This is a genomic window from Roseibium sp., from assembly GCF_965233565.1.
In the GTDB taxonomy this organism is placed as follows: domain Bacteria; phylum Pseudomonadota; class Alphaproteobacteria; order Rhizobiales; family Stappiaceae; genus Roseibium.
Window position 1 is genome coordinate 2050234 of the sequence record NZ_OZ247494.1, and the last position, 57671, is coordinate 2107904.

Below are 57671 nucleotides of genomic sequence, written 5' to 3' on the forward strand. Positions count from 1 at the left end.
GAGCAACTCCGCCACCTCGACCTCTCCTGTCCGTTAGTTGGTCGCAATCGAGACGCCGACGACCTGGCCGACGCTGTCGTTCCAGCGGGCAGCCCAGTCGCCACCGGCACGCTCTGCCCATTCCGGCAGAACCTGGCTCTGCAGGATCTCGCGAGCCCGCTCGATGTCACCGTCGCTGGCTTCGACAAGCACCATGTTGCGCTTGTCGCCGGAGGCGCAATCGCCCTTGCCGGTCAGGCAGGCAATGTCGTTGGCAAGGGCGCCTTCGGCCGTCGCCCAGGCCGGTGCCTCGAACTGGGTGGCAATTTCGGTTTCGATCAGGGACCTGGTCTCATCGCTGAGGGAGTTCCACTTGTCGAGATTGATCGCGGTCACCACCGGGTCCCAACCGCCCAGCGGGATCGGCAGCAGATGGGTGGAGACCTCCCACCAGCCGGCGCTGTAGCCGGAGCCGGCGCCGGTCACGGCGCAGTCGACCACGCCCTTCTGCAGCGCACCTGGCACCTCGGAAAAGGAAACGGTGATGCCCTCGGCTCCGAGCGCCTCGAGGAATTTGGCGGTCATGCGCCCGGACGCCCGGATCTTCTTGCCTTTCAGGTCTTCGAGCGAGTCGATTTCGGCGTTACAGAAAACAACTTGCGGCGGATAGGGCGCGATGGCCAGAACCTTGGCATTGAAGCGCTTTTCAAAGATCTCCTCGACCATCGGCCGGGCGGCTTCGACCGCCTGCTGAGCCTTGTCCGCACTCATGGCAACCAGCGGCACATCCAGACCTTCCAGCTCCGGCGCATCGGCAACCGCGTAGTCCCCGACGGTCATGCCGACGTCAAAGACGCCCTGGCCCAGCAGACGAAAGACTTCGCCGACCCCAAGGTTCATCTGGTTGTGGGTCGTGACATTGGTGGTGATGGCGCCGCCCGAGGCCTCCGGCAGCTTGTTCTGCCAGAAGGGGGCCTCGTATTCCTTGTGCAGCGGCAGGCTGGACCAGCTGCCGACCACCGAAAGCTCTTCGGCGAGCGCCGGGGAAGAAACGGCCGCCGAGGCCATGAGGGAAAGCAGGATCTTTTTCATTGGTTCCACTCCGTGAAGGTTTTATTTTGGCACGTTATTGCTTGTTATGATTGGAATTTCAGCCGTGTCCGGGATGTCCGTGATCAGCATGTGACCGGGTTTGTGCGTGATCAGCAGCGGCAGCGCGGCCTGTTGTATGACGGCCTGGGGCGTGACCCCGCAGGCCCAGAACACCGGCGTATGCCCCGCCGGCACCGGCACCCTGTCCCCCCAATCCGGTTCCTGGAGGTTGGAGATACCGATGACGGCGGGGTCGCCGGCATGCACGGGAGCCCCGTGTGCCAGCGGAAAACGTGCCGAAATCGCGATGGCTTCCTCGACCCGCTCATTCGGGACCATGCGCATGGAGACGACCATCGGCCCGCGAAAAGGACCCGCCGGAATGGTTTCCAGGCTGGAGCGAAACATCGGCACGGTGACATTGTTGGTAATGTGCCAGAGATCGATACCCGCCTCGATCAGCGCGTGTTCAAAGGTGAAGGAGCAGCCGAGCGCAAAGGCCACCAGATCGTTTGACCACAGGTCGACAAGCTCCGTCACCGAGCGGTCCAGCTGGCCATTCCGATAGATATTGTAGGCCGGCACATCGGTGCGGATGTCGATGTTCCGGCCAAGGGTGAACAGGATCGGGTTGCCGGTATCGGACGCGCCGATCAGCGGACAGGGCTTGGGATTACGCTGGCAAAAGCGCATGAAATCAAGCGCATATTGTTCGGGAATGATGGCCAGATTGGCCTGCAGGAGATTGCGCCCGAGGCCGGCCGTGTGCGCGGTGTAACCGCCGCTTCTGATCTGTGCGCGGACTGCGTCGATCGGTTCCAGCCGAAGGGCATCATAACTCTGCAACACGGGGCTTACTCCTCCATTCAGAGAAACGTCCCGCACCGGAGCTATAAACTCAAATTGAAGTTTTTTAAGAAAAACTATAAAGGATCTTTATAACCTGAATAGGCGTCGGCAACCGCGCGCGCCTTTTGAGCGGCAGCCGCAACAACATGACTGCGCGGATCGCCAAGATAGCTGGCCGAGAACCTCAACGCGTCCGGCACCCATCCAGGGGCAAATTCCTCAATCCGGCCAGCCTCCACATAGGGCTGCGCCAGTACCTTTGGCAGGGCTGCCACGCCCAGCCCGGCCTCGACCAGGCGGAAACACGCGGAGAGGGACGATGAAGGAAACAACTGCACGTCTGTCGCGACCCTTTCCTGCAACAGTGTTTTCAACTCCCGATAGGGCCGCGTGTGCCGGGCATAGGTGATCACCGGCTTTTCCCTGAGCAAGGCCGCACCGTCTTCTGTTCCGGTGCCTGTCTGTACATACCAGGCAAGCTCAAATCCGGGCAGTTCGACATTGTCGACCGAGTATTCCGAAACCGGCCCGAGCAGCAGTGCCAGGTCGATCTCGCGATCCATCAGGGCCGCTCTCAGATTGACCGAGATATCGACATTGATTTCCACGATCAGGTTCGGATATTCGCTCCGCAACTCCGCCACCAGGTCCGGCAGCCAGCATTGGGCAATGGTTTCCGACGCACCGATGCGCAGGTGCCGGTCAATGCCTTCCTTCGCGACAACGGTCTCCTCCACCTTGTCGGAGAGGCGCTCGAACTGTTCGGCGAAGGTTTGCAGCAATTCGCCGCGCTTGGTCAGTTTCAGTCGGCCGGGAGACCGTTCAAACAGTTCGGTTCCCAGTGTCTCCTCAAGGCGCTTCAGACGCGAGGTCACCGCAGGCTGGGTGAGATGAAGAATATGCGCCGCCTTGTTGACCCCGCCGTGGCGGACAACGGCCAGAAACGCTCTCAGCTGATCGAGATTGAGCGGATGCATCCGGAAAGCCTTTTGTTTTCTTTTGGCCAGCATGCGTCAGCTGGCGGGGAATGGGAAGGGTGAGTGCCCCGCAACACCGCTCAAACCAAAACGTCAGCCACCCATAACGTGTCACCCCGGACGCAGCGCAGCGGAGATCCGGGACCTGCTCGCAAGTCAGCTTCCCGAGGATCTGGTACGTTTCATGAAGCTCTCTGAAACCTGCACCAGCTCTGGAAATGAGTGGACCCCGGGTCTCCCCTCGGTCGCCCGGGCTGACACCGACAATGTGGTGAACTTGCCTCCGATTTGCCGGTTCGGCACTTCCGTCAACACCCTTTCATCACCTTCGTCATTGCCGGACGTGATCCGGCAATCCATCCATACCGTGACCCTGTCTTTCAGAAAGGCGTCGCAAATAGAAAAGAAGCGGCGTGGATCCCATGGTCAAGCCCACTGCTGTCCGGTTAAGCAGATGCATCTGACCGTATATAGGCTTTGCTGCTTGTTCCAGTCTCCCCCCTGGAGGGGGAGATGTCTCCGTCAGGAGACAGAGGGGGGGCTCGACCTCCCCGCATACAAGGCCTTTTCCGAATTCGAGGAACCGCTGTGCCCCCCCTCTGTCCGGTTCCCGGACAACTCCCCCTCCAGGGGGGAGACTGGAACAAGCGGTAAGGCGCTGCGTATCCAGGATTGGAAGAAGCGTAAATATCGACGATGAATCAATGATCTGTTGAAACTGGGTCGACTTAAACCGGACAGCAGTGGGTCGAGCCATGGCATGACGAAAACAGAAAGTCATCGAACTTCCGCTCACGCCGCCGACAACACCCCCTTCGGTGCCAGAACTTGCTCCGCCAGACGCCTGATCCGCGCCGGGTCCGGATGATGGTCCGCCGTCACCGCCATGCGCGCCCACAGGACCGGCAGAAGCGTATCGCAGGTCACCTTCATGAATCCGTGGGCCAGTTCCGCCGGATGTTCGCTTGCCAGCACCTGATCCCGTGCCGTCTCCCAGACGCGCAACACATTCAACAGCTGGGGACACGCCAGGCCAGGATCGGCGCAGCTTCTTTTCAGGTAAGCTGTGAAAGCCCGGCCCGCTTCCCCGGAAAGCAATCGCGTTGCGACAGCACGCTCGTGTATGCCGTTGGCGCCTTCATAGATCGCGGCTATCCGCGCGTCGCGATAGGCCTGTTCCAGATGATATTCCTTGAGATACCCGTAGCCGCCCAGCACTTGAATGCCGAGCTCCGTGGCGCGCATACCGGCCTGGGTGCAATAGACCTTTGCAACCGGCTTCAGAAACTCCGCGAGCGCCGGGTCTTTTCCCTCTTCAATCGTGACCAGCGTCAGATGGGCAAGGGAACGTCCGCCCAGTGCCAGTGTATCGATCTCGTCGAGCATGCGCCTTACGTCCGCATGTCCGTCAAGGGTCACGGCCGCACCATCGGCATCGCGTCCCTGCACCCGCTCCGCGGCATAACTGCGCGAGATGTCACCTGCGCGGGCGGCATGGGCAACACCCTGCAATGCCACATCGACACGGGCATGGTTCATGATCGTGAACATGGCCTTCAGCCCGTCGCCCTCTTCGCCAACCAGCTCCGCTTCGGCAGCCTCGAAACTGAGTTGGCAGGTCGGCGAGGCATGCAGTCCCATCTTGTCCTCGATCCGGGTGACCGACACATGATTGCGGCAGCCATCTCCCAGCGTGCCCGGACAAAGGAACAGCGACAACCCCTTGAGCCCGTCATCGGACGTTCGCGCCAGCACCAGGTGAAGGATCTTTTCGCTCATGTCCTGGTCGCCCCCGGAGATGAAGATCTTCTCGCCGGTGATGGTCCAGATTGCGCCAGCCGGCTCGGCCCGGCAGCGGATGCGCGACAGGTCGGAGCCGGCCTCCGGCTCGGTCAGACACATGGTCGCCAGTGTTGCGCCCGACGCGAATTCCGGCAGGTAGCGCGCCTGCTGGTCTTCCGTGCCGAAGTTCAAAAGCGTGCTCACGGCGCCGGGCACCAACCCGGTGACCATCTGCAGGCTGTGATTGGCCCCGGAAAAGATCTCCGAGGTGATGGCCAGAACCGTCGCATCCAGCCCCTGCCCGCCAAAGGCCTCGGGCACGGTCAGCCCTGGCCAGCCCTGTTCGGCATAGGCGGCATAGGCCTCGACGAATCCGTCCGGCATGCGCACACGCCCGTTTTCCAGCCGACAACCCTGCCGGTCGCCCGGTTCATTCAGCGGTGCCAGTTGTCCTTCTGCAAAGGCGGCGAAATGCGCGCCGATTTCGGCGGCAAGATCCTTGTCCCAGTGCGGCAAGACCGGGGCGCCGGCAACATGCTCCAGCGAAAACAGGATGTCGTCGAGCGGGGCGGAGAAGGGTTTCATGGACGCACCTCGAACGGGCTGTGTGCCGACTTAAGCGAAATCGACTTCTTTCGCCCCACCGGCCTCATCCTGAGGAGGGCGACAGCCCGTCTCGAAGGGTCGGCCACACACTCGGGAACAGGAGGCAAACTCATCGACTCGGACCTGTTAGCCCTGCTCAGGAAGCGCCCGTAGCAGGCAAAGTGAACGAAGCCGGATCCCCCCCTCATTCCAGCCCCAGAAGCCGCGCGGCATTACCCTTGATGATGTCCGGGCGCAGCTCGTCCTTGATGTTGATCTTCTCGAAATCGGCCAGCCAGCGCTCCGGCGTGATCATCGGCCAGTCAGAGCCGAACAGCACTTTCTTCTTCAGGATCGAATTGCAGTATTTGACCAGGATTTCCGGAAAGTATTTCGGTGACCATCCGGACAGATCGATATACACATTCGGCTTGTGCTGGGCGACCGCCAGCGCTTCTTCCTGCCAGGGGAAGGACGGATGCGCCAGGATGATCTTCATGTCCGGAAAGTCGACGGCGACATCATCCATGTACATGGGATTGGAGTATTTGAGCCGCATGCCGTTGCCGCCGCGCATGCCGCTGCCGACCCCGGTCTGGCCCGTATGGAAGAGCGCAATGGCGCCCGCCTCGGCAATCGCCTCGTAAAGTTCGTAGGCCATCCGGTCATTCGGGTAGAACCCCTGCATGGTCGGGTGAAACTTGAAACCCTTGATACCGAATTCGCTGATCAGCCGACGGGCCTCGCGCGCGCCCATCTTGCCCTTGTGCGGATCGATGGAGGCAAAGGGAATGAGAACGTCGTCATTCTCGGCCGCAAGTTCAGCGACCTCTTCGTTCTTGTAGCGGCGGTACCCGGTCTCGCGCTCCGCATCGACCGGAAAGATCACCGCGGCAATGTTCTGCTCGCGGTAGTGCTGCGCCGTCTCCGGCACTGTCGGCGGATGGCTCCAGGGCGCGCGGAAATACTGCGCCATCGTCGCCTGCAGATCGTCATAGCCGTCGTCGGAATGACAGCCACAGGGTTCTTCCGCATGGGTGTGAATGTCGATGGCGCGAACCTTGGTGATATCAACCATTTCAAACGCTCCTCAAATCCGGACCACAGCCGGGTCATCGTCGGTGTAAAGCCGGTCCAGAAGCGCAGCGCGGCGCGCCAGGACCTTGCGAATGTTGAGATTGCCCTTTGCCGTCATTTCACCGTCCGGCATCGAGGCCGGTTCGGCGAGCACAAGGGCGCGGGAGACACGTGTCGAACTGCCGCTGATCTCGCGGGCCCGCTCAGTCAGGCGTCGATGGATTTCGCCCTGCAACAGCTTGCAGAGATAGGCGCCCTCCGCTTCGGCAAGATCAAATCCTTCCCTTGTCAGTTCCGCGAGGTTCGGGAAGATCATCACGCCGATCTCCTTGCGGTCCGCGCCCGTGACAACAAGATCGGCAGCCAGGGGAGCGAGGCGGGTGAGCAAGTCGAGTTTCAATTGCGCCGCGCGCACCCAGGTGCCCGATTGAAGTTTGAAATCCTCGGAAATCCGGCCGTCGAAACGCATCCCCTTGTTCGGATCGTTCTTGTCCAGAAACACCATGGCATCGCCGGTGATGAAGAACCCCTCCTCGTCGAAGGCGGCGCTGGTCTTGTCGGGGTCGTTGAAATAGCCCGGCATGACATTGGCGCCCTTCACCCGGACCTCGCAGCGCAGGTCCTCATCCGGGATCAGCTTGACCGTGACCCCGTTGAGCGGCACGCCCACAATGCCGGAGCGCGGGGCCGGCTCCTGCTGCATCATCGCAGATGGTGCTGTTTCCGTCAGTCCCCAGGAAGAGGTCATCAGGGGCACCTCTCCCTTGATCTCCAGCGCCATCTTCTTGAACCCTTCCCAGACGTCCTGGGGCAGCGACGCTCCGGCATAGAAGATCAGGTCGAGATCTTCGAAAAAGCGCTTCTGCAGGTCGCGATCAGCCTCAAGGGCCTTCAGCAACATGCCGAAGCCGAGCGGCACATTGAAGGCCAGTGTCCCGGTCTTGAGGCCCAGGTTTTCGACCGTGCGCTCGAACAGACCCTTGATCGGTTTGCCGTCGTCAATATAGAGGCTGCCGCCATTTGCCAGCATCATGTTGAAATTGTGCGACCCGCCGAAGACATGGTTCCAGGGCAGCCAGTCGACGATCACGGGCGGACGCTTGCGCAGGAACGGCAGCGCGTCGCCAAGCTGTGCCTGGTTGACGCACATCATCCGGTGCGTCGTCAAAACCCCTTTCGGGCTGGACGTGGACCCGGACGTCATCAGGATCTTGCCGACCGTCTCCGGCGTGACTTCGGCAAAGGCCTTGTCGACATCAATGCCGCCATCGCCTTTCAGCAGATCAGAGAAGGGTGTGACAGTGCGCGCGCCCGGCCGACTGGAGACAATCTCGACAGACTGCAGCGCCTCCAGATCAAGCGCCTCGCCAAACTGCTCGGCATCGACCACATAGGCTAGGCGCGGCCGGACCAGTCCGATCACCTCGCGCAGCCGGCCGTGGGCCCCATGTACCAGCGCATATTGCTCGGCCACCGGCACGGTGGGCACGCCGACATACTGCGCCGCAAGGGCCAGGATGCCGTGATCGACACCATTGCCCGACATCACCAGGATCGGTGTCGAACCGTCCAGCCCCCGCGCCAGCAGGGACGCACCGACGGCACGGACCTTTTCCAGCATCGCGGCGTAGCTTTCCGCGCGCCATCCGGCACCGCTGCGTTCGGCCAGGAACACACGATCCGGCGCCGTCTCTGCCCATTGATGCAGCCAGTCGCCGGTGCGTTCGGCAGCCTCCGACAGAACTTGGTTCGACCTCAGCAGGATCGAACCATCCGCACGCATCTCCCGGTCGACGGAGTGAACCTGATAATCAGCTGCGTGTTGCATGACACCTCCTCCCAAAGCCATCTCAGGTCTCCCTGCGCCGATTGGCTTCAATCAGCTGCATCACCTTCATGGCCCCCTTGAGCGCCTCGGGCGTGATGCCTTGCACCAGGCGATCTTCATGGACCTGAACCGCGGCAACGGCCTTTTCGTAAAGCTGCCGACCGGCGAGCGTTGCCTTCAGCGCATAGGCGCGGCGATCGCTCGGCAACTTGTCCCGAACAATCAGCTCCCGCCGTTCCAGCTCGTCGATGATGACAACCAGGTTCGGACGCTCGACATCCATCGCTGCAGCCAGCTGCGACTGGCGCAAGCCAGGATTGTCGACGATCAGCACCAGCGCCGTATAGGTGATCATGCGAAGCTCGAACGGCTTCAGGGTGCGGTTCAGGTCGGACTGGATCACATTGAAGGCACGCTTGATCTGATAGCCATATAAAGACCGCAGAGTGCTGTCGCTGACGCTGACAGTGCCAGTCTGGACATCCGGTTTGAGGGCTGGTGTCTTCATGACATCACCGGAAAGTCGGGCTGCGCTTTTCAAGGAAGGCTGCAAGGCCTTCCAGCGCATCCGGGCTGGTTTGCGTGATTGCAGCGCACAGGCTTTCCGTGAACAGGCCGTCGGCCTTGGACATGTCGCCGATCCGGGCAAGCGCCTGGATCATGATGTAGTTGGAAAGCGGCGCGTTCGAGGCGATCTTGCGGGCCAGCTCCCGTGCCTTTGCCAGCGCCTCGCCTTCGCCAGCCGTGTAATGTGTCAGACCGAGAGCCAAGCCCTCCTCGGCGCTGTACTTGCGACCTGTCAGCATCATTTCCGTCATCCGATCAGGCCCCAGAATGCGGCCGATCCGGACGGACGCCCCACCCCCGACAAAGATCCCGCGCCGACCCTCCGGCAACTGAAAGAAGGCGCTCGGCTCCGCGACCCGCACATGGGTGGCCGAGGCCAGTTCCAGGCCGCCGCCGATCACCGCACCGAACATTGCGGAGACAACAGGCAGGCCGCCGAACTGGATCCGGTCCATCACCTCGTGCCAGCCGCGCGAATGCCGCATCGTGCCTTCCGCATCGCGGGCGACATGCTCGCTCAGATCGAGGCCGGAGCAGAAATGGCCGGCCGTTCCCGTCAGGACCACAGCTTTCACATCGACAGGCGGTTTGGAGAAAAAGCCGTCAATCTTGTCCAGCAGGGCATCGCACATGGCGTTGCGCTTGTCCGGCCGGTTCATGGTCAGCGTCGCGACGCCGTCGTCAATCTCGATGGTCAGGATGTCGTCCGTCATCTGCTCTTCCTCAGCGCGGTGGCAGGCGCACGGCGCCGTCCAGCCGGATGGTTGTTCCGTTCAGGAACGGATTGCTCACGATGTGTTCTGCAAGACGCGCAAATTCGTCCGGCTCGCCAAGACGCGGCGGGAACGGAATGTTGGCGGTGATCTTCGCGGAGACCTCTTCCGGCAGGCCTTCCATCATCGGCGTCCGGAAAAGGCCCGGTGCAATCGCCATGACGCGAATACCATGCTGGGCGAATTCACGTGCTGCCGGCAGGCACATCGCCGCAATCCCACCCTTGGAGGCCGAATAGGCCGCCTGTCCGAGCTGGCCCTCCTCGAAGGCAACGGACGCCGTATTGATGATCACACCGCGCTCACCGGTCTCCGCCGGGTCTTCGTACAGCAAACGCCTGGCGGCATGGCTCATGACGTTGAACGTGCCGAATAGATTGACCTTCAATGTCTTTTCAAACGTGTCGAAGGAGAGCTTGCCTTCCCGCCCGACGATCCGTGCCGCAAAGCCGACCCCTGCGCAGTTGACAATCACGCGCGGGGCACCGCCCAGATGTGCAGTGGCCTCATCGAGGGCCCGGCCGACCGCAGCCTCATCGCTGACATCGGCCTGAACGGCCTGCCCGCCAATCTCGTCGGCGACCTGCCGGGCCTTGTCAATGTCATAATCCAGCAGGACAGTTTCGGCGCCCTGCCCGGCGAAATGGCGCGCGGTCTGCGCGCCCAGGCCACTGCCCGCGCCTGTCACCAGAACCCTGCTCTGCGCCAGTTTCATTGCCTCGTCTCCATTTTAGTATTCATCATCATTGTTATAGCACATATCTATTTTGACGCACACATATGCTCACCTGTGTTCCGGGCGGCCTAGCCGCCCAGAAGTAACAGGGTGATGGAGGGGAACAGCACCAGAAGAACGACCCGGAGAATATCGGACGTGACGAACCACATCACGGCCTTGTAGGTCGCGGTCATCGGGGTCGTCGTGTCCATCGTGTTGATGATGAAGAGGTTCATGCCCACGGGTGGCGTGATCAGCCCGACCTCCACGACGATCAGCACGATAATACCGAACCAGATCGCGACATGTTCAGGGCTCATGCCGAAATCGAGCACGCTGATCACCGGGAAGAAGATCGGTATGGTCAGAAGGATCATCGACAGACTGTCCATCAGACAGCCGAAGGCGAGGTAGAACAGCAGGATCAGGGTCAGCACCATCCAGGGGCTGAGGCCCTGGCCGACAACCCAGCCGCTGAGTTCCTGCGGCAGCTGGCTGAGCGCCAGGAAGCTGTTGTAGAAGCCGGCCCCGAGGATGATGAAGAAGATCATCGCCGTGCTCATGGCGGTCTGGATGATGCTGTCGAGGAACATCTTCCAGGTGAGATTGCCCGATGCAAGGGCGATCACACCGGTACCGGCAGCGCCAACGGCCGCCCCTTCGGTCGGGGTGAACCAGCCGAGATAGATCCCGCCGACCACAAGACCGAACACCAGGAGCACCGGCCAGACATCGAGCATGGCCCTGATCCGCTCGGCATAGGGCACTGGCTCGCGCGTGCCGGCCGCGTCCGGATGCAGGCGGACATAGATCGAGATGGTGATCATGTAGCCGATGGCCGCCAGGATGCCCGGGATGAAAGCCGCCAGGAACAGCTTGGCGATGTTCTGTTCGGTCAGAATGGCGTAGATCACCAGGATGACGGACGGCGGAATGAGAATGCCGAGCGTGCCGCCGGCCGCCAGTGTTGCCGTCGAGAACCCGCCGGAATAACCGTAGCGGCGCAGCTCCGGCAGCGCGACCCGGCTCATGGTGGCGGCTGTCGCCAGCGAAGATCCGCAGATGGCACCGAAGCCGGCACACGCGCCGACTGCCGCCATGGCGACGCCGCCCTTGCGGTGGCCGAGCCAGCTTTCAGCCGCCTTGAACAGAGACGATGACATTCCCGAATGGGTCGCAAACTGGCCCATCAGCAGGAACATCGGAATGATGGTCAGCGAATAGCTGGAAAAGGTTGAGTAGGTCTCGCCTTTCAGCTTCGACAGGAACATGTTGGGCGTGCCGATCGCAAGCCACAGGCCGCCGAGGCCGCAGATCATCATGGCCAGGCCGATCGGCGCACGCAGGAAAATCAGAAGAAGCAGGATCGGAAAGGAATAGAAGCCGAGTTCGAGCGTGCTCAATGGACACCCTCCCCGCCTTCCGGCGACAAGCGCTTGCCCGTCACCAGATCAACGACGCGGGTAAACGCGCAATAGACAGCGACAACGGAGGCGACCAGGGCCGCGCCGAAGCTGAGCGCAAAGGCCCACCAGATCGGGAACTGTAAAATGAAGGTGGTTTCGTTGTAGCGCATCTTGTCTTCCATGCCGAGAAACAGACGCCAGGTGATCAGCAGGATCAGGGCGCTCAGGAGCACTTCCCAGACCGTTTCCAGCAACCGGTTCAGCCAGCGCGGAAAGACCGTGGAAAACACATCGACGGTGGCATGGCCGCGATGCAGCTGACAGATCGGCAGAAACGCGAAAATCGTGAAACTGACCCCGGCTTCGACCAGCTCGAAATCACCGAAGACCGGACCGACGCCGGTGGCAATCAGCGCGTTGGCGGCTGCATCGGAGATGGACTTCAGAAGATCCGAATGTCCCAGCGTGTTCAGGCCCCGCCCCAGCACGCTGACACAGGTCAGCGCAATCATCGCTGTGAGCACCAGACCGCCAAGGATCGCCATGAAACGTGCAAGGCGTTCCATCAGGGTGTGCAGCATGTCGGTAATCCAGTCAGAGAGTGTTCCCGGAAGATGTCTTCCGGGAACGTCTTATCAGACAGAAGGGTCAGTTGGCCATCAGTTCGGCAGCGCGGTCCTTCAGGGCCTTGCCGTCAATGCCTTTGCCGTCCATCTCGGCAACCCATTCGTCCGTGGTGGCTTGAGCAGCAGCTTTCCACTCGGCGACCTGCTCCGGCGTCAACGTGATGATGTTGTTGCCTTTTTCCACGGCAGCCGCACGCGGACCGGCATCGTCGGACTGCATCTGTTTGCCAGCGAACGCCGAGAAGTCTTCACCGGAATTGGCGTCGATGATGGCCTTCAGGTCGTCCGGCAGGCTGTCATACTTGTCCTTGTTCATCGCAAAGATGAAGGATGTCGTGTAGAGCGCGTCGCCGGGGAATTCGGTATGGTTGCCAACAAGCTCATTCACCTTCAAGGCACCGACAACTTCCCAGGGGATCACGGTCGCGTCGATCACGCCCTTGGACAAAGCTTCCGGAATAGCCGGGACCGGCAGACCGATCGGCGTCGCACCGAGATTGGAGAAGAGTTTGTTGGTGACCCGGGTCGGAGCCCGGAGCTTGACACCATTCAGATCGCTCAAGGAACTGATTGGCTTGCTGGAATGAATGACACCGGGACCATGGACCCACAGACCGAGCGGTTTGATCCGCGCAAAGTCCTGATCCATCATGGTTTCTTCAGCGAGCTTCCAGTAAGCGCGGGACATGGTTTCCGCATCGCCCATGGTGAAGGGCAACTCGAAGACTTCGGCGCGCGGGAAACGGCCCGGCGTATAACCGGCCACGGTCCACACGATATCGACCGCACCGTCAACCACCTGGTCGATCAGCTCCGGCGGCTTGCCGCCAAGCTGCATGGACGGGTAACGCTCGATCTTGATGCGGCCACCGGATTCCGCTTCGATCTTGTCCGCCCACGGGTAAAGCACGTTCTTCGGCACATTTGCCTGGGCCGGCAGGAACTGGTGCATGCGCAGCGTGACTTCCTGCGCGAAACTGGACGAGGCCGTGCCGGCCAGTGCGACAGCCGACACGGCGGCCGCAGCAGCCAGCTTGGCAATCGTCTTGTTCAAGTTGATCATGGTTTCCTCCCTGTTCGATCAACTCCAAAACCCGGCCGGCATCCTCTCCCCAACCAGGTCATGAAATAAAATAGTTATACTTTGTAACCTTGTTCAACCTTGGTGGACGGCTCTGCCAGGCATGCCGCCGCACGCAGCTTGGCATGTGCAAGCCACGACGAAAAGCCATTCCTGTGGCCTGAACCCCAAAGCATCACAAATCCCCTCCAATTTGGTCGGAGTGTGTGATGATTTTTTGCAGAAGGCAAGATATCGCGTGCGGCAACCTGTCCGAAACGTCAGGTTTCCGTGTTAGTCGGACGCGGTTCATCAAGGCGCTCATCGCGTTGCCTGCAAGGACACCGCAAGCGGATCCTGCTGGTCACAGTCGACGCTGACATGCTGAAAGTGCATCCGGTTCTCCCTGTCTTGGCCGATATTGAATGAACCAAAACAAGAAGTAAAATGAGAAATTAAGCCACTTAGTTTCCAAAACAGGAAATCAAAGTTCCGTTCTTCACGCTCATCCGCGAGCGAAAAACCGGCGGGCCCAGGCTACATGTGGCCCGCCGGTCAGGTCCGGCCTTATGCGGATTGGGAGGAAAGGGCCGGTGTGTCCGTGAGCTGCTCAAGGAGCCGCGCAACGGCCTCTGCGCCCGGATCATTGTGACCGGAGAGGCTGGCCTCCGAAACATAAGAGGCGCGGCCGGCTCTTGCGCGGGTGATCCGGGCCGTTGCATCCGCGCCCTGGCGGGCTTCTGCCGCTGCCGCTTCAATGCCATTCTCCAGCGCGTTCAGGGCCGGCAGCAGCGCATCGATCATGGTGCGGTCGCCCGGCTTCGCCCCGCCCACCTGCATGACCCGGTCCAACCCGGCATGAAGCGCACCGATGGCTCCGCGGCCGCTGGAAGACGCATCCCCTGCCGCGGCAAAGAAGATTGCCAGCAACACCCCGGACGAGCCTCCCATGGTCTGGCTGAGTTCCAGGCCAATGGCCCGGTAGAGCTGGGTCAGATCGGCCAGTGGCAGGCGATCCAGCGCCTGGATCAGGGCGCGCGCCGCTGTGGCCAGCGTGCTGCCCGTGTCGCCGTCGCCGGATTTCAGGTCAAGCGCGTTGAGGTCGTCCTCCGCAGCAATCAGGATGTTGCAGCAACGTTCGATGAAGGCGCGGGTTTCCGGATTTTTCGACGGCAGCGGCTGGATCGGGCTCAGCCCGTCCGGCAAGGGCCGCACGGCGACGGCACCAAGCGACAGACAGCCCGGCCACGCCCAGGGCGCGACCGGCGCCTGCAACAGCGCTTCTTCCGCCTTGTCGACCGGAAGCAAAGACACCGAAAACCCATGCATGTCGAGCGAAGTCATCATGGCCGCCGGTCCGATCACCCAGCGGATCTGACTGCCGATCCGCGACGTCGTCATCTCCTCCAGCAGAACGCTCATCTCCAGGGGAGTCGTCGAGCCGAGATTGTTGAGGATCGCCACATGCGGACCCGGCTTGAGATTGGGCGCAAGCCTTTCAACAACCATGGCCATGGCCGCCTTGGCGTTGGAGTATTCGACCTGCTCGATGCCGGCTTCGCCGTGAATGCCAAGGCCGAGTTCGGCCTTGCCCATGGCAATCCGGTCTTCCTTGGGCGCTCCCGGGATTGTGCAGGTGTCGAGCGACATGCCGATGGAAATTGCACCGCCAATCGCCTTCCTGGCCGCCGCCGTAATGGTGTCGAGATCGGCTCCCTGGTCGGCCAGAGCCCCGGCGATCTTGTGCACGAACAAAGTGCCGGCAACACCGCGTGCCTGCGGCAGGTCCGGCAGGGCAACATCGTCATCGACGATCACCATGTTGACCTTGAGACCGAAGGCACGGGCGCGTTCCGCCGCCAGGCCGAAATTGAGCCGGTCGCCGGTGTAGTTCTTGACGATCAGCAGACAACCTGCCTTGCCGGTCACCGCAAGAATGCCTGCCAGAACCGCATCGACGGAGGGCGAGGCAAAGACCTCGCCACACACTGCTGCCGTCAACATGCCCTGGCCGACAAACCCGGCATGGCTCGGTTCGTGACCGGACCCGCCTCCGGAAACGAGCGCCACCTTGGACTTGTCCCAGTCGGTTCTGACAACAACCTTGATATGCGGATAGCCATCGAGGCGCGCAAGCCGCCCGCCGGCGGTCCGCAACATGCCGTCAATCGCTTCGGTGACAAGAGTTTCCTTGGTGTTGATGAACTGTTTCATGTCCCGTCTCCTCAGGCAATTCTGGCGCCGCTGTCGTCAAAGAACAGCGGATTGCGTGGCTGGATGGCGAGCATGTCGCCGGGTTCAAGGGATGTGTGCGGCTCTGACAGGGTGACGATGTCGTGTCCGTCCAGTGACAGGTGCAGACGGGTCTGGTCGCCCAGATGTTCCACCCGCCGGACCTCGGACGGTTTGCCCTCCCCTTGCGCAATATGCTCCGGTCGCAGGCCGATCGATGTCGCGCCCGACGGCGCTCCTGCAAACAGGTCTGCGGGCAGAACATTGATGCGCGGCTGGCCGAGCCGGCCCGCCACATAAAGATTGACCGGGTCTTCATAGATCTCGCGCGGCGAGCCGAACTGCACCAGACGGCCATGATCGAGCACCCCGACATGGGTGGCCATGGTCATCGCCTCGATCTGGTCGTGGGTCACGTAGAGCAAGGTCGCCCCCAGGTTTTCCTGAATGCGTTTCAGCTCGATCCGCAGATCCGAGCGCAGCTTGGCATCGAGCGAACTGAGCGGCTCATCCATCAGGTAGATGGAGGGATCGCGCACAAGAGCCCGCCCGATGGAGACCCGCTGCATCTCGCCGCCGGACAGATTGGTCGCCTTGTTGTTGAGCTTGTGCGAGATCTTCAGGACCTCGGCGACTTCCTGCACCTTGCGATCGATCTCATCTGACGGCGTTTTCAAAAGCGGCGACTTCAACGGAAAGGCCAGATTGTCCTTCACGCTCAGATGCGGGTAGAGCGAATATTGCTGAAAGACCATGGCGACGTTTCGTTGCGCAGGTGTGTCCTGGACGACGGACCGGCCGGCGATGGTCACATCCCCTTTGTCCGGCTGTTCCAGTCCTGCTATCAGCCGCAGGATCGTTGTCTTGCCTGCTCCGGTCGGCCCCAGCAGCGTCACGAACGCGCCGTTCGGGATGGTCATGGTGACATCGTCGACGGCAAGCGTATCCCCGAATGCCTTGGAGAGATTGCCGAGCTTGACTTCAGACATGGGCCAGCACTCCCTCGTTGAGCTCGGACCGCAGCGCCCGGCCCAACTGGTTGTCGAACAGGGTGACGGTCGAACCGTTGAAATCAAGGCCGACAAACTCGCCCACCCGGACCGGCTGGTCGGAGGGGATCCGGGCCTTGAGCTCTCCATTGGCCGTCTTGAGCGTCACGATCTGGGTCGTACCCAGATATTCCGCCGCCAGGACTTCCCCACGATAGGTGCCGCTATCGGTCAGCGAAATGTGCTCGGGGCGAATGCCGAAAACGAGATCCCCCTCGAAGGGCTCGCGCAGCTGCGGCACCTTCAGGCTCTCATGTTGGATTTTCACCTCTGACGACCCGGCATGAACCTCGCCATGAAAACGCAGGAAGTTCATGGAGGGCGAGCCGATAAAGTCGGCAACGAACATGGTCGCCGGTTTGTCGTAAATGTCCTGCGGCGTGCCGAACTGCTCGATGACGCCATGATTCATAACGACGATCTTGTCGCCCATCTGCATGGCTTCCAGCTGGTCATGGGTGACATAGACCGTGGTTGCCCCCATCCGGTCGTGAAGCGCGCGCAGCTCTTCCGACATGTGTTCGCGGAACTCCGCATCAAGGGCACCCAGCGGCTCGTCCATCATGAAGGCCTTCGGGTCGCGCACGATGGCACGGCCGAGGGCAACCCGCTGGCGGTCCCCACCGGACAGGCCACCAACCGGCCGGTCGAGGATGTCGGTAATGCCAAGGATCTGCGCAACTTCGCCCACCTTCTCCTTGACCTGCTGTTTCGACATGCCCTGGCTGACCAGCGGATAGGAGATGTTCTTGCGTACATTCATGTGCGGATAGAGCGCGAACATCTGAAAGACGAAGGCAATGTCGCGCTTGCTCGCCGGATGTTGGCCGACCTCCTCGCCGTCGATGTAGATCTCGCCTGCGGTCGGCAGCTCCAGCCCGGCAATCATCCGCAAGGTGGTGGTCTTGCCACAGCCGGACGGGCCGAGCAGCATGAAGAACTCGCCGTCTTCGATCTTGAAGGAGGAGGACTGCACGGCAGTGAAGTCGCCGAACTCCTTCCTGAGGTTCCTGATCACGATCTCTGCCATGAAGGTCACTCCGGAAAGTGGCTGACGACGATGAACATCACCGTTCCCGTCAGCGTCACAATGAAGGAATAGGTGTAGGCCCAGAGAACCAGCGGCTGCATCAGCATGATCACGCCGACCGCGATCAGAATGGATGCCAGCATTTCCCAGGACCCGCGGCGGAAGCGCACAAGGCCATTGACGAACTCAGTCATTTGCGGACCGCTCCGAAGGTGATGCCACGCAGCAGATGCTTGCGCAGGAGAATGGTGAAGACCATGACCGGCACGAGGAAGAGGGTCGCGCCCGCCGCCACCGCCGGCCAGTCCTGGCCGCCGACACCGATGATGGTCGGGATGAAGGGCGGTGCGGTCTGGGCCGTGCCCGACGTCAGGAGCACCGCGAAGGCATATTCGTTCCACGAGAAGATCAGGCAGAAGATGGCTGTCGAGGCAATTCCGGTCGCCGCCTGGGGCAGCACCACCTTGTAGAAGGCCTGGAACCGGGTATAGCCGTCGATCAGCGCCGCCTCCTCGTATTCTCGCGGAATCTCGTCGATGAACCCTTTCAGGAGCCAGACCGCCAGCGAGATGTTCACCGCCGTATAGAGCAGGATCATGCCGAGATGGGTGTCCGACAGGCCGAGCGTCCTGAACATCAGGAAGATCGGGATGGCCACCGCGATCGGCGGCATCATCCTTGTCGACAGGATGAAGAACAGAAGATCGTCCTTGAGCGGCACCTTGAACCTGGAAAAGGCATAGGCGGCCAACGTCCCGAGAAACACCGACAGGAAGGTCGAGCCGAATCCGATGATCACCGAATTCAGGAACCGCTCGCCGTAGCGCGACGGGCCGGCAATGACCATGTCCCGGTTGCGCACGATCTCCTCATACCAGCTCGCCGGGGGTGGCAGGGCTTCAAGCTGTTCCGGGGACACCCGCGTGCGGGTGGTGAAGAGATTGACATAGCCTTCCAGCGAGGGCTCGAAGAGCACCTTGGGCGGATAGGCAATGGCGTCGACCGGCGACTTGAAGCCGGTGGTCAGGATCCAGACCAATGGCAGCAGGGTGATGACCGCGTAGACGATGACCAGGGACCCGGCGACCCATTTCTGCCGTGGGGACGGCTCGGTGATGGAGAAACTGCTCATCTTTCTTTCACCTTGTTGAGCGCCTTCACATAGATCGAGGCAAGGCCAAAGACGGTCACGAAGAGAATGATGGCGTAGGCTGAGGCATAGCCCGTGCGCCATTTTTCAAAGGCTTCGCGTTTGAGATTGATGGAGGTGAGTTCGGTGACGGAGCCCGGACCGCCGCCGGTCAGCTGCACCACCAGGTCGAACATCTTGAAGTTCTCGATGCCCCGGAACAGCACGGCCAGCATCAGGAAAGGCAGCACCATCGGCACCGTGATCGTCCAGAACTGACGCCACTTGCTCGCCCGGTCGATCTCGGCGGCCTCATAGATGTAGTCCGGGATCGATCGGAGGCCTGCGAGACAGATCAGCATCACGAAGGGCGTCCACATCCAGGTATCGACGATCACGATGGCCCAGGGCGCCAGTTTGACATCGCCGATCATCTGGAAGGAGGACGGGTCGATGCCGGTCAGGAACGAGATGCCGTAATTGAAGAGGCCGATCTGCGGCTGGTAGAGAAAGGTCCAGAAGTTGCCGACCACGGCGGGCGACAGCATCATCGGCAACACGATCAGCGTCGTCCAGAGATCGTTGCCCTTGAACTTGCGATTGATCAGCCAGGCCAGGGCAAAACCGATCAGCACCTGCAGCACGATTGTCCAGAACAGGAAATGCGCGGTCGCCTGCATGGTCAGCCAGATATCGCCGTCGGTCAGGATGCGCTCGTAATTGCGCAGACCGATATAGTCGACCTCACGATTGGGCCGGTTGGCCCGGAAGTTGGTGAAGCTCAGATTGATCGTCCAGATCAGCGGAAAGATGTTTACCGCCAGAAGCAGGAAGATTGTCGGCGCAACGAACAGCCAGGCAATCGTGCGATCCGAGAGACCCCTGATTTTTTTTGCGACCGAGGGCGGGGTCGCTTTTGCTACGTGGTCGATTGGTGTCACGGCCATGAGAAACTCTTGGAAAGGAAAGGTCAGGCGGAAGGCCCGCTTGCCAGCGGTTCACTCGGCGCCCGGATGCATGTCTCGCGCAGCCGGGCGGTGTGGTCGATGGGGCCTGTCGCCATGTGCGGTCCGGCGCATGGCCGGACCGCTGAGATGCATGCGGATGGTCAGAGCTTGCCTTCGTCCTCGAAGGTCTCCGTCCAGTCCTCGATCAGCTTGTCGAGGGCTTCCTTGGCGGTGCCCTGGTCGGCCACCACGTAGTCATGCAGGCGCTTCTGCATGGCCAGCAGCAGTTCGGCATAGGCCGGCTCCTGCCAGAAGTCCTTGACGTTATCCATCGCCAGCAGGAAATCGGAGGCGAACGGCGCGCTGTCCGGGAAGCTCGGATCGTTCAGCACGCTGACATGACAGGAATAGCCGCCGAGATCCCACCATTTTTTCTGGACGGAGGGCTGGGCAAACCACTTGATGTATTCAAGCGCCGCATCCTGCTTGTCGGAATAGGCCACCACGGAGATGCCCTGCCCGCCGAGCGTCGAGGCCTCGACATTCTGGCCCGGATTGACGAAGAAACCGATCTTGTCGCCACCGGTATCAGGATCCGCATAAAGGCCGGGGAAGAAGGCGAACCAGTTCATGGCCATTGCCACCTGACCGGATTTGAACGCGTCGAGCGACTGTTCCATGTAGCTGTCGGTATATCCGGGAGGCGTGCCGGTCTTGTAGAGCTCCTTGTAGAACTCCAGGCCCGCAACGGCTTCCGGCGAGTTCACCGCGCCTTCCATGTCGTATTTGCCCGGGGTCATCTCGTATTTGAAGCCGAATGGATACATGGAGCTGGTCGCGCCCATGGTGATGCCTTCCGAGCCGCGCTCGGTGAAGATGGCAGCGCCATAGCGGGTCTGACCGTCAATCTCGCGGCCCTGGAAGAACTGCGCAACCTCAAGCAATTCGGCCTGGGTCTTGGGCGGCGCCAGATCGCGGCCGTGCTTTTCCTTGAAGGCTGCCTGGATGTCAGGCATCTCGAACCAGTCCTTGCGATAGAACCAGCCATTGGCATCACCCATGGCGGGCAGCGCGTAATAGTTGGGCGTGCCTTTCGGCCAGGTGGAATAGGCATAGACTGTCGCCGGGGCGAAATCGTCCATGCTGATGCCTTCCTTGTCGAAGAAGTCGTTCAGCTTGACATAATGGCCGTTTTCCGCGCCGCCGCCGATCCACTGGCTGTCACCGATCAGGAGGTCACAGAGTTTGCCGCCGGAATTCAGCTCGTTGAGCATGCGGTCGGCAAAATTGGGCCAGGGCACAAATTCGAAGTTCATGGTGTGGCCGTATTCGGCCTCGAATTCCTTGGACAGTTCCACAAGGGCGTTGGCCGGATCCCAGGCCGCCCAGCACAGCGTCAGGTCATCAGCCTGCGCTTTGGAAACAGACAGTCCGCCGACCGCAAGAATAGCGGTGGCTGCGAGTAGTTGCGCAGTTTTCATGGGTGAAATCCTCCCGAAGTGATCGCGCACCGGCGCCTGCCGGGCAGCTGCACTCCTCCAAGTGCCCGGGCACGGTAATTGACATACGTATGTCACGTCAATGAAAAAACTGACATACGTCTTTCTTTTTGACGTCAAACAAGCGCACTGACCACCCTGAAGCGGCTTCAACACATTGATTTTGTTGCGTTTATTTTCCTGTTCTCAGGATCTGAGCCAAAACCTCAATAGAGGTTCTCGCGCATGATGATCTCGATGCGGATCTTTTCCTGCGCCTCAAAAATGTCGGTGTCATCGCATTTCGCCCGCAGAACCCTCAGGGCGCTGCGCACCAGATGACCGACATTCTGGGCAATGACCGCATCCAGCTCTCTGTCCTGAAGCGCCTGGCGCGTCACGGTGGTCAGGTCATGGGCGATAACCACAAGCTTGCCCGCCACGCCATGCGCCCGCAGCGCATCGAGCATCGCGGCATTGCCGGACCCCATGGAATAGACGGCCCTTGTTTCCGGATGCGCCTTCAGCGCGTGATGCAGGGTCTCGTGAATACGGTCCGGGTCATCGTGAAACTCGATCGTCGGCAAGGTCTGCAAATGCGGAAAGTCGCGTGACAGCACCTCATCAAGCCCGAACCGCCGCTCGATACTGTCGCGTGCCACCATAGAGTTTGTGGTCACGAGGATGCTGCCGGTTTCGTTGCGCAGAAATTTCCCAAGCAGGGCCCCCGCCGTCTTGCCGGCCGAAAAGTTGTCGATCCCTGCAAAATAATGGCATTTCGAGTTCGGAAGATCCGAAACCAGAGCCACGACATAAACGCCCGCGCTCTTGATATGTGAAATGGCGTCGCGCACCTGCGGCGTTTCGGGAACCATCATGGCAACGCCGTCCAGGGTTGAGAGATCGAGCGCCTTGAGCGCCTCGACAATGGCATGCGGATCCGCGGCATTGACCAGCAGAACGCTAACATCCGTCCTGTCGGCGAGCCGTGTGCCGGACGCCTCACCAACGGCCGCAACAATGGTCTCGACGAAGTGATTGCCACCTTCCGGAAGCACGAACACGAAGCGATACTGCCGCTGCTTGGCCAGATTGGCCGCATTGGTATCCCGCACATAGCCGAGTTTCTCGACCGCCGCCTTGACCCGCTCGGCATTCTTCGGCCGCACGTCGGCACGCCCGTTCAGCACCCTGTCGACGGTCGACAGACTGACCCCTGCTTCCCGCGCGATATCATGGACGGTTGGCTTTGCCATTACGCCTCCTTGAAAGCGCTACTGTCGGCAGCATTCTGACATACGTCAATCAAGTTGTATCCAACTCCTCGAATCCGAACTGGCTTTGTCCAACAAAGTCAGCTGCTTGCAGGTAAACAAGTCGAGCCTGACAGGGTTATACAGCACCGATTCGCAGAAAAGGTCATTCACTTAGCCGGGTCAAATCAAGAGAATGGTGGACGACCTTCTTGACAGTGACTTGTTGCCGCGACGCAATGTTAACTTTTGACGCTGTAAACGGTCCCGGCAGCACTGCTTGTAATTGTATTTACAAGAAGAGTTGCTACATAAGATGTGTTATTTTTAGGAAAATTCAGGAAGGGGCCCATGGCAGATTTCAATGTTCAAATCGAGAAATCGAAACAGGAAGTGGCTGCTGCGCAGCAGAAGATCAACGAGCTGACTTCGAAAATCGAATCCGCACGTGGAAAGCTGGAGGCCGGCCAGGACATCTCGATCGACATTGAAAACGCGACCCTGGACGACGTTCATGCGCATACCGAGCTGATGGGCGCCAATATCGCCGAGCTGATCATGGGGCTCGACGACGTCACCGCGAATTTCTCCAAGGACTTCGATGCCATGCGTTCGAAGACCGGCTGGGAGACCTTTATCGGCTTCTTCTCCAAGCAGCGCTCCGACAGCATTCGTCAGGAACGCATGCGCACCGCCAGCATCGACGACAAGCTGCAGGACCTGATTTCCAAGTCCAATGTCATCGGCCAGCTGCTGCAGGAACAGCTCAACACGCTGAACGAACACTCCAAGCGGGTGGAAACCAACCTGTCCGGCACGCTCGCCCAGCGGGAACAGACCGTCGGCACGCTGGAAGACATCAAGCAGAAGCTGGTCGCGATGGACCCGGACATCATCGCGCTGGAAAACAAGATTTCCATGGAAACCGACGCTGCCGCCCGGACCAAGCTGGAGAGCGAGCTGGCGGAACTCAATTCCGAATACAATCGTCTTGCGCAGGAAGAGCAGGTCAAGCTCGCCGAAAGCCAGACGCTGGAACGCTACATCGAGAAGGGCAAGACCTGGGTCGACAGCCTTCAGAACCAGGCGGCCACCCAGATGGTGCTGATCAACAAGCTGCAGACAGATACCAAGCAGCGCGTCGTTCTCTACGATGCCCTGGTCAAGTCGCTGAAAACGGCGCAGCAGCAGGATGTTGCCCACAAGATCAACGAGATCGGCGTGGCGACCGACAAGGAAGCCCAGTCAGCCATGGCCGCCATCGGCTCCGCCACCAACCAGCGCATGGCCGACATGATGGAAGCCCATGAGGACCACATGGTCTTTGCACGCAAGGTGCTGGAAGAAAAGGCCAAGTCGGACGAACGTTTTGCTCGCCGCTTCGAGAAGATCGTCGAGAAACACGACAAGAACGCCTACGGCGCCTGACACTTCGGTTCGGGAGCCTAAGCGTTGGATCTGACACTGGATCACAGAACCCTGGAAGAAGCGCATGAAACACGGCGCTACTTCGCCAAGTTCGAGCGGATCATCCATCACCTGAAGGGTGTCGCCGACAGCGTCGTCAATGAAAACACGGCGCTGGCAAGCGAGATCCCCATCCTGCAGCAATACCTGGCGGCCTTGTCCGGCACGTTCACGGCACTGTCCTACAAGTATCTGTTGGCGGGCCGCGTGTCCGAAATGATGCCGTCCCTGCTCAGCATCGACCGGCAGGACAGCGGATTTCCCGTCTACCAGGAACTGCTGCAGATGGCGAATGACGCCATGCAGGTGGACAACCACCTGCGCTCGCTGCCAGATATGCGCGGCCTCAAGCTGGCGATGATCAACCACATCCTGCGGGAACAGTCGGCACCGACCAACCTGCAATTTGCGGCCTCTCAGCGTCAGTATTACGAGGAGCTTGCCGGAAGCGAGCTGTTCTGGGCACGCAATGATCCCCGCCTCACCTGGACAGGTAATGTCACGGAAAGCCGTCGCAGATACCGGCTGCACTGGGCGGTCTATGACAGCCAGCAGAATATTCCGCTCATCTACATCATGGACGTCGAGGACAGCGGCAAACGCCCGCTTGCCAAGGACGAGCGCCGCTGGCCGCGGGTTCAAAGCCATCTGACGGCCCAATCCGCAGCGTCCCTTAAGCTGGTCACGATCGCGCGCGGCTTCGACCGGGATTTCGACGACTTGCACCCAAAGCGGCTGCGGCGCTTTTTTGTCGGGCCGATGTACAGCCACACCTTCACCCAGCAAACCGGCCCCTTGCGGGACGTGCTAGCGGAGGTCGACGGCCGCCCCGGGGAAGACTGGGCGCTTGCCTGGACCACGGAGACGCTGGTGTCTTCCGGCTCCGAATATGAAGCCTCTGGATTCTTCTCTTCCGTCGAACGGCAGATCTATGAGCTCGACCCTCTGGCAGCCGGCAGCGCCACCTCCTATGAAGTGGCCGGCCATACCCATCAGCAGCGGTCGCTGATCCTGCCACAGCGCCCCTACCAGATTCTGGCGGAACGCGATCCGCCCGGCTTTTCCCATATCCGCAAATACGCCGTTACGCCTGCGGGCAAAATTCTCAGCTACAAATAGGTTTCACGCGTGACCCTTTCCAACGACCTCATGGAACTGAAAGAAGACAAGATCCGCGAGAAATATCCACTCGCTGAAGCGATGCTGCAGGGCTTTGACCACACACCGCGCATTGCCAAGAAAAGCACACCCGATCGTGTGTCCTCCGAACGTTCGCCAGGGCTCGGCTCCCGCCGGCGCTTCCGCTCAACCACCCCGGGCCTGGTCACACGCTCCACGGCACGACCGGAAGGCGTACAGCTTTCAGAGCGTATTCTGGAAAGCGACGACGACGCGCTGACCACGCCGCTGCAGGCGAGCCTGCTCCGCACCCTGCGCCGTGCCTTGTCGGTCGCCCAGGTGACGTCTGACCAGTTTGCCGACCAGTCCGGATTGTCAGACCTCAAACGGGCCAATCTGGCCGGGACCCTCGATGCCTCCCAGAAGCTGCGGTTCGAAAAGCTGCTCAATGCCAGCGCACTGATTTCCCTTCATGTTTTTGCCAACATGACGGATTTTCTGGTGTCCGGCCTGTCGGCCGACGAGGGCGAAGCGGAAATCCAGTGCGGCGATGTCGAGGAAATCCTGATCGACAATGACCAGCTCGCCCTGCACGGAACGCTCTGGGAACTGGATCAGGAGATCGCCGCTGCCGGCGTTGACACGGATGCCAAGCTGATCGCACTTGTCACGTCCTTCTGCGAGCAGCTGATGGAAAAGGTGACCCTGCGCGCCGAAGGGCTCAACGAGCTTACCCCCTTCTCTGAAGCGCAATACAGGGTCGAGGCCGACAATTTCGAGATCGCCGGCTTCACGCCGTCGGCCCATGCGCGTTCGACCACGCTGACCATGGCCTTCAAGAAACCGGAAGAAGTGGTCGGCAACCATATCGCCAAATACCAGGCCATGAAGCTTGCCAAGATGCTGATGGCCTATGATTTCGAGCGCAAGCTGAACCCGTTTGCCGAACTTGGCGGTTTCATCTTCACCTTCATGGGTGACGGCAAGCCGGGCACCGGCAAGACCACGCTGATCCAGATGATGGCTGGCATGATCAACGACTATTGCCAGGTCGCCGGCTATCCGTTCCGCTACCAGAACCTGTCGACCGACAGCATCGACAGTTACCAGGGCAAATCGGCACAGAACGCCAAGGCCTTCATTCGCAACGTTATCGACCCGAATGTCATCGGCTTCGGCACCATCGACGACATCGATCAGCTGGCCGGCAAACGCGGAGACCGCCAGTCCTCCGCCGGACAGCTGGAAATCACCGCCGTCCTGATGGAAAGCTTCGCCGGGGCCAACACGGTGGTGCGCGGCAACTGCACCTTCGGCATGTTTTCCAACTATCCGGAAAATGTCGACGACGCGCTGCGCCAGCGGGCGGGTGCCCGTTTCCTGGTCGACGGGCCGCAGACCCGCGAAGACTATATCGACATCCTGCATCTCCTGATGGGCAAGAACCATTCGATTCCCGTCGGCGAGCACGAGCTGTTTGAGGCGCAGGCGATCAAGAAGGCCGTTGCCGCCTCCTACGACAAGCACTCCCGTCCCCAGGAAGACGCGCTAGTGAAGGTCTTCGACAAGGTGCAGGCAGATATTGGCGGTCTCGACACGATCGCCAAGCTGGGCGCTTACCTGAAAGGCATCCAGGAAGCGGACGAGCGTTTCACCGGCCGTGCGATCAAGAACATCACGGACGCCATCAAGGTGCGCGCGATGGACTTCGAGCTGCCCGACGAGTGGATGGAAAATCCGGACCTGTTCCTGTTCAAGGACTACGACACCAAGAAATCCATGATCGCCGACCTCGCCCAGCCGATCACGGTGGAGATGGTCATTCAGGAGATCAACCGCTACGCCGACAGCGAGTTCCGTTATGCGGACAAGTCCGACGAGGTGGCGATTGAAAACGCGGTCCGCGAGATGCAGCGCATGGAGGAGGCCAAGCGCCGCTACATGGAAGCCAACCGCCCATGATGCGCCTCGTCAAACATGGACTGATGTATGGCAACCTGATCGAGGTGACGTCTCCGTCCATGGTTGCCCGCTACAATCGGGCCCTGGAACACCTGACCGGCAAGCAAACGACGCTCCAGGAATTCCACATCGACATTTCGGGCTATTCACCGGAGATCGGGGATGAGCTTGGCGACGAACATTATCTGAACCCGAACGGTTCCAACCGCCAGTTCATACTTCTGACTGTCGAACAGAAGACCGCACCGCTGCTCAATGCCCGGTTTTCGACGTCCCGAAAGATCCTGCGCCGTTTCATCGACGACAACGAGGAACAGCTCTTTGCACTTTCCATTCGTGACAGCATCGTCGGCGAGCTGATCAACTCCGTCTATTCACTGAGGTCTCCTAGGGATCTCTTCGACATCCGCACTATTGAAATCGAGGCGGACACGGTCGGTGGCCATGCCGAGGCCGGCGAGGATCTCGGGGACCTGATCGAACGCTTCATGAAGGAGCCGGACGGCTGGTGGGACGACGTGCTCATCGCCGAGATGATCGAGCTGTCCAAACAGACCGGCGACATCATCCGCACGCCGCTCACGCTGCAAAATGTCCGTTACCAGCAGCAGAACTTCTACACCTCGCATTATGGCGGGCTTTATGTGTTCCGGGACGTTAAGAACTCGGCCGTGATTGCCCCGTCGGACATGGACATCGTCGTCGACTTGCCCGTCAATGAAGTGCTGACCCTCGAAGACCGTCAGTCGATTGCCGAGTTTCTGTACCGGAATGCTCTGGTTGAGCCGATCTACGAGGCCTGCGGAGAACGCGCGGCCAACATTTTGAAACAGAAACTCGATTTCATTGTCATTGACGCCGCAGCTGGCCAGGGCGAGGACCTGAGTGACGTCACCCGGCGCGACCTGCGGGTCCTGAAGCGAAAATATCACCAGGACCTTCCACCCGAATATCACGCGCTCGACCGGGCGGTCCGAACGCTTGGCCGCGGCGGTGGCAACGGCTGGCCATCGGTCGACAATCCCGCCTATTTTTACCTGCTGCGGTCCCGCAATCACCGCGACCGGGATCTGGTGAACATGTTGCTGGCAGACCTGACAAAACTGGACTTCCGACAGCTGTTCATTTGCCACAAGGATGCGTTTTACGCCCACTACGCAACCTGGTCCGACACCAAGAAGACCTATGCTGCCAATTTCCTGGCCGAGGAATATCTCGTCGACAAGGTCGGCACCCGTTTGGAACTGTTCGGACCGGAACCCGGCATGGAAGAAGACGAAGTCGAGGACTACGGTTTCGGCCGCAATCGCGGGCCCTGGGGCGCCGTACCGCAAGATGAGGACGAGGACCGAGCGCGATGAAATATCTTAAATGGATCATCGGCATTCCGCTGCTCATCGTGGTCGTTGCCTTCCTGCATTACACGCTGCCTGGCCGTGATGTCGTGCGCATCGTCGGCACCGACGTCAAACGCATGGATATCGGCTCCTCGTCCCTGTTCTGGGCCGCTCCCGATGCGGGCACCAACCCGAACTGGACCCGCGATGTACGCTTCATCAACACGGTCTGGCCGGACGGAGACCCCCGGGTCTATCGCAACGAGGACACTGATTGGGGCTGGCCGCCCTATTTCAAGTTCGACAGCAGCAACGTCACGGCCCAGGCGCAGGATCTTGCCAAGAAGGAAGGCGACGTCTGGGTGGCCGTCACCCATTATGGCTGGCGGATCAAGCTGTTCACGATCTTTCCGAACGTCATCAACATCGAGGTGGTCGAAGGTCCGGACACGTTGCTGATCCCCTGGTTCAACATCCTGTTCATCCTGGTGCTCGCCGCGCTTGGCATGCTGGTCCTGAAAACCGTGAATGCCTTCAAGAAACGACGGATCGATCCGGTTGTCGACAGCATCGACGGCTTCATGGACGATGTCGGCGACAATGCGGAACAGGCGCGCGCTCATGCCTCCAAACGGGCAAGCGAAGCCACCAGCGGTTTCCGGCGCTGGCTGAAGCGCTGGTTCGGCTGAGCCAGGCAGCGGAAACGCAGAACGCGCTGCCACAAAATTCGAGCTTATCCGGAAAGGGACCCGCGGGACCCTTTCCACGGATTGCCCGCCCTTGCCTGAATACGTGACCGATCCCCGGAGACAGCGCTAGAGCGCTTCCTCAGATGAGGGCTTTGTTTGCGGCCCCTCCCCCACTGGCACCCAGTTCTCCAGCTCACGACGGCAACGTCACACAGCTGATCGTCTCGCCCTTCTCCATCGACCTCCCACGGCGGCGACCTTGACCGGCCCGGCGGAAAGTTTCTAATGTAAACAAATAACTTTACTCGCGGAAAGTTTGCAATTCACCTGAATCAACAGGCAATTGCACCAAGAATGACAACAATGCGGCTCACGCCAGGACGACCAGATGACGGATCGAAAAATCAGAAACATGGAAGAGTTTGCCTCTGTCAGCGGCATCTCCAGGCCGACCGTCTCCAAGTATTTCAACGACCCCGACAGCGTCCGGCAGTCGACCCGCGAACGCATCGAGCAGGCCCTGGAACGTTATGATTTCCGACCGAATATCTATGCCATCAACCAGAACCGCCGCCTGACCAAGAATATTGGCATCGTGGTGCCGTATCTTGCCGATCCGTTTTTCGCCGAGATCGCCCGCAACATCGAGCGGCGCTGCATCGAGGCCGGGTTCTGGCCCACCCTGTTCAGTTCCCACGGCGAGCAGGAACAGGAAAACGACATACTCTCAAGCCTGCGCTCGCTGAAACCGGCCGGTGTGCTTCTGGCCCCGCTTGGCCGGGCCTCGGACCGGTCCGTGATCGAGAAATTCTGCAAGGATGTGCCGACCGTTCTTTTCGACAGCAACATTGAAGGCATTGGCGAGGCCTTTGTCGGTTCGGACAATTTCAGCTTTGTCTCGCAGACCGTCGAATATCTCACCAGATCAGGCGAACCGCCGTGTTTTTTCGAGATGAGCACACCTGCCAACCCGAATGCCAACAAGCGCCGCGCGGCTTACCTGAAGGTGATGGAAGAGCTCGGCCACGAACCCCATGTCGTCAAGGTCGAGGGCGAAGGCTGGGCATTCGAGGACATCGGCCGAAAGGGCGCCTTGCGTATTCTCGACGTGCACGGCTTTCCGACCGACACCATCCTTTGCAGCAACGACCGCCTGGCCATCGGCCTTCTGTCCGCCTGTTATGAAAAGGGCTTCCGGGTGGGCCGCGGCGAAGGCTGTGCCCTCAGGGTCGCCTCCCACGACGATCACCCCTTTTCGCGCTTCACCTGCCCGTCGCTGACGACCGCCGCACATGACTACGATTCCGTTGCCGACCATGCATTCCGGACTTTGCAGGATCTGATCGAGGCGGGAGGCACCTTCCAGAATCGGCAGGAAACCCTGTTTGCAGCGCGACTTGTGTTACGCGCGTCCGCCTAAAATTTTGCGCGCGTAAAATTTTTCTTGACGCCAGATAATTTTTACCTCAGGCTTTGATCAACATCCAAGCCAGGGAGGACATAGGATGTCATTGAAGAACGCATTACGTGCGGTCACCGCACTTACCTTGATTTCTGCAACCTCAGCCGCCTATGCGGAAACGCTGACCATTGCGACCGTGAACAACGGCGACATGATCCGCATGCAGGGCCTGACGGAAGACTTCACCGCAAAGACCGGCCACACGGTCGAGTGGGTCACACTGGAAGAAAACGTGCTGCGTCAGCGCGTCACCCAGGACATTGCCGCCAAGGGCGGTCAGTTCGACGTCATGACCATCGGCATGTACGAGACCCCGATCTGGGCAGCCAATGAATGGCTCGTGTCTCTCGACGATCTGCCGGCAAGCTACGACGCCGATGACATCCTGCCGGCCATGCGCGCCGGTCTCAGTCACAGTGGCAGCCTTTTCGCGGCTCCGTTCTACGGCGAAAGCTCCATGATCATGTATCGCACGGATCTCATGGAAAAAGCCGGCGTCACGATGCCGGATGCCCCGACCTGGAGCGACGTCGAGGCTGCGGCCAAGGCCATGACCGACAAGGATAACGAAATCTACGGCGTCTGCCTGCGCGGCAAGGCCGGCTGGGGTGAGAACATGGCGTTCATCACCACCGTTGCCAACTCCTTCGGCGCACGCTGGTTCGATGAGAACTGGAAGCCGCAGCTGGATACCCCGCAGTGGAAGGACGCCGTGTCCTTCTATTATAACCTTCTGGAAAACTACGGTCCTCCAGGCGCCTCCACCAACGGCTTCAACGAGAACCTGGCGCTGTTCCAGCAGGGCAAGTGCGGCATGTGGATCGACGCCACCGTGGCGGCGTCCTTCGTGACCAACCCGAACGACTCCACCGTGGCGGACAAGGTTGGCTTCGCACTGGCGCCGAACAAGGAAGGGGTCGACAAGCGGGCCAACTGGCTCTGGGCCTGGGCGCTTGCCATTCCGGCCGGCACCCAGAAAGAGGCAGCTGCCAAACAGTTCATCGAATGGGCGACCTCCAAGGAATACATCGAACTGGTCGCGTCCAAGGAAGGCTGGGCCAACGTGCCCCCGGGCGCCCGTACGTCTCTTTACGAGAACCCGGAGTATCAGAAGGTTCCGTTCGCCAAGATGACGCTTGAAAGCATCAACGCGGCCAACCCGGACAGCCCGACCGTCGAGCCGGTTCCCTATGTCGGCATCCAGTATGTCGCCATCCCGGAATGGGCAGGCATCGGCACCGCGGCGGGTCAGGAATTCTCGGCAATGGTGGCTGGTCAGCAGAGCGTTGACGAAGCCCTGGCAAAAGCCCAGGCGCTGACCGCCGAGGAAATGGAAGCCGCCGGCTACTAAGGGTTTCCTCCCCTTAACTGGGAGGGTGGAACCAGTCCACCCTCCCTTTTTAATTCTCCTTCGACAAGCACCCCCATCACTCCCTCGTCGCGGTAAGCTTGCTTCCGTCAACAGAGAAGGTGTGTCCATGGCTACCCAGCACTCCCGCTCCGCCGCCCGCATCATGATGGCGCCCGCTGTCATTCTGCTGCTCGGCTGGATGCTCATCCCGCTCACGATGACCCTGGTGTTCTCGTTCAAGAAATACCTGCCGCTGCGCGGTGGCGATCTCGGATGGGTGGGGTTCGACAACTATGTCCGCTTCGTTTCCTCCAGCGCCTTCTGGCCCAGCGTCCAGACGACCCTGATCATTGTCGGTGGCGTGCTGGTCATCACCATTGTCTTCGGCGTCCTGCTGTCGATCCTTCTCGACCAGCCCATGTGGGGCCAGGGCATTGTCCGCATCCTCGTGATCGCGCCGTTCTTTGTCATGCCCACGGTCTCCGCGCTTGTCTGGAAAAACATGTTCATGGATCCGGTGAACGGTCTCTTCGCCCATTTGTGGAAGGCCTTCGGCGCCCAGCCAATCGAGTGGCTCAGCGATGCCTCGCTTTTTTCCATTATCCTGATCGTGTCCTGGCAGTGGCTCCCCTTTGCCACCCTGATCCTGCTGACGGCAATTCAGTCGCTCGACAGTGAACAGCTGGAAGCCGCCGAAATGGACGGCGCGCCGCCGCTGTCCCGCTTCGCCTTCATCATCCTGCCGCACCTGTCGCGCGCCATCACCATTGTGGTGCTGATCCAGACGATCTTCCTGCTTGCGATCTTCGCGGAGATCTTCGTCACCACAAGCGGCGCCTTCGGCACTAGAACCCTCACCTACCTGATCTTCCAGCGGGTTCTGGAAAGCCAGAATGTCGGCCTCGGATCGGCAGGCGGTGTCTACGCAATCATTCTCGCCAACATCGTTGCCATCTTCCTGATGCGCATCGTCGGCAAAAACCTGGACACCTGAGGAGGGACTGCACATGGCACGCGCTGTTACCACCCGCCGCAAGACGATCAACACGATGGCCGCCTGGGCCATCGGCCTCCTGATCTTCTTCCCGATCCTCTGGACCATCCTGACCAGCTTCAAGACGGAAGCCCAGGCGATCAACGACCCGCCGCTGTTCCTGTTCTTCGACTGGACACTGGAGAACTATTCCATCGTTCAGGAACGCTCAGACTATATGCGTTTCCTCTGGAACTCGGTGATCATTGCCGGCGGTTCGACCGTCCTTGGGCTGATCATTGCGGTCCCGGCGGCCTGGTCGATGGCCTTCGTGCCCTCCAAACGCACCAAGGACATCCTGATGTGGATGCTGTCCACCAAGATGCTGCCCGCCGTCGGCGTGCTTTATCCGATCTATCTCCTGTTCATTCAACTGGGTCTCCTGGATACCCGCGTGGGTCTGACCATCGTGATGATGCTGATCAACCTGCCGATCATCGTCTGGATGCTCTACACCTACTTCAAGGAAATCCCCGGCGAGATCCTGGAAGCAGCCCGTATGGACGGGGCCACGTTGAAAGAGGAAATTCTCTATATCCTCACGCCGATGGCCATTCCCGGAATTGCCTCCACGATGCTGCTCAACTTCATCCTGGCCTGGAACGAAGCGTTCTGGACCTTGAACCTGACGGCCGCCAAGGCCGCGCCCCTCACCGCATTCATTGCCAGCTATTCCAGCCCGGAAGGCCTTTTCTACGCCAAGCTCAGCGCCGCCTCGACCATGGCGATTGCCCCCATCCTGATCCTCGGATGGTTCAGCCAGAAACAGCTTGTGCGCGGCCTCACCTTCGGCGCGGTTAAATAGGAGACGGACCATGGGTCAGATTACCCTTAATCAGATCACCAAGAGTTTCGGCGACGTCCAGGTGATCCCGCCGCTGGATCTGCAAATCAACGATGGTGAATTCGTTGTCTTTGTCGGCCCCTCGGGATGCGGCAAGTCCACGCTGCTGCGTCTGATCGCGGGCTTGGAGGACACAACGAGCGGCCAGATCACCATCGACGGCAAGGACGCGACCGAAGTGCCACCTGCCAAGCGCGGTCTTGCCATGGTGTTCCAGTCCTATGCGCTCTACCCGCACATGTCGGTGCGCAAGAACATCGCCTTTCCGCTGCGTATGGCCGGTCTCGACAAGGACGCCCAGAACGCGAAGGTGGAAGCGGCCGCGAAGGTCCTGAACCTGACGGACTACCTGGACCGACGGCCGGGACAGCTGTCCGGCGGCCAGCGTCAGCGCGTTGCCATCGGCCGCGCCATTGTCCGCGAGCCGGCGGCCTTCCTGTTCGACGAACCGCTGTCGAACCTGGATGCGGCGTTGCGTGTCAACATGCGCCTGGAAATCTCCGAGCTGCACCAGTCGCTCCAGACGACGATGATCTATGTCACCCATGACCAGGTTGAGGCAATGACCATGGCCGACAAGATCGTCGTGCTGCAGGCAGGTGTCATCGAGCAGGTCGGCTCGCCGCTGGATCTTTATCACACGCCGCGCAACAAGTTCGTCGCCGGCTTCATCGGTTCGCCGAAGATGAATTTCCTGATGGGCGCCTATGCGTCCGAATATGACGCCACCACCATCGGCATCCGGCCAGAGCATCTGACGGTTTCGGCGAACGAGGGCAAGTGGCAGGGCACTGTCGGTGTGTCCGAGCATCTGGGGTCCGACACGTTCCTGTATGTCGAGATCGACGGGTTGGATGAGCCGCTTACCGTGCGCTCTTCCGGCGAGGTCGGCCTGCGCCACGGCGACACCGTCTATCTCACGCCGGATCCGGAAAAGATTCACCGTTTCGACAACCAGGGCCTGAGGATCGCATGACGCGCCTGACCGGAAAATCCGCGCTGATCACCGGCGCCGCCCGCGGCATCGGCAAGGCTTTTGCCGAACGTTATGTGGCCGAAGGCGCAACAGTCGCCATCGGCGATATCAACCTGGCCGGTGCCGAGGCAGCGGCGGCCGAGATCGGTCCGGGTACCTATGCGGTCGAGCTAGATGTCACCGATCAGGCCTCGATCGACGCCGCGATCGGAGCCATCGAAGCCAGAACGGGAGGTCTTGACATCCTGATCAACAACGCGGCGCTGTTCGATCTCGCACCCATCGTGGAAATCACCCGCGACAGCTACGACCGGCTGTTCAAGATCAATGTCGGAGGCGCGCTGTTCACGCTGCAGGCCGCCGCCAGGTCGATGATCCGGCGCGGTCAGGGCGGCAAGATCATCAACATGGCGAGCCAGGCAGGCCGGCGCGGCGAGGCTCTTGTGGGCGTTTACTGCGCCACCAAGGCCGCCGTGATCAGCCTGACCCAGTCCGCTGGCCTCGACCTCATCAAACACGGCATCAACGTCAATGCCATCGCCCCCGGTGTGGTCGACGGCGAACACTGGGACGGCGTCGACGCGCTCTTCGCCAAACATGAAGGCCTTCAACCCGGCGAAAAAAAGGCCGCGGTCGGAGCCGCAGTGCCCTTTGGCCGCATGGGCACCGCCGATGACCTGACCGGCATGGCGGTTTTCCTGGCGAGTTCCGACGCCGATTACGTGGTCGCGCAGACCTACAACGTCGATGGCGGCAACTGGATGAGCTGACCATGACCCAAGAGTTGAACAACACTGTGCTCACGACCCTTCCAAGCAATATTGCCAGGCCGGCCTATCACCGGGACGACCTGTCGCCCGGCATCCTCCATATTGGTGTCGGAAACTTTCACCGGGCCCATCAGGCGGTCTATCTGAACAGGTTGTTCGACACTGGCGAAAGCCTCGACTGGGCCATCATTGGCGCCGGGCTGAAACCCTATGACGCGGCCATGCGCGATCGTCTCGCACCGCAGGACTGGCTGACCACCGTGGTCGAACTGGCGCCCGAAGGTCTGAACGCACTGGTCTGTGGCGCCATGATCGACTTCCTGGAGGTCGATCCGGCACAGCTCGTGGAGCGTCTCTGCCAACCGGACATCCGCATCGTCTCGCTGACGATCACTGAGGGCGGCTATTTTGTGGATCCGAACACTGGTGGCTTTGATGCTGCGCATCCTGAGATCCTCGCTGATCTACACCGCCCGGACGCCCCCAAAACCGTTTTCGGCGCCCTTGTCTCTGCTCTCCTCAAGCGGCGGAACAGCAGCCTTGCCCCTTTCACGGTCATGTCCTGCGACAACCTGCCGGAAAACGGTCATATCGCCCGTCAGGCCGTTGCCGGGTTTGCGCGCGCTCTGTCCAACGAAGCAGGCGACTGGGTTGAAGAGAATGTCGCCTTTCCAAGCGGCATGGTGGATTGCATCACCCCGGCAACTGGTGACCGGGAACGCCAGCTCGTCCGGGAGACCTTTGGCCTCGCCGACGCGGCGCCTGTGGTCTGCGAACCGTTCCGCCAGTGGGTTCTGGAAGACAATTTCCCGACGGGCCGGCCGGCCCTGGAAAAGGTCGGCGTTGAGTTCGTCGAAGACGTTGCCCCTTACGAGTTGATGAAGCTGCGTATCCTGAATGGCGGTCACGCGGCGATTGCCTATCCCGGCGCCCTGCTTGGACATCACTTCGTCCATGACGCAATGGCCGATCCGCTGATCCAGGCCTATCTGAAGCGGCTCGAGAAACAGGAAATCCTGCCCACGGTTCCGCAAATTCCTGGCGTCAGTTTCGAAGCCTATCTCGACACAGTGATGGAACGATTTTCCAATCCGGCCGTCGGCGATACCATTCCGCGCCTCTGCCTTGACGGTTCAAACCGCCAGCCGAAATTCATTCTACCTGCCATTCAGGACCGGCTGGACCGGAGCCTCTCCATCACGGGCCTCGCCCTTGAAACTGCGCTTTGGTGCCGCTACTGCCTGGGCAGAGACGAACAGGGCAACACGCATGTCATCGAGGACGAAAGCGCCGATCTCCTTCACGCCTGGGCCCGCAGCGTCTTCGAAGGCGATCCGGAACTGTCCACATTGCCAGAGCTGTTTGGCACACTGGCAACGCACGAGGCCTTCCTGAGGGCCTTCCGTCATGCAGTGGAAAGGATCAGGGCAAACGGCGTTGCCGCAACGCTCAAGAGCTACGTGGACGGTACTTTCTCCGCAGCTGCCCCGGATCAGAAAGCAACAGCCTAAACGCACCGGATAATCGTGTTTGAACCAAACCTGATTTGCGCATTTGCCGAAGCAGCGCACCGAGGAAAGCCTGCATCGTCTGGCAAATTGCCGGTCAAGTGAACGGGCCCGGTCACTCGCCTTCCATCGGCACAATCACCGGTCGCGCGCCCGTGTGCGGGATGATTTCCAGTGGGAAATCATAGGCCTTTGACAGGAGTTCGGGCTGCATCACCTCATCCCTTGTCCCGAAGGCAAGCCGTTCGCCGTTCCGCATGACCAGCACCTTGTCGGCAAAGGCGGCTGTCAGGTTGAGGTCATGCATGACGGCAACGACACCGCCACCCCGGGCTGCATAGGCCGCCGCCAGACGCATGATCTGGTATTGGTGCTTGATGTCGAGGCTGGAGACCGGCTCGTCGAGAAACAGCCAGCGTGGAGGTCCGTCGGCCGGTAAAGGGTCCCAGACCTGGCACAACACGCGGGCCAGCTGCACGCGTTGCTGCTCACCGCCGGACAGATCCTGGTAGGTACGACCTTCAAATCCGGCGAGCCCGACCCGGCCGAGCGCGTCGGCGATCCGGCGGGATCTTTCCTGCCGTCCGCGACGGCGGTCGATCAGCCCGAGACCGACCACTTCCGAAACATTGAGCGGAAAGGAGATCTGACTTGCCTGTGGCAAGACGCCCCTGAGTTCGGCCTGGAACTCCGGCGCAAGACCACTGACCTCCAGCCCGGCCAGCCGGATCGCGCCAGCATAGGGCATCTCTCCTGTCATCGCCCGCATCAAGGTGGTTTTGCCAGAACCGCTCGGGCCGATGATCGCCAGAAGTTCTCCGGCCCTGGCATGACAGGAAATGTCCTTGACGATCTGCGTCCTGCCAACCGATACCGAAGCCCGGTCAAGCACAAGATCGGATGTCAGCGACACGCCTTCAGAAACCGGTTGATGCAGCATCACGTCCTCCTCAAAGGCCCATCAGCCCGCGCTTGCGCAGCAGGATCCACAAGAAGAATGGCGCACCGGCAAAAGCGGTGATGATGCCGATCGGCATTTCGGCCGGGACCACAATCGTTCGGGCCAGCGTGTCGGCGGCAATCAGGAGGCACGCTCCCAAGAGAGCCGAGGCCGGTAGCAAATATCGATGATCCGGCCCGATGGTCAGGCGCAGGAGATGCGGCACGACGATGCCGACAAACCCGATGCCTCCACTGACGGCAACCGATGCGCCTGTCGCCGCAGCGACGAGAACAATGCTGAGATTTTTCAGGCGCTGAACCCGAATGCCGATATGGCTGGCGGCCGCTTCACCAAGTGTCAGGGCGTTGAGCCCCCTGGCCAGAAAAGGAACACAGACCAACATCAGCAAAATAATAGGCGCAGCCGACAAAACCTTTTCCCAGTTAGACCCAGCCAGGGAGCCAAGTCCCCAGAACTGGAGGTCGCGCAGCTCCTGGTCATCAGCGACATAAACCAGAAGTCCCGTCATCGCACCGGTCAAGGCGCCGAGGGCAATGCCCGCCAGCAGCAAGGTTGCAACGGACGTGATGCCACCGCGCGTGCCGATCCGGTAGAGCAACAGTGTTGTGATCAGGCCGCCGGCGAACGCAGCCAGCGGAACCGCATAAATCCCGAGCAGGGCCATTGCCGGTGCCAGCAACGTGTTGCCGAGCACGATGAAGCAAGCAGCTCCAAGGCCGGCACCTGCAGAGACCCCAACGATTCCCGGGTCCGCCAGCGGGTTTCGAAAGAGGCCCTGCATGACCGCGCCGGAGACAGCCAGAGCTGCTCCGACAAGAGCACCGAGCGTGACACGCGGCAACCGAATATCCATGACCACGATCCAGTCGCGCAACGAAACGCCTTCGGGCGCACCTTCGATCGACGACAGAAAATAGGCTGGGAAATGCGGAACGATGTCCAGCACGGGCACAGCAATGGGGCCGGTCGCCAGGCTGAACAGCATGACAGTGACCGTGGCTAGAACAAGCAAAACGATCACAGCACGCGCGCGCGGCTCCCGATCGCCGTGCCTGGCTTCATGGCTGCCAAACCATCTGGAGAACGGCAAGGAACGCTCCGGCAAAGAGGTCTCGGTCATCAGAAGGATCAGCTCCTGATCTCAGCCAGTTGCTCCGCCAGATCGCGGATCGCTTCCGCCGTCCGGGGGCCAAAACCAAGCAGATACTGCCCACCCATCTTGATCAGTCTGTTGTTTTTTCCGGCAGGCGTTTGTGCCAGAGCGGGATGGCTGAAAAGGTCATCTGCATTCGAAGCGTGATTACCCGTCCGGTCCATCATCAGGATCACATCGGGCGCAGCACTCAAAATGGCTTCATCGCTGAGCTGCTTGTAGCCAGGAAACTCGGCAACCGCATTTTCCGCACCAGCGAGTTTAAGAATGCCATCCGCAGCCGTGTCACGACCCGACGCCATGATACGACCGCCACGTGTCGACAAGACGAAAAGTACACGGACCCCTTCGGTTTTACCCGCTGCGTCCGCCTGTGCAGAGTCGAGATCCGCTTCCAGCTTTTCGGCGAGTTCTGCGGCCTTTTTCTCCACACCGAGTGCCTGCCCCACGGCTCTAACCTTGTCGACAATGCCGTCCGCACTGAAATCTTCAGGTACATCGGCAATGGCAACACCGGACTTTTTCAGGACGTCGACAGCCTCTTGCGGTCCGCTGCCTTCCAGCATGAGCAGCAATTCCGGATTAACCGACAGAACGCCTTCCGGTGACAGCCGGCGTATATATCCGACATCCGGCAATGCATTGGCTTCGGCCGGGAAGATGCTTGTGCTGTCACGGGCAATCAACCGGTCCTGTTCCCCCAGCGCGAAAACGATCTCGGTCACCGAACCGCCAATGGCCACGATGCGTTCAGCGTCCGAAGTCTCCGACGGCCCCGCCAAAATCGTTTCGCCCGGCATGACAAGGGCAGCCAAAGTCAAGGCAACTGCGGTGGTAAGTCCGGCAGCCCGTTTGCGATCAATGAGTCTCATTCTGCCGCTCCCAGCTGGATGGCCCGGTCGAGTTTCGGCAGATTCTCCGCAAGTCCGCGCCAGTCGGCACGCTCGCGATTGCCTTCTCCGCGCACACCGAAGAACTGGATGATTTGCTGACCGTCGCTGTCATAGGCCTCAATCGACGTGACATGACCGACATCGGCCGGCTTGCGCACGGCCCAGACCTCATAGATGTGGTCGGTCCTGAGATGCAGATCAAACGACGGATCCATGACGTTGATCCAGGGTCCCTTGTCCATCACGGTTGAAATCTCGCCGGAATGGATCTGGATGCAGCCGCGGTTGCCGACAAAACACATGATTGGAATGCCTTCGGAAGCGGCCAGCCGCAGCAATGCCGGAACGGAGCCCCGATCAAGCGGCCAGGCCCAGGCCTCTCCGGCCAGTTCAAAGGCGCTGACCCTGTCGATGTCCAGATCCTTGAGCAGCCCGTGGAACTGATGCGGGTCGGTCATTGCCTGCCAGCGTTCGCGCAGGATCTCCTGAACACCGTCAGACGGCAGTTTGCGGGAGAACGGTTCGGCATCGGTAACGTTCGGCAAGATGTCAGGGGTCTGATCGTCGAGCAGCAGGGTCTCGACCAACGCAGTCCAGGCGGCCAGGTCCGTTGCCGGGCGCGCATGGATCTTCTGCACCGCATCGCCGTGGGCGTCGAAGAACTGCAGCGACCGGCGCACGTCCTTGCCGTCCGTTTTTTCGACCGCATAGCCATGCACCCAGTTTGCAGGGAACATGCGCGTGTCGATCTGTTCGCCCAGCATCAGTGCCGCCCGCTTGCCGTTTACGAATTTCTCGAACGGGCCGGTCTTTTCATGAACGGCGCTTTCGTTCCGGGTCAGTGCCATTACCTCGCCGACCGTTTGCAGTCCTGAAAAAAGAACTTCGAAATCGGCAACGATTCGCCTGGCGCCGTGGCCGACATGACTGGCCACGAACTCGGCCTCGGAGATGCCCAGCAGCCGCGCCAGATCGCGCTCGCGCATCTTCGGATTCTGCTCCCGCGCCTGACGAATTTCAGCGGCAACTGGCCTGGTTTCAGCGGCAATCTGTTCGGCTTTCATGGGTCCTGCCCTCAAGGTCTGTGGCTCGTATCACGCGAGCGATGCACTCAGCTTCATTCTGCTAAAGGACTGAGACTGCGAGATAATCTTGAACTCTTCTAAAGAGGCAAATTCTCTGCGCGATCGCGATCTAATACTTGACTCTTATATTCATGTTTCATTATCACCGCAATACCTGAGTCAGTGACTCATGTTTAAAAAACGCCGATCGAGGGGCGGCGAAAAGGACGCGAACAACGCGCATTCTTGGAGATTTTGATGGGGCTCAAGCAGACCTTTAACAACCGCCTTCTTGGCGGCGTTGCCCTGTGGGTACTCGCTTTTAGCGGCGGGGCGTTCGCGCAGGACAACACGGCCGATCAGAACGGAACCCAGACAGAAGCAGAGACAGCTCTTCCGTCTGGCGACACGGTTTCCGTGTTGCAACAGATCGTCGTCAGTGCCGGCATCCCGAAAGTTGCCATCGACACGCCTCAGGCAGTCACGGTTCTCGATCAGGAGGCCATCGACGCGCAGCAGGCCCGTACGATCGGGGACATTTTCAACGAAGTGCCCGGCGTCACGCCAATCGGTTCGAATTCCGTATTCGGCGAAAGTATCAATATCCGCGGTATCGGCGAGTCCCTGTCCGGAGACGAAACCCGGATCATCATCCAGGTCGACGGCGTCAACAAGTTCTACGAGCAGTACCGGATGGGCTCTTTCTTCTCCGACCCGGAACTCTACAAACAGGTGGAAGTGCTGCGCGGACCGGCGTCTTCAACGCTCTATGGCTCTGGTGCGATGGGAGGCGTCGTGACCTTCACCACCAAGGACGCCAGCGATTTCCTGGCTCCGGGTGACATGTTGGGCGGACGCGTGAAGACCTCCTGGGATTCCAACGGCAACGGTTGGCTGGGCAGTGCAATCATTGCCGCCCAACCGGTGAAGAATCTTGAGCTGCTCGGCGCGCTCAATTACCGCCAGTCTCAGGATCTGACGGATGGTCACGGCGACAAGATCGGCGACTCCGATTTCAACTCCGTCAACGGGCTGATCAAGGCGCGCTACACTTTCGGTGAAAATGACGATCAATCGGTCTTCGCGAGCTATCAAAACTGGTCGAGCGACGAGGACAATCAGAATTACGACCAGATCGCCTGGGGCACGAGCTTCGGCGACGTCGACCGGGAAGTAACCGATCAGACCGCCATTCTGGGCTACGAGAACGCCTTCTCCGGCAACGATCTCCTTGATGTCAAAGCCCAGGTCAGCTGGTCGGACACGCACGTCAAGCAGAAGAACCAGGACCAGATCTGTTTCAGTCCCACCTTTTGCTACTACCCGTTCGGCTACAACTCCGAATACTCCTACGAGACCTACCAGGCCAAGATCGATAACGTCGCCACATTCGAGCTGAGCGACACCTGGATGGCCTACCTGACCACCGGCCTGGACGGCCAGTACCAGGAACGACGCAATCCGCGAGATTTCGGCTCCTATACCCGCAGCGGCTCCGGCTCTCACCCGGAAGGGGATTCGACATCTGCCGGCGTCTATGCCCAGGCTGAGTTCATCTGGAACGACCGTGTCACGCTGATCCCCGGCATGCGCATTGATTACAGCAACGTTCACGTCGGCAGCTATGTCAACAGCAGCGGAAACAGGGTCAATCTCAACGAGGACAAGACCAAATTCGGCTATTCACCGAAGCTGGCCGCGATGGTCAAGATGACCGACTGGCTTGGCGTGTTCGGCTCGGTCGCCCACACCGAACGCCTGCCGTCGCTCGATGAAGTCTTTTCCAACTACACGGTCAACGCGATCCAGAAGGAACAATCGAACAACTTCGAGGTCGGCATGACGCTGTCCTTCGATGATCTGATTGTCAGCGGTGACGCCTTCCGCCTGAAGGGCACCGCCTTCCGCAACAACATCACCAACTACTATGCCAGCTACTGGAACGGCACGTCGGTGGTCACGGAGATCATTCCGAAGACCCGCTATGAGGGCCTGGAACTCGAGGCATCCTACGTCACCGACAGCGTCTACGGCACCCTCGGCGCCTCGCTGATCCGCGGAGAAAATGTCAGCACGGGTGGCTACATGAATGCCGTGCCTGCCGACAACGCCTTTTTGAAAATCGGCTATGTACACCGGCCATGGAACCTCGATTTCGGCTGGAAAGGAGACTTCTACGCCGCCCAGGACCGCGTCGGTGATTCCGAGGACGAAACCGCCGGCTACGTCCTGCACAATCTATATGCTGCCTGGAAACCGACGGAAGGCCACCTGGCCGGTAGCGAGTTCCGGTTCAACATCGACAATGTCTTCGACAAGTCCTACCAGCACCATCTCAGCAACGACGAAGGTGCCGGCCGGAGTTTCAAGTTGAGCTTCGCAAAGACATTCTGACCCTTGATCCGCCGCTTGTCCCCGCGGGCGGCGGATCATTCAACCTGTTCAACACCAAAAACTCAGGGCCCCGGAAACGTCTCCCGCCAGCGCCGCAGGAAGGTTTCCCGTGTCAAGGCATCCAGCGCCACCATCAGTGCCGGCGACAGGCCGATCGGGCGCAAGGCCGTCGGGCTGACCGCTTCGCCCTCATTGCCATCTTCGCCTTCCAGCAACGGACTGATCAGGAGTGTCTCCTGCAACGCGGTGATGCCTTCCGGCGACAGCAGGAAGTCGAGGAACTGCTCCGCGGCAGCCTTGTTGACCGCATCCTTCGGGATCATCAACGCGCGCGACAGCACCAGAGTGTAATCGGACGGCAAGACAATACCGATGCGGTCGTCTTCCCGCTGGTATCCCTGGGCATAGGAGCCCAGAACGTTATAAGCCACCAGGTATTTGCCTTCAGCCACACTGCGGATGATGTCGGCGGAACAGCAGGTTGAAACAGCGCCCGAACGTCCAAGCGATTCCTGCAATGCACCGAACGTGGTCGCTTCCTGGGCGTCGGCAAACGCGAAAAGATAGCCAAGTCCGGATTGTTCGATGTCATAGGTGGCCACCCGCCCCGCATATGGGGTGTCGGCCGGCCGCAGCAGGTCAAGCAGGTCGAACCGGGTTTGCGGAATGTCTGCCACCGGCACAAGATCCCGGTTGAAGACCATCACTGCCGGTTCCCGGGTAATGCCCCAGAGTTCGTTCCTCCATCTGAGCGCAGCCGGAAGCTCTGCTGTCAACCGCGACGAGTAGGACCAGGCGCAGGCCTCGTTGACCAGTTTCACCATCTGGTGCACCCCGGAGCTGATCACGATATCTGCCCCCGGCCGTTTCTCCCGGCAATCCTGGCGGCTGAGGCTGTAGAGCCCGTTTGACCCCCATTGCTCGTACCGGACCTGCAGATCCGGACGGGTCTCAAGGAACCGTTCGACCACAGGCCCGAAGACCGAGATATCGGTGGTTGAGCGCAGCACGAAGACCTCGGCCGGAGCTGCCGCACCAAAAACGCGGATCATCTCCTGGGCCTGGACAGTGCACCCAGTCCAGACAAGAAACACCCAAAGGAACATGAGCCTGAAGACGCAGCGGTCACTCATGACGTCCACTCCGGCGCGCCATCAAACTCGAGCGACGCGCGGAACGTCCCGCGCTCCGTTCGTTCAAGCTTGAGCTCGCCGCCAAAGGACAGGGCGACGGAATGGGCAATGGCAAGTCCGAGACCGGAACTTGCCTGCCGGGACAGCGTGCCCTTGTTGAACCGGTTGCCGAGTTCCGCCAACACCTCCTCCGCCGGCCCCGAACCGCTGTCTTCGACCCAGATCGCTGCGCGTTTGCCTGACTGCGTTGCACCGACCCGGACCGGTGACGCTCCGTATTTGACCGCATTGCTGAGCAGGTTTTTCAGCGCCTCTCTCAAGGAAGGCTCGTCGGCCATCACGATGACCGGCCGTTCGCCGATTTCCAGTTGAACGTCGAATTCGGGATTGAGGATTGCGTGGTCACCATCCTCGAAAACGTCGAGCGCGATGTCGCGCATGTCGACGGCCTCCCGGCGGGCGCTGTCACCCCGGTGAATCACCAGTGCCTGGGCCAGCATCTGGTCGAGCAGCCGGCCAAGACTCGCGGATCGGGTCTGGATGCGCTCGACGATCTTCTCCTTGCGCCCCAGATCAGGCTCGTCCTCGAAAAGATCCGCCTGTGCCCTGAGCGCCGCCACCGGTGTGCGCAATTGGTGGGCCGTATCGGAAATGAGGTGTCGCATGGAATTCATCTGCCGGTCGAGACGAGCCATGAAACCGTTGAGCGCGCTGATCATCACCTGCGTCTCCCGGGGAACGGAGGTGTCGAGCGGCGTCAGGTCATGCGGGTCTCGCCGCGACAGCCCCCCGGCGATGGTCTCAAGCGGTTTCAGCACCGAACGCACGACGATCACGGACAATAGAATCATGGCAAGGCCTGACGCCGCCAGAACGTAAAGCGCGTTCCGGGTGATTTCATAGGCCATCGCATCGCGGGCCAGCAGCGTCTGGCCGACCACGACCTTGATCGTGCCATTCAAGGTTCGTTCGGCAAAACGGCGGGAGACGACGGCAAAACGGGCGGGTTCGTCAAAGAAACTTCCGTCAAAAAAGCCTTCGTTCAACGGTTTGCGCCCGGAGGGGACTAAAAGTTCATCGTAACCGGTGAGCGTCTCCCCGTCCGGGCCGATGATGCGGTAGCCGATCCGGTCGTCCGGAGCCAGGGCCAGCAACTCGAATGCGGAGACCGGCAGTTCGATTTCCGGTCGTCCGTCCAGCACCGTGATAGCCGAGGCAATGTCCGTGGCCGCCCCCAGAAGCAAGCGGTCGTAGGCCGTGCGGGCGGCCTCCCGGCCATAGGCAAAGGCGGCGATGGAAACGATCACGCCGCCGAAAATCAACAGAAAGGCGATGCCGAGGGCCACGCGGGCCGTCAGTGACAGCGTGGCCAGCCGGCGCAGCAGGTCAGTCATCGGCATCCAGCTTGTAGCCAAGCCCTCTCTGGGTCTCGATGCGGACCGAGCACCCCGACAGCTTCTTGCGCAGCCTGGCAATATAGAGCTCCAGCGCATTCATGCTGACATCCGTGTCCTGAAAACTGAAAACACCTTCAAACAGGCGCTCCTTGCTGACAGTCTTGCCGCGATTGTGGATCAGGATCTCCAGCAGCGAAAACTCGCGCCGGGTCAAGCTTATGGGGCTGTCATCCCGCCGAACCAGCCGCGCGGAGGCGTTGAAGGTCAGATTGCCGATCCGGAACTCTTCCGCCTTGTCGGCGAGCTCACGCCGGTAGAGCGCCCGGATGCGCGCCTCCAGTTCGCGATGATCGAACGGTTTGACCAGATAATCATCCGCGCCCGAATCCAGCGACGACACCCGGTTGTCGACCGAAAACTCCGCTGTCAGCATCAGGACGGGTGTCCGGTCACCGCGGCTCCGCAACTCCTTCAGGAGTTCGGTTCCAAGCCCGTCGGGCAGATTGATGTCCAGAACGATCACGTCATAGCGCTGGACCTCGACACAGTCCCGCGCCTCCTCCAGCGTCTTGGCCAGGTCGCAGGCAACACCGGAGCGTTCCAGCCGGATCATGATCGCCTCGGCCATGTCAAACGTGTCTTCAACCAGCAGCAAACGCACTGACTTTGTCCTCCCGGCGCCAAGCATTGCATCGCCCATTTGCCACATGCAAGCGATCTGACAGGGTTTGACAGGTTGGTGACAGGGTTCGGCGTTACGCTGGGTTCACATCCGTTGGGAGGACCCGCAGCCAGCGGCACAGCGGATACCAAGGGCTGGCAAACAGTCCGGAGATTTTGGAGGAAAGACAACATGGCATTCAAACCAACCCGCCTTCTGCTGGCGGCAGCCTTCCTTGGCGCATCCGCGTTCGGCGTCTCTGCTGCCGACTTCAAGCCGGAGAACCCGGAATGCATCGCCCCGGCCAACCCGGGCGGTGGCTGGGACTTCACCTGCCGCCAGGTCGGCAAGACCCTTCAGGACCTGAAGCTGCTCGACAAGACCATGCAGGTCGTCAACCTCGCCGGCGGCGGCGGCGGTGTGGCCTTTGCCGAAGTGGTCAACAAGCGCGGCGACGACAACGACCTGATCGTGGCAGCCTCCTCGGCGACCGCAACCCGCCTCGCCCAGGGCGCCTATCCGGGCAACACCATGGATCAGGTGCGCTGGCTTGCCACTATCGGCGCCGACTATGGCGTGATCGCTGTTGCTGCCGACAGTGACATCAACACGCTTCCCGAGCTGCTTGAGAAGATCAAGACCGATCCGACCTCCGTCTCCGTGGCCGGCGGGTCTGCTGTTGGTGGCTGGGATCACCTGAAAGTCCTGATCGCCGCCAATGCCTATGGCATCGACGATGTGCGCTCGGTCAAGTACATCGCCTTTGACGGCGGCGGCGAAGCCGTAACCCAGCTCCTGGCTGACAGCGTCCAGGCCTTTACCGGCGACATCTCCGAAGCCAAGGGCTTTGTCGACAGCGGCGACATCAAGGTGATCGCCGTTTTGGCACCGGACCGTCTGCCGGGTGAGTTCGCCGACTTCCCGACCGCCAAGGAACAGGGCATCGACGCCATCGGCGCCAACTGGCGCGGGTTCTACGCCCCGGGCAACATGTCCGACGAAGCTTACGATGCCTGGGTGGCGGCAATCGCCAACCTTTATGCCAGCGAAGAGTGGAAAGGCATCATGGCCGCCAATGGCCTGGCACCGCTCGACCTGCAGGGCGCAGCCTTCCAGGAATTTGTCGGCAACTCCGTTCAGCAGATCCAGGACATCTCCAAAGAGATCGGCATCATCAAATAAACGGGCCACATCCCAACTTTAGGGGCACACTTCACTGTGCCCCTTTTCTTTTTCTTCAATCCCGCGCAGACGGCCGCCAGGGGCTGGCCCGCCTGCAGGAAGGTACCCTCATGAGCGACCGCGTCTTTGGAGTGGTCGGGCTTCTCCTCGCACTCGGATATGCCTGGGCCGCTCTCAATATCGAAGAAAGTTTCCTGTCCGACGCCGTCGGACCGAAAGCGTTCCCCCTCATCATGGCAGCCGTTCTCGGACTGTCTTCCCTGGTCATCATCGCAAAGCCGGACAAGGCACCGGAATGGCCGTCCTTCATGCGCTTCATGGAAGTGGGCGCGGCCATCATCGTGATGATCCTCTACGCGATTTTCCTGCCCGAGCTTGGCTTTGTCATCGCCACCGCGCTGGCGGCAACCTATCTCACCTGGCGCCTTGGCACCCGGCCGCTGTCATCGGTTGTTTCCGGCTGCGCGACTTCGGTCGGCATCTATGCCGTCTTCCACCTCGTTCTTGGCCTGTCTCTGGCCAGGGGCCCCTTCGGCTTTTAAGGAGCAGATTTCATGGAAACCCTTGCTTCCCTGGCCGACGGCTTCGCCATCGCGCTGACCTGGCAGAACCTGCTGCTGGCGCTGCTCGGCTGCTTCCTCGGCACCATGATGGGCGCGCTGCCGGGCCTCGGCCCCTCCAACGGCGTCGCCATCCTGATCCCGCTCGCCTTCACGCTCGGTCTCGGTGCCACACCTGCCCTGATCCTTCTGACCTCGGTCTATTACGGGGCCATGTATGGCGGTCGCATCTCGTCGATCCTGCTGAATATTCCAGGTGACGAACCGGCCATGATGACCTGTCTGGACGGCTATCCAATGGCCCAAAAGGGCCGGGCCGGCGAAGCCCTTGCGCTGTCGGGCATCGCGTCTTTCGTCGGCGCGTTCCTGGCGACCTGGGGCCTGATCCTGCTGGCTCCGCAGCTGGTCAAGATCGCGCTCCTGTTCGGCCCGGCAGAATATTTCGCCCTGTTCACCCTGGCATTTGCCACACTCGGAGGCGTTGCCTCGACCAACCAGGCGAAAACAGCCTTCGCCGCCGCGCTCGGCATCGGACTGGCGACCATCGGCGTCGACACCCAGACCGGCGTGCCGCGTTTCACCTTTGGCGAAGTCCATCTTTATGACGGCATCGACTTTCTGGTTGCCATTGTCGGCCTGTTCGCCCTGTCGGAAGTTTTCATCTTCCTGGAGCATCGCCACGGATCTGCGGACGGCTCCGGTCACAAGGTCTCCGTCGGTCGGCTGATGCCCAACTGGTCGGTGATCAAGTCCTGCACGCCAACCATGCTGCGCACCAGCTTCCTCGGCTTCATTGCCGGTGTTCTGCCCGGTGCAGGCGCGTCGCTCGGGTCCTTCATTTCCTACACGATGGAAAAACGCCTGGTCGACAAGGAGAAGACCTTCGGCACCGGCGATCCGCGCGGGGTTGCAGCCCCCGAGGCCGGCAACAATGCGGCCGCCGGCGGCGCGCTGGTGCCGATGCTCGCGCTCGGCGTTCCAGGGTCCGGCACGACGGCCGTCCTGCTCGCCGTGCTGCTGGCGCTCAACATCACGCCGGGCCCGCTGCTCTTCACCCAGCAACCGGACGTGGTCTGGGGTCTGATCGCGGCGCTGTTCATTGCCAACTTCATGCTGCTGGCCATGAACATCCCGATGATCGGCCTGTTCACCCGGGTGCTTTTAATCCCGCCGCGCATCCTGATGCCGATCGTCGCCATGGTCAGCTTTGTCGGCATCTACGGCATTTCCGGTTCATCCTTCGACCTGCTCGTCATGATCGGCTTCGGTGTCATGGGGTGGATCCTGAGAAAGCTCGATGTGCCGCTGGTGCCGATCATTCTCGGAACGCTGCTCGGCAACGCCATGGAAAACAACCTGCGCCGGGCGATCACCATCGACAACGGCAACTGGTGGACGCTGATCGACAGCCCGCTCTCCATCACGCTGTGGACCCTGGCCATCATCGGCTTTGTCCTGCCGATCATCTTCGGCCGCGTCCTGAAGGCGCGCATGCGCCACATGAAGAAGGACGAGGAAGGCGCCGTCATCGATTGACAGGCAAGCAGCCTTTCAACTCAGGCTCCCTTTCCCTGGCCGGGAGAGGGAGCTTTTTTTGCGCGCGGGCGCCTGCACCGCGTTGATGGGAACTTCGCAAAACCTGTTCATCCAGGGGGCTCAGGCATTGTATTGCCCTGAGCCCGATTGGAAAACTTTGCCTGTCTCCAGGGTGGATCAGTAGAAAACCGCATCTTGACCCTCCAGCGACTGGAAGCACTATCTCCACGACGAAGATCAACATACCCATCGGAGAGTGGCGGGCATGACTGCCGGTTCCAGAACTCAAAACACCTTGTCATTGCCGATTGAAGGCATGCATTGCGCCTCTTGCGTCGGCCGTGTCGAAAACGCTCTGAAGAGTGTCGACGGCGTGGTCGCAGCCAGCGTAAACCTTGCAACCGAACGCGCGGACATACAGTTTGACAAGGCCGTCAAACAGGATGCCCTCGTCAGTGCCATTGAAGGTCTGGGGTACAAGGTGCCGACGCAAACCACGCATCTTGCGATCGAAGGCATGACATGTGCGAGCTGTGTCGGACGAGTTGAACAGGCATTGCTCGCCGTTCCCGGTGTGACAGAAGCGAACGTCAATCTTGCCACCGAAAGCGCTCTGGTGAAGGGACAGGCAGACGTCCATGCACTGATCGCTGCCGTCGCTGCAACCGGCAAGACCGCACGGTCGGCAGGGCAAAGAGACACCGCCCGGGAAGAAGCGGCCCTAAGACGGGACGAAGAAGCACGCCATCTCAAGACCCGCGTGATTATTGCCGGCTTTCTCACCTTGCCGGTGTTTCTGCTTGAAATGGGCAGCCACCTGATCCCCGGCGTTCATCACCTGATTGCGCAGACCATAGGAACCCAGACAAGCTGGCTGATCCAGTTTGCGCTTACCAGTGCCGTCCTGATCGGCCCGGGCAGATCCTTTTACAGCCAAGGCTTCCCGGCCCTTTTCAAAGGCTCCCCCGACATGAACAGCCTCGTTGCCGTGGGCACGGCGGCAGCTTACGCGTTTTCGGTCGTGGCGACCTTTGCCCCGGGCCTGCTGCCTCAGGGGACGGTGAATGTCTACTACGAGGCGGCGGCCGTCATCGTGACGCTGATTTTGCTCGGACGCTGGATGGAAGCGCGTGCAAAGGGTCGAACCTCGGAGGCGATCCAGCGGCTTTTGAAAATCGCGCCCAAAACGGCTCGCGTCCGGCGCGACGGTGAAACCATCGAAGTGGATGTCACCAGCGTTGTTCCGGGCGACATTGTCGAAGTGCGTCCCGGCGAGAAACTGCCTGTCGATGGTGAAGTGATCGAAGGATCCACCTATGTCGACGAGAGCATGATCACCGGAGAGCCGGTTCCAGTCGCCAAGGAAGCAGGCGCCACCGTTATCGGCGGAACGGTCAATCAGACGGGAAGTCTCGTTTTCCGCACCACTGCGGTCGGAGACGAAACGATGCTCTCCCAGATCATCCGGCTGGTGGAAGAGGCACAGGGCGGGAAACTGCCCATTCAGGCCATGGTCGATACCGTGACCAGATATTTTGTGCCCGCAGTTATGACCCTGGCTCTGTTGACATTCGGTGTCTGGTTCATTTTCGGCCCGGAGCCTGCGCTCACCTTCAGCCTTGTGAATGCAGTTGCGGTTCTGATCATCGCCTGTCCCTGTGCGATGGGTCTGGCCACACCGACGTCCATCATGGTCGGCACCGGACGCGGCGCGGAAATGGGTGTCCTGTTTCGAAGGGGCGATGCGTTGCAGGTCCTGAAAGAGGTGCGGGTCGTCGCCCTGGACAAGACCGGCACGCTGACGGAAGGCGCCCCCAGCTTGACGGACCTTGAAATAACGAACGGCTTCGAGGTGTCAGACGTTCTGGCCCAGGTAGCAGCGGTCGAAGCAAAGTCGGAACATCCGATTGCACAGGCAATTGTTGCGGCGGCGCGTGAGCGGAACCTTCAGCTGCCGGAGGCGACCGATTTTAAAAGCGTCACCGGCATGGGTGTTGTCGCAAGGGCGGCAGGGCGCAAAGTGGAGATTGGCGCGGACCGGTACATGACCTCGCTCGGACAGGATGTATCTGTCTTCCGGGACATCGCTGCACGTTTCGCCGAAGAAGGAAAGTCCCCGCTCTATGCCGCCATCGACGGCAAACTTGCGGCCATCGTCGCAGTGTCCGATCCCGTCAAGGCGACCACTCCGGCAGCGATAGAGGCGTTGCACGCGCTTGGTCTGAAGATTGCGATGATCACCGGCGACAACAGCGGAACGGCAAACGCGATTGCCCGGCATCTCGGCATCGACGAGGTCGTTTCCGAAGTCCTGCCGGCCGGAAAGGTGGATGCCGTCAAGGCGCTCAAGGAAAAGCACGGGCATGTTGCATTTGTCGGCGACGGGATCAACGATGCTCCGGCACTCGCCGAAGCCGATGTCGGTCTCGCGATCGGGACAGGCACTGATGTGGCGATCGAAGCGGCTGAAGTCATTCTTGTTTCCGGTTCGCTTTCCGGTGTACCGAATGCCATTGCCCTTTCCAGGGCAACCATCCGCAACATCAAGCAGAACCTCTTCTGGGCCTTTGCGTACAACACCGCGCTGGTGCCCATCGCTGCCGGGGTTCTGTATCCGGCCTTCGGCCTTCTCCTGTCGCCGGTCTTCGCGGCAGGGGCGATGGCTCTCAGTTCCGTTTTCGTGCTAGGCAACGCCTTGCGGCTCAGGACCTGGACCCCGCAGGTGCCCTACGAAACACACCGCGGAACAACCACCGGGTCGCTGCAGGTCGCGCCCGCCGAGTGACTGTGTCTGAGAACGGACCGGCCTCTTTTAAAACCTGGCGCATCGGACAGATGGCCTGATCCGGGCCTTCCGAAAGTGTCTGATCGAAACCGGAGCATGTTCAGACCGGCGGCCGGCTCTGTTCTCATTGCAGGCAACAGTCTTCTGGTGACCGTCGGTGGGCGACCTCAGCCCTGCTCGTGCACGGGCCTGGCCTGCCGCTTTGCAACCCGTTCGCGCCACATCATGTATAGCCCGGACAGCACGATGAGCGCGGCCCCGGCAAGCATCGGCAGGCCGGGGCGTTCACCGAACACAACGACGCCCAGGATCAGCATGAAGAGCAGTCGGGCGTAGCGAAACGGAGAGACGACGGACAGGCTGGTAGTGCGAATGGATGCGGTGAGCAGAAAATATCCTGTCGACCCCAACAGGATCATCGTTCCCAGGAGCAGCCAGTCCGCTTCCGGCGGCAGCAAGCTGTCGCCATCCATGACAATCCATGCCACTGCGAAGGGCAGTGATGCTGCGGCCGTATAGGCGGCAAGACTTGTAGAGGCCATGTCGGCCGGGGTCATGCGGGTGGTCAGATCGCGAACCGCCAGTCCGATCATCGACACAACTGCCCAGAGGGAAGCGGCTTCAAATCCGTCCGCTCCCGGTTGCACGATCATCAACACCCCGACAAAACCAAGAAGGATCGTGCTCCAGCGGCGCCAGCTTACCGCTTCACCCAGAAACACAACGGCTCCAAGAGCGACCAGCAGGGGCGTTGCCTGAATAATCGCGCCAACCATGGAAAGCGGCACAAGAGCCAGGGCCTTCACCATGCCGATCATCGCGACCACTTCAGACAGATATCGAACCAGCATGACAGGTGCGAAGACGCGGCGATCCATCAGCCCCGCGCCCTGCAGTTTGGCCATGATGGAAAACATCACCAAGCCGCCTGCCAGAAGCAGAAACATGATTTGCGGCGGCGAAACGCTGCCCGCGGCCAGTTTGATCAGGGTATCGGCAACTGCGAAGCACCCCATGGCCAGCACCATCAGGAGGATGCCGCGTATATTCGATTCAGGTATGTGCCCCATATTGCCCTGGTGACTCGTTTTTGGACTATTGTTCGGATTGCGCATATGGACCCAAAACCAGAGCACCGGCAATGGCAGGCCAGCGGTTCAGGCAGGATTGAATGCTCTGCATTGCGAGCACTTCTGCCGGTCAACCGCTCGTCTGGCCCTTTGAAAGCCGTCTGAACCTGATTTTTCAACGAGGAACCTGCATGGCAAACCCGGTACTCCATTTCGAGATACCTGTCACAGACATGGATCGCGCCGTTGCATACTACCAGCGCCTCTTCGGCTTTAAATTCGACCGTCAGACCGTCGATGGTTACGAGATGGCATTCTTTCCCCGCAACGACGACCACACCGGCGCAAGCGGAGCGCTTGTGAAAGGTGATGTGTACAAGCCGTCCCGCACGGGCTGCATACTCTATTTTGATGTGGACGATATCGATGAGGTTCTGCGACGCGCACAGGCAGAAGGGAGCGTCGTTCTCTACCCCAAAAAAGACATCGGGACCGCCGGCTTCGTCGCAGAAATCGAGGATAGCGAAGGCAACCGGATCGCTTTGAACGCCATGCACAGATGATCAGCACCCCCAGGAATTCAAATTCGCCGTTGACCTGCCTTGCCTGGAAGGCCGGTGCGGCACCACTAGCAGTCGAGTGACCGGTAAACCGGTGTGGCAAGCGAGATGTATCAAGGCGAGCAAGGAACCATGTTGGCGGCCGCCGGAGCACAAAAAGCTGTCTACTTTTGCACAGACACGCTCCAACATCCTGACACGCGCATGAAATCCAAAATTGTTATCAATGAAGATCTGGACAGGACGCACCAGTGTTTGCCAGTTTGACCTTGGGTCATCTGGATTCATGGAGACTGAAATGACACCAACACGGGTCACGCTTCGAACCTTGGCGATTGTTGCCGGGATGCTGGTGGCAACACCGGCCCTTGCCGCCTCTTGCATCACTAGCAAGGGACAGTTTGGAGCCTACAAGCAACAATTGGCGCAACAGGCAGCGAGGGCCGGTGTTGGACAGCGCGGTCTGAATGCGCTGCAGCAGGCCCGGCTTTCCGGCATCACGTGGCGGTTTGAATCGAACCCGGCCTCACAGTCCAGCATGCGTTACCGCAGTCCGGAACAGTTCTTGAAAAGCCGTTTTTCGAGCGTCAACTCCTTTGTCACCAGAGCCAAAAGCAGATTGAACCAGAACGCCAGATTGTTCAGGTCCATTGAAAAGCGCTATGGCGTGCCAGGATCGATCCTCGTGGCAATCTGGGGTTATGAGACAGGTTGGGGTGGCTACACGGGCAAGACACCCGTCGTCAGCGGTGCCGTGACCCTGGCCTCCTATTGCCGCCGGTCTCCGCGCTTTGAAGACGATGCGATCGCGGCCCTGCAACTTGTCGACCGCGGGCTCCTGACCGGCAACAGCCGCGGCGGGCCCTCGGGCGAACTGGGCCACATGCAGTTTCTGGCCGGCAACTGGGTCCGCTTCGCGGTAGATGGCAATGGCGATGGCCGCGCCGACCCCAACAACGCGGCCGACGCGCTGGCCACAGCCGCCAATATGCTTCGCCGCAACGGATGGCGGTCCGGACGGCCGTTCGGCGAGGGCTCGGCCAATTTCCGTGTCCTGTCGACCTGGAACGACAGCGGTAATTACCAGCGCGCCATCGCTTATGCCGCCGGATTGATCCAGCAATAGGCGGTGCTCTTCAAGCACTCGCCCCACGGCAAGATCAACAGACAACGAAACGCGCTGGAAGTCCGGGAAATGAAACGATTGACTGTCGCGCCAAGTCTGAGACTTGGCGCGACAGCCGTTGCCCTGGAGAACCTGTTTCCCGATTGGATGATCGGCCAGCCCAGGTTTCTCGGTGACATCAGCTTTGATGCGTTCGCGTCAACAGAACAGGTTGAACATATCTGCAGTCGACACGTCCGTGATGCCGTTGAGGGTCAAGGTGTTGCCGGCGCCAAGGTCGATGACCGTGTTTCCATCCTCGATAAGGATGTTGTCTTGCCAGGACCGCCCGGTATCGGGGCCAGTCCGCAGATCCGGATGGAAAAACACAATATCTTCCCCAGGCGAAAAGTCGCTGATCACGTCGCTGCCACCTGCGAAAATGAACTGATCCCGACCGGCCCCTCCGGTCATGATGTCGTCTCCGGCACCACCAATCAGAACATCGCGCCCGCCACCGCCGGACAACCGATCGTCTCCTGCGCCACCATGGAGGAAATCGAACCCGTGACTGCCCGTCACGGTATCATCGCCGGCTCCCGCGAACACGACGGACCATGACCCGCTGGTGACAAGAGTGTCGTCTCCTTCGGTGCCATTTGCGAATCCGGTGACGATGTGAGGTTGGTCTGGCTCCGGTGCGGGCTCCGGTGCCGGTGATGGCGCTGGTGCAGGTTCGGGTTGCGGTTCTGGATCAGGCTGAGGTGCGGGCGCCGGGTCGGGCGACGCTGTTTCAACGAGATCGGCAAATCTTGATGTATCTGCGTCCGTGGCCGCGAAATTCTGCGTGACCGCGACCGAATCGTACCCGCGAAAGTCCCCCCTTACGATCCCGATCCCGATCTCCGTGAAATCCGGGTTGAGGATATTCGCTCGGTGCCCCGGGCTGTTCATCAGCGATTCATGCAACTGACGAACGTCGTCTTCAATGCCCTGCGACCCTCGTTCCGATTGCCAGGCAATGTTCTCACCCGTCCGCCAGGAACCTTCCAAAGGATAGCCGCTGTCGGTTGTGCGCTCCGTCGCAGAAGAGCCCCCTTCACCGACATGCGAGAAATTGCCAGATCGAAGCATCCATTCGGTATGGTCTTCGCTGGAGTCGTTGAGCAATACATTCAGCCTCAGCGGCTGTAGCCCGGCATTCGCCCTTTCTTCATTGATGAGATTGAGCATCTGTCTTTCAAAGCTGCTTGCGCGCGCCATGTCTTGACCTTTCCTGCAATGTGAAATGCCCCTTGCGGGAGCGCTTTCAGAAGTCGAAGCAATGCAGGGCAAAAGAGAGGCTAAACATTGGAAAAAATACGAATAATTCAGCAACCTATACGCAAGAAGAAATTGAAAACACCCAGCCTATTTCGAACCGTCGCATGAGCGTTGCCTCTTCCCATAGGAGCGAAACAAACTCTCGCCGAGGTGCCAAAACTCGGCGAGGGATCAGCTGGTTTTCGTGTCCTGCCGGCCTGGAACGGCAGTGGCAACTCTCCGCGTGCAACCGCTTGTGCAGCAGGATCAATTCAGCAAGGGGGTCCGCGCGGACCTTTTCGCACCTGAACGGTCAGCCCGGTCCGTGTCGCCGACCATAAGAGCAGGCCTGACGTGTCAGCGGAACTCATCCGTTTCAACGACGTGGCAAAAACGGCGAGCAGCCTTTGCCGATCTCCGGAGAACCAAAACAACGATGTCTAGCAGGACGCTGCCTTGAGCTTTTGCGTTCCGAAACTGGCCCTGTAGTGCCGCGGGCTGACGCCGAGGACCCGCCGGAACCTGTCTCTCAGACCGGAGGAATCGGCGAAACCGCTTTGCGCGGCAATCTCGTCGACCGGCAACCGGGTTGTTTCCAGCAGGAAGCGCGCATGCCGCGTCCGGGCTTCGATCAACCATTGGCCTGGTGTCGTACCCGTCTCTGCGACAAAACGACGGGCAAAGGTCCGTTTGCTCATGCCCGCATGGCAGGCCATTTGATCCACGGTGAGCGGAGCATCCAGTTGGCTCTCGATCCACTCGAGCGTCTTGGCAATGCTTCCACTGGCGACCGGTTCAAGGACATCCTGTCGAAGAATGAATTGCCGCTGACCACCTTCGCGGCCGAGCGGCGCGACCGCACGTCTTGACGAATCCGCCGCGACGGCCTGGCCGTGATGACGCGCAATGATGTGCAGGCACATATCGATGCCGGCGGTGGCGCCTGCCGATGTAATG

The 57671-nt window shown here is 60.4% G+C and carries 50 protein-coding genes (2 of these 50 only partly in view); 19 read left to right on the forward strand and 31 right to left on the reverse strand.

Annotated elements, in window-relative coordinates:
* The 21 genes from ACO6TG_RS09450 to ACO6TG_RS09550 all read right to left on the reverse strand — a co-directional run.
* On the reverse strand, nucleotides 1-15 hold the beginning of the coding sequence (locus ACO6TG_RS09450; protein ID WP_094072168.1) for a TRAP transporter small permease subunit. 534 nt of this gene lie to the left of the window's left edge; 15 of the gene's 549 nt are visible here — the first part of the coding sequence; it begins with the start codon at nucleotides 13-15; its stop codon lies beyond the left edge, outside the window.
* Nucleotides 16-33: 18 nt separating this feature from the next.
* Nucleotides 34-1071, reverse strand: coding sequence for a TRAP transporter substrate-binding protein (locus ACO6TG_RS09455; protein ID WP_422377947.1), 1038 nt, complete (start codon nucleotides 1069-1071; stop codon nucleotides 34-36).
* Between the two features lie 21 nt (nucleotides 1072-1092).
* Nucleotides 1093-1920 (reverse strand): putative hydro-lyase, encoded by an 828-nt coding sequence (locus ACO6TG_RS09460; RefSeq protein WP_422377948.1) that lies wholly within the window; start codon nucleotides 1918-1920, stop codon nucleotides 1093-1095.
* Nucleotides 1921-1994: 74 nt separating this feature from the next.
* Nucleotides 1995-2897 carry a LysR family transcriptional regulator gene (locus ACO6TG_RS09465; protein ID WP_422377949.1) on the reverse strand — a complete coding sequence of 301 codons (903 nt, stop codon included), beginning with the start codon at nucleotides 2895-2897 and terminating at the stop codon, nucleotides 1995-1997.
* Nucleotides 2898-3689: 792 nt separating this feature from the next.
* Complete coding sequence (locus ACO6TG_RS09470) at nucleotides 3690-5264, reverse strand: acyl-CoA dehydrogenase family protein (RefSeq protein WP_422377950.1); 1575 nt, start codon at nucleotides 5262-5264, stop codon at nucleotides 3690-3692.
* A gap of 205 nt (nucleotides 5265-5469) precedes the next feature.
* Entirely contained in the window at nucleotides 5470-6342 is an 873-nt protein-coding gene (locus ACO6TG_RS09475; RefSeq protein ID WP_422377951.1) for an amidohydrolase family protein, read from the reverse strand.
* 12 nt (nucleotides 6343-6354) lie between these two features.
* Nucleotides 6355-8169 (reverse strand): feruloyl-CoA synthase, encoded by a 1815-nt coding sequence (locus ACO6TG_RS09480; RefSeq protein ID WP_422377952.1) that lies wholly within the window; start codon nucleotides 8167-8169, stop codon nucleotides 6355-6357.
* Between the two features lie 22 nt (nucleotides 8170-8191).
* A complete protein-coding gene (locus ACO6TG_RS09485; RefSeq protein ID WP_422377953.1) occupies nucleotides 8192-8677 on the reverse strand; it encodes a MarR family winged helix-turn-helix transcriptional regulator in 486 nt (161 codons plus the stop codon).
* A 4-nt stretch (nucleotides 8678-8681) separates the two neighbouring features.
* Nucleotides 8682-9449, reverse strand: a complete 768-nt coding sequence (locus ACO6TG_RS09490; RefSeq protein WP_422377954.1) for a crotonase/enoyl-CoA hydratase family protein — start codon at nucleotides 9447-9449, stop codon at nucleotides 8682-8684.
* Between the two features lie 10 nt (nucleotides 9450-9459).
* Complete coding sequence (locus ACO6TG_RS09495) at nucleotides 9460-10224, reverse strand: SDR family NAD(P)-dependent oxidoreductase (RefSeq protein WP_422377955.1); 765 nt, start codon at nucleotides 10222-10224, stop codon at nucleotides 9460-9462.
* Nucleotides 10225-10313: 89 nt separating this feature from the next.
* Complete coding sequence (locus ACO6TG_RS09500; RefSeq protein ID WP_422377956.1) at nucleotides 10314-11630, reverse strand: TRAP transporter large permease; 1317 nt, start codon at nucleotides 11628-11630, stop codon at nucleotides 10314-10316.
* On the reverse strand, nucleotides 11627-12214 hold the full coding sequence (locus tag ACO6TG_RS09505; protein ID WP_422377957.1) for a TRAP transporter small permease: 588 nt from the start codon (nucleotides 12212-12214) through the stop codon (nucleotides 11627-11629). Before ACO6TG_RS09505 ends, ACO6TG_RS09500 begins: the two co-directional genes overlap by 4 nt.
* Before the next feature lie 67 nt (nucleotides 12215-12281).
* Nucleotides 12282-13322 carry a TRAP transporter substrate-binding protein gene (locus ACO6TG_RS09510; protein WP_422377958.1) on the reverse strand — a complete coding sequence of 347 codons (1041 nt, stop codon included), beginning with the start codon at nucleotides 13320-13322 and terminating at the stop codon, nucleotides 12282-12284.
* Between the two features lie 564 nt (nucleotides 13323-13886).
* Nucleotides 13887-15533 carry a dihydroxyacetone kinase subunit DhaK gene (locus ACO6TG_RS09515; protein ID WP_422377959.1) on the reverse strand — a complete coding sequence of 549 codons (1647 nt, stop codon included), beginning with the start codon at nucleotides 15531-15533 and terminating at the stop codon, nucleotides 13887-13889.
* A gap of 11 nt (nucleotides 15534-15544) precedes the next feature.
* On the reverse strand, nucleotides 15545-16540 hold the full coding sequence (locus ACO6TG_RS09520; protein ID WP_422377960.1) for an ABC transporter ATP-binding protein: 996 nt from the start codon (nucleotides 16538-16540) through the stop codon (nucleotides 15545-15547).
* The gene (locus ACO6TG_RS09525) at nucleotides 16533-17630 is read right to left on the reverse strand and encodes an ABC transporter ATP-binding protein (protein WP_422377961.1); all 1098 of its coding nucleotides are present in this window, start codon (nucleotides 17628-17630) and stop codon (nucleotides 16533-16535) included. The genes ACO6TG_RS09520 and ACO6TG_RS09525 overlap by 8 nt, the downstream gene beginning before the upstream one ends.
* A 5-nt stretch (nucleotides 17631-17635) precedes the next feature.
* Nucleotides 17636-17824 carry a hypothetical protein gene (locus tag ACO6TG_RS09530; RefSeq protein ID WP_094072183.1) on the reverse strand — a complete coding sequence of 63 codons (189 nt, stop codon included), beginning with the start codon at nucleotides 17822-17824 and terminating at the stop codon, nucleotides 17636-17638.
* Nucleotides 17821-18762, reverse strand: coding sequence for a carbohydrate ABC transporter permease (locus ACO6TG_RS09535; RefSeq protein ID WP_422377962.1), 942 nt, complete (start codon nucleotides 18760-18762; stop codon nucleotides 17821-17823). Before ACO6TG_RS09535 ends, ACO6TG_RS09530 begins: the two co-directional genes overlap by 4 nt.
* A complete protein-coding gene (locus tag ACO6TG_RS09540; RefSeq protein ID WP_094072185.1) occupies nucleotides 18759-19706 on the reverse strand; it encodes a carbohydrate ABC transporter permease in 948 nt (315 codons plus the stop codon). The genes ACO6TG_RS09535 and ACO6TG_RS09540 overlap by 4 nt, the downstream gene beginning before the upstream one ends.
* Nucleotides 19707-19867: 161 nt before the next feature.
* Complete coding sequence (locus ACO6TG_RS09545) at nucleotides 19868-21187, reverse strand: ABC transporter substrate-binding protein (RefSeq protein WP_094072186.1); 1320 nt, start codon at nucleotides 21185-21187, stop codon at nucleotides 19868-19870.
* Between the two features lie 224 nt (nucleotides 21188-21411).
* Nucleotides 21412-22440 carry a LacI family DNA-binding transcriptional regulator gene (locus ACO6TG_RS09550; RefSeq protein ID WP_422377963.1) on the reverse strand — a complete coding sequence of 343 codons (1029 nt, stop codon included), beginning with the start codon at nucleotides 22438-22440 and terminating at the stop codon, nucleotides 21412-21414.
* 348 nt (nucleotides 22441-22788) lie between these two features.
* Between ACO6TG_RS09550 and ACO6TG_RS09555 the strand changes: the two genes are divergently transcribed.
* From ACO6TG_RS09555 to ACO6TG_RS09610, 12 genes are all read left to right on the forward strand, one after another.
* Entirely contained in the window at nucleotides 22789-23865 is a 1077-nt protein-coding gene (locus ACO6TG_RS09555; protein WP_094072188.1) for a hypothetical protein, read from the forward strand.
* Nucleotides 23866-23889: 24 nt separating this feature from the next.
* Nucleotides 23890-25023 carry a hypothetical protein gene (locus ACO6TG_RS09560; protein WP_094072189.1) on the forward strand — a complete coding sequence of 378 codons (1134 nt, stop codon included), beginning with the start codon at nucleotides 23890-23892 and terminating at the stop codon, nucleotides 25021-25023.
* A gap of 9 nt (nucleotides 25024-25032) precedes the next feature.
* The gene (locus ACO6TG_RS09565) at nucleotides 25033-26985 is read left to right on the forward strand and encodes an ATP-binding protein (RefSeq protein ID WP_422377964.1); all 1953 of its coding nucleotides are present in this window, start codon (nucleotides 25033-25035) and stop codon (nucleotides 26983-26985) included.
* On the forward strand, nucleotides 26982-28346 hold the full coding sequence (locus ACO6TG_RS09570) for a DUF6638 family protein (protein ID WP_422377965.1): 1365 nt from the start codon (nucleotides 26982-26984) through the stop codon (nucleotides 28344-28346). Before ACO6TG_RS09565 ends, ACO6TG_RS09570 begins: the two co-directional genes overlap by 4 nt.
* Complete coding sequence (locus ACO6TG_RS09575; RefSeq protein WP_422377966.1) at nucleotides 28343-29011, forward strand: DUF1523 family protein; 669 nt, start codon at nucleotides 28343-28345, stop codon at nucleotides 29009-29011. Before ACO6TG_RS09570 ends, ACO6TG_RS09575 begins: the two co-directional genes overlap by 4 nt.
* 388 nt (nucleotides 29012-29399) lie before the next feature.
* A complete protein-coding gene (locus ACO6TG_RS09580) occupies nucleotides 29400-30431 on the forward strand; it encodes a LacI family DNA-binding transcriptional regulator (protein WP_422377967.1) in 1032 nt (343 codons plus the stop codon).
* A gap of 85 nt (nucleotides 30432-30516) precedes the next feature.
* Entirely contained in the window at nucleotides 30517-31824 is a 1308-nt protein-coding gene (locus ACO6TG_RS09585; RefSeq protein ID WP_422377968.1) for an ABC transporter substrate-binding protein, read from the forward strand.
* Nucleotides 31825-31951: 127 nt separating this feature from the next.
* Nucleotides 31952-32818 carry a carbohydrate ABC transporter permease gene (locus tag ACO6TG_RS09590; protein ID WP_422377969.1) on the forward strand — a complete coding sequence of 289 codons (867 nt, stop codon included), beginning with the start codon at nucleotides 31952-31954 and terminating at the stop codon, nucleotides 32816-32818.
* A gap of 13 nt (nucleotides 32819-32831) precedes the next feature.
* Nucleotides 32832-33662 carry a carbohydrate ABC transporter permease gene (locus ACO6TG_RS09595; protein ID WP_422377970.1) on the forward strand — a complete coding sequence of 277 codons (831 nt, stop codon included), beginning with the start codon at nucleotides 32832-32834 and terminating at the stop codon, nucleotides 33660-33662.
* A 10-nt stretch (nucleotides 33663-33672) separates the two neighbouring features.
* Nucleotides 33673-34677, forward strand: a complete 1005-nt coding sequence (locus ACO6TG_RS09600; RefSeq protein WP_422377971.1) for an ABC transporter ATP-binding protein — start codon at nucleotides 33673-33675, stop codon at nucleotides 34675-34677.
* Entirely contained in the window at nucleotides 34674-35447 is a 774-nt protein-coding gene (locus ACO6TG_RS09605; RefSeq protein WP_422377972.1) for an L-iditol 2-dehydrogenase, read from the forward strand. The genes ACO6TG_RS09600 and ACO6TG_RS09605 overlap by 4 nt, the downstream gene beginning before the upstream one ends.
* A gap of 2 nt (nucleotides 35448-35449) precedes the next feature.
* Entirely contained in the window at nucleotides 35450-36958 is a 1509-nt protein-coding gene (locus tag ACO6TG_RS09610; protein ID WP_422377973.1) for a mannitol dehydrogenase family protein, read from the forward strand.
* A 112-nt stretch (nucleotides 36959-37070) separates the two neighbouring features.
* Here the strand turns inward: ACO6TG_RS09610 and ACO6TG_RS09615 are convergent, their stop codons facing one another.
* Genes ACO6TG_RS09615 through ACO6TG_RS09630 form a run of 4 tightly spaced genes read right to left on the reverse strand, consistent with a single transcriptional unit; the run spans nucleotide 37071 to nucleotide 41029 of the window.
* A complete protein-coding gene (locus ACO6TG_RS09615; protein ID WP_422377974.1) occupies nucleotides 37071-37895 on the reverse strand; it encodes a heme ABC transporter ATP-binding protein in 825 nt (274 codons plus the stop codon).
* Between the two features lie 10 nt (nucleotides 37896-37905).
* On the reverse strand, nucleotides 37906-39039 hold the full coding sequence (locus ACO6TG_RS09620; protein WP_422377975.1) for a FecCD family ABC transporter permease: 1134 nt from the start codon (nucleotides 39037-39039) through the stop codon (nucleotides 37906-37908).
* Between the two features lie 8 nt (nucleotides 39040-39047).
* Nucleotides 39048-39944, reverse strand: coding sequence for a heme/hemin ABC transporter substrate-binding protein (locus tag ACO6TG_RS09625; protein WP_422377976.1), 897 nt, complete (start codon nucleotides 39942-39944; stop codon nucleotides 39048-39050).
* Nucleotides 39941-41029, reverse strand: a complete 1089-nt coding sequence (locus ACO6TG_RS09630) for a hemin-degrading factor (protein ID WP_422377977.1) — start codon at nucleotides 41027-41029, stop codon at nucleotides 39941-39943. Before ACO6TG_RS09630 ends, ACO6TG_RS09625 begins: the two co-directional genes overlap by 4 nt.
* A gap of 258 nt (nucleotides 41030-41287) precedes the next feature.
* On the opposite strand from ACO6TG_RS09630, the gene ACO6TG_RS09635 reads away from it, so the two are divergent.
* On the forward strand, nucleotides 41288-43423 hold the full coding sequence (locus tag ACO6TG_RS09635) for a TonB-dependent receptor domain-containing protein (protein WP_422377978.1): 2136 nt from the start codon (nucleotides 41288-41290) through the stop codon (nucleotides 43421-43423).
* Nucleotides 43424-43485: 62 nt separating this feature from the next.
* On the opposite strand, the gene ACO6TG_RS09640 is transcribed toward ACO6TG_RS09635, so the two are convergent.
* From ACO6TG_RS09640 to ACO6TG_RS09650, 3 genes are read right to left on the reverse strand one after another with little or no spacing between them, the layout of a single operon-like run.
* On the reverse strand, nucleotides 43486-44556 hold the full coding sequence (locus ACO6TG_RS09640; RefSeq protein WP_422377979.1) for an ABC transporter substrate-binding protein: 1071 nt from the start codon (nucleotides 44554-44556) through the stop codon (nucleotides 43486-43488).
* A complete protein-coding gene (locus ACO6TG_RS09645; RefSeq protein ID WP_422377980.1) occupies nucleotides 44553-45950 on the reverse strand; it encodes a sensor histidine kinase N-terminal domain-containing protein in 1398 nt (465 codons plus the stop codon). The genes ACO6TG_RS09640 and ACO6TG_RS09645 overlap by 4 nt, the downstream gene beginning before the upstream one ends.
* Nucleotides 45943-46614: a response regulator gene (locus tag ACO6TG_RS09650; RefSeq protein WP_422377981.1), complete on the reverse strand. Its 672-nt coding sequence runs from the start codon at nucleotides 46612-46614 to the stop codon at nucleotides 45943-45945. Before ACO6TG_RS09650 ends, ACO6TG_RS09645 begins: the two co-directional genes overlap by 8 nt.
* Nucleotides 46615-46806: 192 nt before the next feature.
* Between ACO6TG_RS09650 and ACO6TG_RS09655 the strand changes: the two genes are divergently transcribed.
* The 4 genes from ACO6TG_RS09655 to ACO6TG_RS09670 all read left to right on the forward strand — a co-directional run bounded on the left by ACO6TG_RS09655 (nucleotide 46807) and on the right by ACO6TG_RS09670 (nucleotide 52677).
* Nucleotides 46807-47796 (forward strand): Bug family tripartite tricarboxylate transporter substrate binding protein, encoded by a 990-nt coding sequence (locus ACO6TG_RS09655; protein ID WP_422377982.1) that lies wholly within the window; start codon nucleotides 46807-46809, stop codon nucleotides 47794-47796.
* A 110-nt stretch (nucleotides 47797-47906) separates the two neighbouring features.
* Nucleotides 47907-48338, forward strand: a complete 432-nt coding sequence (locus ACO6TG_RS09660; RefSeq protein WP_094072212.1) for a tripartite tricarboxylate transporter TctB family protein — start codon at nucleotides 47907-47909, stop codon at nucleotides 48336-48338.
* A 12-nt stretch (nucleotides 48339-48350) separates the two neighbouring features.
* Complete coding sequence (locus ACO6TG_RS09665; RefSeq protein ID WP_422377983.1) at nucleotides 48351-49892, forward strand: tripartite tricarboxylate transporter permease; 1542 nt, start codon at nucleotides 48351-48353, stop codon at nucleotides 49890-49892.
* 265 nt (nucleotides 49893-50157) lie between these two features.
* Complete coding sequence (locus ACO6TG_RS09670) at nucleotides 50158-52677, forward strand: heavy metal translocating P-type ATPase (RefSeq protein WP_422377984.1); 2520 nt, start codon at nucleotides 50158-50160, stop codon at nucleotides 52675-52677.
* Nucleotides 52678-52844: 167 nt separating this feature from the next.
* On the opposite strand, the gene ACO6TG_RS09675 is transcribed toward ACO6TG_RS09670, so the two are convergent.
* Complete coding sequence (locus ACO6TG_RS09675) at nucleotides 52845-53747, reverse strand: DMT family transporter (RefSeq protein WP_422377985.1); 903 nt, start codon at nucleotides 53745-53747, stop codon at nucleotides 52845-52847.
* 101 nt (nucleotides 53748-53848) lie between these two features.
* Between ACO6TG_RS09675 and ACO6TG_RS09680 the strand changes: the two genes are divergently transcribed.
* Both ACO6TG_RS09680 and ACO6TG_RS09685 read left to right on the forward strand, forming a co-directional pair.
* Nucleotides 53849-54310: a VOC family protein gene (locus tag ACO6TG_RS09680; RefSeq protein ID WP_422377986.1), complete on the forward strand. Its 462-nt coding sequence runs from the start codon at nucleotides 53849-53851 to the stop codon at nucleotides 54308-54310.
* Nucleotides 54311-54605: 295 nt separating this feature from the next.
* Nucleotides 54606-55433 (forward strand): lytic murein transglycosylase, encoded by an 828-nt coding sequence (locus ACO6TG_RS09685; protein ID WP_422377987.1) that lies wholly within the window; start codon nucleotides 54606-54608, stop codon nucleotides 55431-55433.
* Nucleotides 55434-55631: 198 nt separating this feature from the next.
* On the opposite strand, the gene ACO6TG_RS09690 is transcribed toward ACO6TG_RS09685, so the two are convergent.
* Nucleotides 55632-56675: a CAP domain-containing protein gene (locus ACO6TG_RS09690; RefSeq protein WP_422377988.1), complete on the reverse strand. Its 1044-nt coding sequence runs from the start codon at nucleotides 56673-56675 to the stop codon at nucleotides 55632-55634.
* Nucleotides 56676-57154: 479 nt separating this feature from the next.
* On the reverse strand, nucleotides 57155-57671 hold the 3' portion of the coding sequence (locus tag ACO6TG_RS09695) for a GlxA family transcriptional regulator (RefSeq protein ID WP_422377989.1). The gene runs 452 nt beyond the window's last position; 517 of the gene's 969 nt are visible here — the last part of the coding sequence; its start codon lies beyond the right edge, outside the window; its stop codon occupies nucleotides 57155-57157.

What these genes read in the sequence shown, in the direction of transcription:
- ACO6TG_RS09610 (WP_422377973.1), top strand. Translation starts at nt 35,450, where the DNA reads ATGACCCAAGAGTTGAACAACACTGTGCTCACGACCCTTCCAAGCAAT.
- ACO6TG_RS09600 (WP_422377971.1), top strand. Translation starts at nt 33,673, where the DNA reads ATGGGTCAGATTACCCTTAATCAGATCACCAAGAGTTTCGGCGACGTC.
- ACO6TG_RS09665 (WP_422377983.1), top strand. Translation starts at nt 48,351, where the DNA reads ATGGAAACCCTTGCTTCCCTGGCCGACGGCTTCGCCATCGCGCTGACC.
- ACO6TG_RS09580 (WP_422377967.1), top strand. Translation starts at nt 29,400, where the DNA reads ATGACGGATCGAAAAATCAGAAACATGGAAGAGTTTGCCTCTGTCAGC.
- ACO6TG_RS09520 (WP_422377960.1), bottom strand. Translation starts at nt 16,540, where the DNA reads ATGTCTGAAGTCAAGCTCGGCAATCTCTCCAAGGCATTCGGGGATACG.
- ACO6TG_RS09575 (WP_422377966.1), top strand. Translation starts at nt 28,343, where the DNA reads ATGAAATATCTTAAATGGATCATCGGCATTCCGCTGCTCATCGTGGTC.
- ACO6TG_RS09585 (WP_422377968.1), top strand. Translation starts at nt 30,517, where the DNA reads ATGTCATTGAAGAACGCATTACGTGCGGTCACCGCACTTACCTTGATT.
- ACO6TG_RS09515 (WP_422377959.1), bottom strand. Translation starts at nt 15,533, where the DNA reads ATGAAACAGTTCATCAACACCAAGGAAACTCTTGTCACCGAAGCGATT.
- ACO6TG_RS09645 (WP_422377980.1), bottom strand. Translation starts at nt 45,950, where the DNA reads ATGACTGACCTGCTGCGCCGGCTGGCCACGCTGTCACTGACGGCCCGC.
- ACO6TG_RS09630 (WP_422377977.1), bottom strand. Translation starts at nt 41,029, where the DNA reads ATGAAAGCCGAACAGATTGCCGCTGAAACCAGGCCAGTTGCCGCTGAA.
- ACO6TG_RS09475 (WP_422377951.1), bottom strand. Translation starts at nt 6,342, where the DNA reads ATGGTTGATATCACCAAGGTTCGCGCCATCGACATTCACACCCATGCG.
- ACO6TG_RS09675 (WP_422377985.1), bottom strand. Translation starts at nt 53,747, where the DNA reads ATGGGGCACATACCTGAATCGAATATACGCGGCATCCTCCTGATGGTG.
- ACO6TG_RS09525 (WP_422377961.1), bottom strand. Translation starts at nt 17,630, where the DNA reads ATGGCAGAGATCGTGATCAGGAACCTCAGGAAGGAGTTCGGCGACTTC.
- ACO6TG_RS09485 (WP_422377953.1), bottom strand. Translation starts at nt 8,677, where the DNA reads ATGAAGACACCAGCCCTCAAACCGGATGTCCAGACTGGCACTGTCAGC.
- ACO6TG_RS09480 (WP_422377952.1), bottom strand. Translation starts at nt 8,169, where the DNA reads ATGCAACACGCAGCTGATTATCAGGTTCACTCCGTCGACCGGGAGATG.
- ACO6TG_RS09540 (WP_094072185.1), bottom strand. Translation starts at nt 19,706, where the DNA reads ATGGCCGTGACACCAATCGACCACGTAGCAAAAGCGACCCCGCCCTCG.
- ACO6TG_RS09620 (WP_422377975.1), bottom strand. Translation starts at nt 39,039, where the DNA reads ATGACCGAGACCTCTTTGCCGGAGCGTTCCTTGCCGTTCTCCAGATGG.
- ACO6TG_RS09510 (WP_422377958.1), bottom strand. Translation starts at nt 13,322, where the DNA reads ATGATCAACTTGAACAAGACGATTGCCAAGCTGGCTGCTGCGGCCGCC.
- ACO6TG_RS09495 (WP_422377955.1), bottom strand. Translation starts at nt 10,224, where the DNA reads ATGAAACTGGCGCAGAGCAGGGTTCTGGTGACAGGCGCGGGCAGTGGC.
- ACO6TG_RS09465 (WP_422377949.1), bottom strand. Translation starts at nt 2,897, where the DNA reads ATGCATCCGCTCAATCTCGATCAGCTGAGAGCGTTTCTGGCCGTTGTC.
- ACO6TG_RS09625 (WP_422377976.1), bottom strand. Translation starts at nt 39,944, where the DNA reads ATGAGACTCATTGATCGCAAACGGGCTGCCGGACTTACCACCGCAGTT.
- ACO6TG_RS09490 (WP_422377954.1), bottom strand. Translation starts at nt 9,449, where the DNA reads ATGACGGACGACATCCTGACCATCGAGATTGACGACGGCGTCGCGACG.
- ACO6TG_RS09535 (WP_422377962.1), bottom strand. Translation starts at nt 18,762, where the DNA reads ATGAGCAGTTTCTCCATCACCGAGCCGTCCCCACGGCAGAAATGGGTC.
- ACO6TG_RS09505 (WP_422377957.1), bottom strand. Translation starts at nt 12,214, where the DNA reads ATGCTGCACACCCTGATGGAACGCCTTGCACGTTTCATGGCGATCCTT.
- ACO6TG_RS09635 (WP_422377978.1), top strand. Translation starts at nt 41,288, where the DNA reads ATGGGGCTCAAGCAGACCTTTAACAACCGCCTTCTTGGCGGCGTTGCC.
- ACO6TG_RS09590 (WP_422377969.1), top strand. Translation starts at nt 31,952, where the DNA reads ATGGCTACCCAGCACTCCCGCTCCGCCGCCCGCATCATGATGGCGCCC.
- ACO6TG_RS09615 (WP_422377974.1), bottom strand. Translation starts at nt 37,895, where the DNA reads ATGCTGCATCAACCGGTTTCTGAAGGCGTGTCGCTGACATCCGATCTT.
- ACO6TG_RS09680 (WP_422377986.1), top strand. Translation starts at nt 53,849, where the DNA reads ATGCTCTGCATTGCGAGCACTTCTGCCGGTCAACCGCTCGTCTGGCCC.
- ACO6TG_RS09605 (WP_422377972.1), top strand. Translation starts at nt 34,674, where the DNA reads ATGACGCGCCTGACCGGAAAATCCGCGCTGATCACCGGCGCCGCCCGC.
- ACO6TG_RS09660 (WP_094072212.1), top strand. Translation starts at nt 47,907, where the DNA reads ATGAGCGACCGCGTCTTTGGAGTGGTCGGGCTTCTCCTCGCACTCGGA.
- ACO6TG_RS09670 (WP_422377984.1), top strand. Translation starts at nt 50,158, where the DNA reads ATGACTGCCGGTTCCAGAACTCAAAACACCTTGTCATTGCCGATTGAA.
- ACO6TG_RS09640 (WP_422377979.1), bottom strand. Translation starts at nt 44,556, where the DNA reads ATGAGTGACCGCTGCGTCTTCAGGCTCATGTTCCTTTGGGTGTTTCTT.
- ACO6TG_RS09545 (WP_094072186.1), bottom strand. Translation starts at nt 21,187, where the DNA reads ATGAAAACTGCGCAACTACTCGCAGCCACCGCTATTCTTGCGGTCGGC.
- ACO6TG_RS09470 (WP_422377950.1), bottom strand. Translation starts at nt 5,264, where the DNA reads ATGAAACCCTTCTCCGCCCCGCTCGACGACATCCTGTTTTCGCTGGAG.
- ACO6TG_RS09595 (WP_422377970.1), top strand. Translation starts at nt 32,832, where the DNA reads ATGGCACGCGCTGTTACCACCCGCCGCAAGACGATCAACACGATGGCC.
- ACO6TG_RS09570 (WP_422377965.1), top strand. Translation starts at nt 26,982, where the DNA reads ATGATGCGCCTCGTCAAACATGGACTGATGTATGGCAACCTGATCGAG.
- ACO6TG_RS09685 (WP_422377987.1), top strand. Translation starts at nt 54,606, where the DNA reads ATGACACCAACACGGGTCACGCTTCGAACCTTGGCGATTGTTGCCGGG.
- ACO6TG_RS09555 (WP_094072188.1), top strand. Translation starts at nt 22,789, where the DNA reads ATGGCAGATTTCAATGTTCAAATCGAGAAATCGAAACAGGAAGTGGCT.
- ACO6TG_RS09455 (WP_422377947.1), bottom strand. Translation starts at nt 1,071, where the DNA reads ATGAAAAAGATCCTGCTTTCCCTCATGGCCTCGGCGGCCGTTTCTTCC.
- ACO6TG_RS09690 (WP_422377988.1), bottom strand. Translation starts at nt 56,675, where the DNA reads ATGGCGCGCGCAAGCAGCTTTGAAAGACAGATGCTCAATCTCATCAAT.
- ACO6TG_RS09550 (WP_422377963.1), bottom strand. Translation starts at nt 22,440, where the DNA reads ATGGCAAAGCCAACCGTCCATGATATCGCGCGGGAAGCAGGGGTCAGT.
- ACO6TG_RS09530 (WP_094072183.1), bottom strand. Translation starts at nt 17,824, where the DNA reads ATGACTGAGTTCGTCAATGGCCTTGTGCGCTTCCGCCGCGGGTCCTGG.
- ACO6TG_RS09655 (WP_422377982.1), top strand. Translation starts at nt 46,807, where the DNA reads ATGGCATTCAAACCAACCCGCCTTCTGCTGGCGGCAGCCTTCCTTGGC.